General features: G+C 71.4%; 50 protein-coding genes and 1 pseudogene (1 of these 51 cut by a window edge). 28 read left to right on the top strand and 23 right to left on the bottom strand.

All coding sequences use genetic code 11. The features are described 5' to 3' along the window. On the top strand, window positions 1–854 hold the 3' portion of the coding sequence (locus ACIRVK_RS33450; RefSeq protein ID WP_404253780.1) for a hypothetical protein. It extends 235 nt beyond the left edge of the window; 854 of the gene's 1089 nt are visible here — the last part of the coding sequence; its start codon lies off the left edge, out of view; its stop codon occupies window positions 852–854. Then, entirely contained in the window at window positions 851–2173 is a 1323-nt protein-coding gene (locus ACIRVK_RS33445) for a hypothetical protein (protein ID WP_404253779.1), read from the top strand. Before ACIRVK_RS33450 ends, ACIRVK_RS33445 begins: the two co-directional genes overlap by 4 nt. 54 nt (window positions 2174–2227) lie before the next feature. On the opposite strand, the gene ACIRVK_RS33440 is transcribed toward ACIRVK_RS33445, so the two are convergent. Then, complete coding sequence (locus tag ACIRVK_RS33440) at window positions 2228–3724, bottom strand: oligopeptide:H+ symporter (protein WP_404253778.1); 1497 nt, start codon at window positions 3722–3724, stop codon at window positions 2228–2230. A gap of 293 nt (window positions 3725–4017) precedes the next feature. On the opposite strand from ACIRVK_RS33440, the gene ACIRVK_RS33435 reads away from it, so the two are divergent. Both ACIRVK_RS33435 and ACIRVK_RS33430 read left to right on the top strand, forming a co-directional pair. Then, window positions 4018–4695 carry a response regulator transcription factor gene (locus ACIRVK_RS33435; RefSeq protein WP_404253777.1) on the top strand — a complete coding sequence of 226 codons (678 nt, stop codon included), beginning with the start codon at window positions 4018–4020 and terminating at the stop codon, window positions 4693–4695. A 64-nt stretch (window positions 4696–4759) separates the two neighbouring features. Continuing rightward, a complete protein-coding gene (locus tag ACIRVK_RS33430; RefSeq protein ID WP_404253776.1) occupies window positions 4760–6034 on the top strand; it encodes an ATP-binding protein in 1275 nt (424 codons plus the stop codon). Between the two features lie 44 nt (window positions 6035–6078). On the opposite strand, the gene ACIRVK_RS33425 is transcribed toward ACIRVK_RS33430, so the two are convergent. After that, window positions 6079–6588: a GtrA family protein gene (locus tag ACIRVK_RS33425; protein WP_404253823.1), complete on the bottom strand. Its 510-nt coding sequence runs from the start codon at window positions 6586–6588 to the stop codon at window positions 6079–6081. A gap of 217 nt (window positions 6589–6805) precedes the next feature. Between ACIRVK_RS33425 and ACIRVK_RS33420 the strand changes: the two genes are divergently transcribed. Genes ACIRVK_RS33420 through ACIRVK_RS33410 form a run of 3 tightly spaced genes read left to right on the top strand, consistent with a single transcriptional unit; the run spans window position 6806 to window position 9650 of the window. Then, window positions 6806–7945, top strand: a complete 1140-nt coding sequence (locus ACIRVK_RS33420) for a 5-(carboxyamino)imidazole ribonucleotide synthase (protein WP_404253774.1) — start codon at window positions 6806–6808, stop codon at window positions 7943–7945. Next, window positions 7942–8466 (top strand): 5-(carboxyamino)imidazole ribonucleotide mutase, encoded by a 525-nt coding sequence (gene purE, locus ACIRVK_RS33415; RefSeq protein ID WP_404253772.1) that lies wholly within the window; start codon window positions 7942–7944, stop codon window positions 8464–8466. The genes ACIRVK_RS33420 and purE overlap by 4 nt, the downstream gene beginning before the upstream one ends. 5 nt (window positions 8467–8471) lie before the next feature. Further along, the gene (locus ACIRVK_RS33410) at window positions 8472–9650 is read left to right on the top strand and encodes a dipeptidase (protein WP_404253770.1); all 1179 of its coding nucleotides are present in this window, start codon (window positions 8472–8474) and stop codon (window positions 9648–9650) included. A gap of 54 nt (window positions 9651–9704) precedes the next feature. Here ACIRVK_RS33410 and ACIRVK_RS33405 read toward each other — a convergent pair. Next, window positions 9705–9926, bottom strand: a pseudogene (locus ACIRVK_RS33405) (type II toxin-antitoxin system Phd/YefM family antitoxin); the annotation flags it as partial. A gap of 95 nt (window positions 9927–10021) precedes the next feature. Here ACIRVK_RS33405 and ACIRVK_RS33400 point away from each other — a divergent pair. Further along, a complete protein-coding gene (locus tag ACIRVK_RS33400) occupies window positions 10022–11137 on the top strand; it encodes a dipeptidase (RefSeq protein ID WP_404253768.1) in 1116 nt (371 codons plus the stop codon). Between the two features lie 6 nt (window positions 11138–11143). Here the strand turns inward: ACIRVK_RS33400 and ACIRVK_RS33395 are convergent, their stop codons facing one another. Together ACIRVK_RS33395 and ACIRVK_RS33390 are read right to left on the bottom strand one after the other, a co-directional pair. After that, entirely contained in the window at window positions 11144–11533 is a 390-nt protein-coding gene (locus ACIRVK_RS33395) for a VOC family protein (protein WP_404253766.1), read from the bottom strand. A 16-nt stretch (window positions 11534–11549) separates the two neighbouring features. After that, window positions 11550–11909, bottom strand: coding sequence for a VOC family protein (locus tag ACIRVK_RS33390; RefSeq protein WP_404253764.1), 360 nt, complete (start codon window positions 11907–11909; stop codon window positions 11550–11552). Window positions 11910–11998: 89 nt separating this feature from the next. Here ACIRVK_RS33390 and ACIRVK_RS33385 point away from each other — a divergent pair, with 89 nt between their 5' ends. Continuing rightward, a complete protein-coding gene (locus tag ACIRVK_RS33385) occupies window positions 11999–12499 on the top strand; it encodes a CGNR zinc finger domain-containing protein (RefSeq protein ID WP_404253762.1) in 501 nt (166 codons plus the stop codon). 113 nt (window positions 12500–12612) lie between these two features. Here the strand turns inward: ACIRVK_RS33385 and ACIRVK_RS33380 are convergent, their stop codons facing one another. Further along, on the bottom strand, window positions 12613–13956 hold the full coding sequence (locus ACIRVK_RS33380) for a UDP-glucose dehydrogenase family protein (protein ID WP_404253760.1): 1344 nt from the start codon (window positions 13954–13956) through the stop codon (window positions 12613–12615). A gap of 191 nt (window positions 13957–14147) precedes the next feature. Here ACIRVK_RS33380 and ACIRVK_RS33375 point away from each other — a divergent pair, with 191 nt between their 5' ends. Next, window positions 14148–15305, top strand: a complete 1158-nt coding sequence (locus tag ACIRVK_RS33375; protein ID WP_404253758.1) for an acyl-CoA dehydrogenase — start codon at window positions 14148–14150, stop codon at window positions 15303–15305. Window positions 15306–15391: 86 nt separating this feature from the next. Here ACIRVK_RS33375 and ACIRVK_RS33370 read toward each other — a convergent pair whose 3' ends face one another. The 3 genes from ACIRVK_RS33370 to ACIRVK_RS33360 are packed head-to-tail and all read right to left on the bottom strand — an operon-like array spanning window position 15392 to window position 17817. Beyond that, window positions 15392–16168, bottom strand: a complete 777-nt coding sequence (locus ACIRVK_RS33370; RefSeq protein ID WP_404253756.1) for an ABC transporter permease — start codon at window positions 16166–16168, stop codon at window positions 15392–15394. Continuing rightward, window positions 16165–17121: an ATP-binding cassette domain-containing protein gene (locus tag ACIRVK_RS33365; RefSeq protein ID WP_404253754.1), complete on the bottom strand. Its 957-nt coding sequence runs from the start codon at window positions 17119–17121 to the stop codon at window positions 16165–16167. The genes ACIRVK_RS33370 and ACIRVK_RS33365 overlap by 4 nt, the downstream gene beginning before the upstream one ends. 30 nt (window positions 17122–17151) lie before the next feature. Next, window positions 17152–17817, bottom strand: a complete 666-nt coding sequence (locus tag ACIRVK_RS33360) for a DUF4097 family beta strand repeat-containing protein (RefSeq protein WP_404253752.1) — start codon at window positions 17815–17817, stop codon at window positions 17152–17154. A gap of 237 nt (window positions 17818–18054) precedes the next feature. Between ACIRVK_RS33360 and ACIRVK_RS33355 the strand changes: the two genes are divergently transcribed. From ACIRVK_RS33355 to ACIRVK_RS33345, 3 genes are all read left to right on the top strand, one after another. After that, window positions 18055–18777 carry a helix-turn-helix domain-containing protein gene (locus ACIRVK_RS33355; RefSeq protein ID WP_404253750.1) on the top strand — a complete coding sequence of 241 codons (723 nt, stop codon included), beginning with the start codon at window positions 18055–18057 and terminating at the stop codon, window positions 18775–18777. Window positions 18778–18957: 180 nt separating this feature from the next. Further along, window positions 18958–19320, top strand: coding sequence for a four-helix bundle copper-binding protein (locus ACIRVK_RS33350; RefSeq protein WP_404253748.1), 363 nt, complete (start codon window positions 18958–18960; stop codon window positions 19318–19320). Between the two features lie 89 nt (window positions 19321–19409). Further along, window positions 19410–20216, top strand: coding sequence for a class I SAM-dependent methyltransferase (locus ACIRVK_RS33345; protein ID WP_404253821.1), 807 nt, complete (start codon window positions 19410–19412; stop codon window positions 20214–20216). A 111-nt stretch (window positions 20217–20327) separates the two neighbouring features. On the opposite strand, the gene ACIRVK_RS33340 is transcribed toward ACIRVK_RS33345, so the two are convergent. Both ACIRVK_RS33340 and ACIRVK_RS33335 read right to left on the bottom strand, forming a co-directional pair. Further along, on the bottom strand, window positions 20328–20960 hold the full coding sequence (locus ACIRVK_RS33340; protein WP_404253746.1) for an HAD-IA family hydrolase: 633 nt from the start codon (window positions 20958–20960) through the stop codon (window positions 20328–20330). Continuing rightward, on the bottom strand, window positions 20953–22257 hold the full coding sequence (locus ACIRVK_RS33335) for an LCP family protein (RefSeq protein WP_404253744.1): 1305 nt from the start codon (window positions 22255–22257) through the stop codon (window positions 20953–20955). Before ACIRVK_RS33335 ends, ACIRVK_RS33340 begins: the two co-directional genes overlap by 8 nt. 119 nt (window positions 22258–22376) lie before the next feature. Here ACIRVK_RS33335 and ACIRVK_RS33330 point away from each other — a divergent pair, with 119 nt between their 5' ends. Further along, complete coding sequence (locus ACIRVK_RS33330) at window positions 22377–22934, top strand: acyl-CoA thioesterase (protein ID WP_404253742.1); 558 nt, start codon at window positions 22377–22379, stop codon at window positions 22932–22934. A 17-nt stretch (window positions 22935–22951) separates the two neighbouring features. Here ACIRVK_RS33330 and ACIRVK_RS33325 read toward each other — a convergent pair whose 3' ends face one another. Continuing rightward, window positions 22952–24304 carry an LCP family protein gene (locus tag ACIRVK_RS33325; RefSeq protein WP_404253819.1) on the bottom strand — a complete coding sequence of 451 codons (1353 nt, stop codon included), beginning with the start codon at window positions 24302–24304 and terminating at the stop codon, window positions 22952–22954. 253 nt (window positions 24305–24557) lie between these two features. Here ACIRVK_RS33325 and ACIRVK_RS33320 point away from each other — a divergent pair, with 253 nt between their 5' ends. Then, on the top strand, window positions 24558–25586 hold the full coding sequence (locus tag ACIRVK_RS33320; protein WP_404253740.1) for a glycosyltransferase family 2 protein: 1029 nt from the start codon (window positions 24558–24560) through the stop codon (window positions 25584–25586). A 27-nt stretch (window positions 25587–25613) separates the two neighbouring features. Here ACIRVK_RS33320 and ACIRVK_RS33315 read toward each other — a convergent pair whose 3' ends face one another. The 4 genes from ACIRVK_RS33315 to ACIRVK_RS33300 form a co-directional block, all read right to left on the bottom strand. After that, window positions 25614–27257 carry an LCP family protein gene (locus ACIRVK_RS33315; RefSeq protein WP_404253738.1) on the bottom strand — a complete coding sequence of 548 codons (1644 nt, stop codon included), beginning with the start codon at window positions 27255–27257 and terminating at the stop codon, window positions 25614–25616. 130 nt (window positions 27258–27387) lie between these two features. Continuing rightward, entirely contained in the window at window positions 27388–29112 is a 1725-nt protein-coding gene (locus tag ACIRVK_RS33310; RefSeq protein WP_404253736.1) for an LCP family protein, read from the bottom strand. Between the two features lie 226 nt (window positions 29113–29338). Further along, window positions 29339–30601 carry an LCP family protein gene (locus tag ACIRVK_RS33305; RefSeq protein ID WP_404253734.1) on the bottom strand — a complete coding sequence of 421 codons (1263 nt, stop codon included), beginning with the start codon at window positions 30599–30601 and terminating at the stop codon, window positions 29339–29341. 112 nt (window positions 30602–30713) lie between these two features. After that, complete coding sequence (locus ACIRVK_RS33300; RefSeq protein WP_404253732.1) at window positions 30714–31469, bottom strand: TIGR03089 family protein; 756 nt, start codon at window positions 31467–31469, stop codon at window positions 30714–30716. Between the two features lie 170 nt (window positions 31470–31639). Here ACIRVK_RS33300 and ACIRVK_RS33295 point away from each other — a divergent pair, with 170 nt between their 5' ends. Next, entirely contained in the window at window positions 31640–32722 is a 1083-nt protein-coding gene (locus tag ACIRVK_RS33295) for a sugar phosphate nucleotidyltransferase (protein WP_404253730.1), read from the top strand. Window positions 32723–32940: 218 nt separating this feature from the next. Here the strand turns inward: ACIRVK_RS33295 and ACIRVK_RS33290 are convergent, their stop codons facing one another. From ACIRVK_RS33290 to ACIRVK_RS33275, 4 genes are all read right to left on the bottom strand, one after another. Next, entirely contained in the window at window positions 32941–33951 is a 1011-nt protein-coding gene (locus tag ACIRVK_RS33290) for a DNA-3-methyladenine glycosylase family protein (RefSeq protein ID WP_404253728.1), read from the bottom strand. A 67-nt stretch (window positions 33952–34018) separates the two neighbouring features. Then, complete coding sequence (locus ACIRVK_RS33285; protein ID WP_404253726.1) at window positions 34019–35341, bottom strand: coenzyme F420-0:L-glutamate ligase; 1323 nt, start codon at window positions 35339–35341, stop codon at window positions 34019–34021. Continuing rightward, a complete protein-coding gene (cofD, locus tag ACIRVK_RS33280; protein WP_404253724.1) occupies window positions 35338–36297 on the bottom strand; it encodes a 2-phospho-L-lactate transferase in 960 nt (319 codons plus the stop codon). Before cofD ends, ACIRVK_RS33285 begins: the two co-directional genes overlap by 4 nt. Window positions 36298–36330: 33 nt before the next feature. Next, window positions 36331–36831, bottom strand: coding sequence for a cysteine dioxygenase (locus ACIRVK_RS33275; RefSeq protein WP_404253722.1), 501 nt, complete (start codon window positions 36829–36831; stop codon window positions 36331–36333). 702 nt (window positions 36832–37533) lie between these two features. Between ACIRVK_RS33275 and ACIRVK_RS33270 the strand changes: the two genes are divergently transcribed. From ACIRVK_RS33270 to ACIRVK_RS33260, 3 genes are all read left to right on the top strand, one after another. Next, on the top strand, window positions 37534–37797 hold the full coding sequence (locus tag ACIRVK_RS33270) for a WhiB family transcriptional regulator (protein WP_003975777.1): 264 nt from the start codon (window positions 37534–37536) through the stop codon (window positions 37795–37797). Between the two features lie 173 nt (window positions 37798–37970). After that, a complete protein-coding gene (locus ACIRVK_RS33265; protein ID WP_404253720.1) occupies window positions 37971–41618 on the top strand; it encodes a glycosyltransferase in 3648 nt (1215 codons plus the stop codon). Beyond that, window positions 41615–43156 (top strand): DUF5719 family protein, encoded by a 1542-nt coding sequence (locus ACIRVK_RS33260; RefSeq protein ID WP_404253718.1) that lies wholly within the window; start codon window positions 41615–41617, stop codon window positions 43154–43156. The genes ACIRVK_RS33265 and ACIRVK_RS33260 overlap by 4 nt, the downstream gene beginning before the upstream one ends. Before the next feature lie 18 nt (window positions 43157–43174). Here the strand turns inward: ACIRVK_RS33260 and ACIRVK_RS33255 are convergent, their stop codons facing one another. After that, on the bottom strand, window positions 43175–43624 hold the full coding sequence (locus ACIRVK_RS33255; protein ID WP_404253817.1) for a metallopeptidase family protein: 450 nt from the start codon (window positions 43622–43624) through the stop codon (window positions 43175–43177). A gap of 342 nt (window positions 43625–43966) precedes the next feature. On the opposite strand from ACIRVK_RS33255, the gene ACIRVK_RS33250 reads away from it, so the two are divergent. From ACIRVK_RS33250 to ACIRVK_RS33225, 6 genes are all read left to right on the top strand, one after another. After that, the gene (locus ACIRVK_RS33250) at window positions 43967–44341 is read left to right on the top strand and encodes a DUF3499 domain-containing protein (RefSeq protein WP_212672821.1); all 375 of its coding nucleotides are present in this window, start codon (window positions 43967–43969) and stop codon (window positions 44339–44341) included. A 165-nt stretch (window positions 44342–44506) separates the two neighbouring features. Further along, complete coding sequence (locus ACIRVK_RS33245) at window positions 44507–45871, top strand: phosphomannomutase/phosphoglucomutase (protein ID WP_404253716.1); 1365 nt, start codon at window positions 44507–44509, stop codon at window positions 45869–45871. Between the two features lie 322 nt (window positions 45872–46193). Further along, entirely contained in the window at window positions 46194–46364 is a 171-nt protein-coding gene (locus tag ACIRVK_RS33240) for a Trm112 family protein (protein ID WP_007382472.1), read from the top strand. A 93-nt stretch (window positions 46365–46457) separates the two neighbouring features. Continuing rightward, window positions 46458–47588, top strand: coding sequence for an SIS domain-containing protein (locus ACIRVK_RS33235; protein ID WP_404253714.1), 1131 nt, complete (start codon window positions 46458–46460; stop codon window positions 47586–47588). An 82-nt stretch (window positions 47589–47670) separates the two neighbouring features. Further along, window positions 47671–48822 (top strand): mannose-6-phosphate isomerase, class I, encoded by a 1152-nt coding sequence (manA, locus tag ACIRVK_RS33230; RefSeq protein WP_404253712.1) that lies wholly within the window; start codon window positions 47671–47673, stop codon window positions 48820–48822. 121 nt (window positions 48823–48943) lie between these two features. Next, on the top strand, window positions 48944–49924 hold the full coding sequence (locus tag ACIRVK_RS33225) for a cation diffusion facilitator family transporter (RefSeq protein WP_404253710.1): 981 nt from the start codon (window positions 48944–48946) through the stop codon (window positions 49922–49924). Between the two features lie 63 nt (window positions 49925–49987). Here ACIRVK_RS33225 and ACIRVK_RS33220 read toward each other — a convergent pair whose 3' ends face one another. Beyond that, window positions 49988–52042: a fructose-specific PTS transporter subunit EIIC gene (locus ACIRVK_RS33220; RefSeq protein ID WP_404253708.1), complete on the bottom strand. Its 2055-nt coding sequence runs from the start codon at window positions 52040–52042 to the stop codon at window positions 49988–49990. A 470-nt stretch (window positions 52043–52512) separates the two neighbouring features. On the opposite strand from ACIRVK_RS33220, the gene ahcY reads away from it, so the two are divergent. Together ahcY and ACIRVK_RS33210 are read left to right on the top strand one after the other, a co-directional pair. After that, the gene (ahcY, locus tag ACIRVK_RS33215) at window positions 52513–53970 is read left to right on the top strand and encodes an adenosylhomocysteinase (RefSeq protein WP_404253706.1); all 1458 of its coding nucleotides are present in this window, start codon (window positions 52513–52515) and stop codon (window positions 53968–53970) included. 145 nt (window positions 53971–54115) lie between these two features. Continuing rightward, a complete protein-coding gene (locus ACIRVK_RS33210; RefSeq protein WP_404253704.1) occupies window positions 54116–54730 on the top strand; it encodes a hypothetical protein in 615 nt (204 codons plus the stop codon). A gap of 44 nt (window positions 54731–54774) precedes the next feature. Here the strand turns inward: ACIRVK_RS33210 and ACIRVK_RS33205 are convergent, their stop codons facing one another. Then, window positions 54775–55692 (bottom strand): RDD family protein, encoded by a 918-nt coding sequence (locus ACIRVK_RS33205; RefSeq protein WP_404253702.1) that lies wholly within the window; start codon window positions 55690–55692, stop codon window positions 54775–54777. Between the two features lie 138 nt (window positions 55693–55830). On the opposite strand from ACIRVK_RS33205, the gene ACIRVK_RS33200 reads away from it, so the two are divergent. Then, window positions 55831–56835, top strand: a complete 1005-nt coding sequence (locus ACIRVK_RS33200) for a stage II sporulation protein M (protein ID WP_404253700.1) — start codon at window positions 55831–55833, stop codon at window positions 56833–56835. The last annotated feature ends 307 nt before the right edge of the window (window positions 56836–57142 follow it).

The raw sequence follows: 57142 nt of genomic DNA, 5'->3' as shown, positions 1-57142 counted from the left end.
CCTGCGCCAACGCGGACGGACGGGCCGTCACCACCGACACCCGGGGCGGCTTCAGCAAGAAGATGCCGGTGTCCGAGCCGCCGGTGCCGTGCCCGTGCGTGGTCCACGTGGCGACCGTGGAGGGCGCCAAGGCGCAGGCCGACGCGGTCCTGACGGTGGCCGGGCACGCCGTCGAGCCGCTGCCCGCCGAGCAGACGGGCGGCCGGCTCTCGATCCTCACGGACACCCGGCTGGACGGCTCCAGCGGTCTGCTCACCTGGTTCGGCGCACCGGCCTCCCGCACCCTGGACTTCGTCGTCGGCAACGTCGGCACGTCCCCCGTCAAGGACCCCGTCTTCCAGGTCGGCACCTCGCACGGCGTGTTCGCCCCCCAGTGGGACGACCAGCAGTGGCGCGGCACCATCGCCTCCGGCGGGAAGGCCCGGATCAAGCTGCCCGTGGAGCTCACGGCGGGCGCGCACGGCGACTACACCGTCTCGCTGAAGTACGGCGGGAAGGTCCTCGCCGAGCAGCCCTGGGGCGTGGAGCGGCCCTGGGGCGTGACCCTGTTCTGGATCCTGGTCCTCCTGGTCGTGCCGGCCGCGCTGTTCCGCGCCGGGATGGCCGTCGTGAACCGGGTACGGCCGCGCCGGGCCGGCGGCATCCGGCATCGCGGGCTGCGGCTGCCCGAACTGACCCTGCGCCTGCCGAAGTTCACCGTCGACCGGACCGCACGGCCGCAGCCCGCCACGACCTCGACCCTGCCGTGGTTCACCCCGGACTCCGATCCGGGCTCGGCGGCCGGTCGGCTCTCCGCACCGCACGACGACAGCCCGACGAGTCCTACGACTCCCACCAGGAAGGGACCCCCGTGAGAAAGCGCAGGAGAGTCACACCGGTCGGCCGGCTCAGAGCGGGAGCGGCGGGTGCCGCGCTCGTGCTCGGCGGCGCGGGCGGCCTGCTGGGACTGGCCGCCGGAACCGCGCAGGCGGCCCAGGTGTCGTACGCGACGCACTGCGTGCCGCCGGCCGGGATCACCCCCGTCGACGGCACCTCGAAGGTCGAGATCACCGCGCCGGCCACGGCGAAGGTCGGCGACACCGTGAACGTCGTGTGGAAGTTCGTCCAGGCCGCGTCGAAGAACCCGGACTACGTCGACCTGGGCGCGGACACCGTCAAGCCGACCGGGGTCCTCAAGGCGGCCGGCGCGCAGACCGCCGACATCGCGATGGACGGACCGCGCAAGAACCCGGCGATCCCCAAGGGCGGCGCCATGGTGCTGTCCGACATGACGGGCACGCTGAAGCTGACGACGGCGGGAGAGGTGACGCTCACGCCGGACGCGTACACGGTCAACGCGCTGTCGACGGACACCAAGTGCTCGCCGACGCAGACCGTGCAGAAGGCGGCGACGATCCAGGTGGCGCCGGGTGGCGGCGGAACGCCCGGCACGACACCGCCCCCGACGGGCTCGCCCTCACAGTCCTCGTCCCCGTCGGCGTCGACCTCCCCCTCCGACACGACGAGCCCCTCGACCTCCGCGTCCCCCAGCGACGGCACCGGCAGCGGCCAGACCGACTTCACGGGCAAGCAGGTCGACATCCCCTACACCTGCCAGTCGCCCCTCGGTGAGAAGAAGGCGACCTCGCCGATCCAGATCAACGCCACGAAGAACGGCGGCAGTTACGACCTCACCGTGCAGTTCAAGAAGTCGGTGATGGACAGCCCGGCCCCCATCCCCAAGGGCTCGGTCAAGCCGTCGATGGAGGTAGTCCTGGGCGGCGCGGACAAGGGCACGGTGCATGTGGAGGGGCCGACCAACGCCTCGGACATCAAGACCGGCGACCCGATCACGATCCCGGACCTGACCGGCACCTACAAGCCGGGGGCGAGCGGTTCGTCCACCCTCTCGCCGGGCGTCCTGACCATCAGCGCCCTGGGCACGCAGACCGTCTGCAAGCCGGACACGACGGCGGTCTCCCTGACCCTGACCACCACCAAACAGGCGGGCGGCGCCTCGGGCGGCACGTCGACGTCCGGAGGCACGACGTCCGGCACCTCGTCGACCGGCGGCCTGGCAGCGACGGGTTCCGACAACCACGGCGCGGTCATGGCGTTGGCCCTGGTGGCAGGCACGGCGGTCCTGCTGGGAGCAGGAGTGTTCACCTTCATGCCGGGACGGCGAACGAGGTGACGGCGAAGGGCCACCGCACCCACGAAGGTGCGGTGGCCCTCTGTCAGAAGACGATCAGTGAACGTCCCCCATGAGCTCCCGCACCTTCCTCCGGTACATCCACACCGCGCCCCCGGCGATGACGGCGAGAACCGCCTCCAGTGCGACGATCCCCGTCTTGTTGAGGTCGACCCCGGCGATGGACAGCAACCCCGTCGTCGCGTCACCCGCGGTGACCGCGAGGAACCACACGCCCATCATCTGCGAGGCATACTTCGCGGGCGCCATCTTCGTCGTGACCGACAGGCCCACCGGAGACAGTGTCAGCTCACCGACGGTCTGCACGAAGTAGATGCCGACCAGCCACAGCGCCGCCGCCTTGTGCCCGCCGTCGGCGATCGCCAGCGGCGCGAGGAACAGGAAGAACGAGGCGCCGATCAGCACCAGGCCCGTCGCGAACTTCACCGCGGTGCTCGGCTCCTTGCCGCGCCGGGCCAGCGCCAGCCACGCCCAGGCGAAGACCGGCGCGAGCGCCATGATCATGACCGGGTTGACGGACTGGTACCAGGAGACCGGGAACTGCCAGCCGAGGACGGTGTTCTTGGCGGACGCCTCGGCGAACAGGGAGACCGTGGAGCCACCCTGGTCGTAGATCATCCAGAACACGGCGGCGGCGACGAAGAACCAGATGTAGGCGGTCATCTTGGACTGCTCGGACCGCTCCAGCTCCTTGTCCCGCTTGATGCGGGCGATGACCATCACCGGGATGACCAGGCCGGCCAGCGTGATCGGGACCAGCAGCCAGTTCAGTGTGTAGTGGCCGGAGAAGCCGACGATCGCGTAGAAGACGACGGCCACGGCCGCCCACAGCGCGGACTTGCGCAGCGTGGACGCCTTCTCCGCCGCGGACATCGGCGTGGGCACGACGTTCGAGCGGGCGTCCAGGTGCCGGCTGCCCAGCAGGAACTGGGCCAGGCCCAGCGCCATGCCGAGCGCGGCCAGCGCGAAGCCCAGGTGCCAGTCGACGTTCTCGCCGACCGTGCCGATGACCAGCGGCGCGGCGAAGGCGCCCAGGTTGATGCCGATGTAGAACACCGTGAAGCCACCGTCACGGCGCGGGTCGTCCGGGCCGTCGTAGAGGTGGCCGACCATCGTGGAGATGTTGGCCTTCAGCAGGCCGGAGCCGATCGCGACCAGGCCGAGACCGGCGTAGAAGGTGCCGGCGTTCGGCAGGGCCAGGGTGAGGTGGCCGAGCATGATGACCGCGCCCGCCACGGCGACCGTCTTACGGGGACCCAGGACCCGGTCCGCGAACCAGCCGCCCGGCAGGGCGAGCAGGTACACGAGCGACAGGTACACCGAGTAGATCGCGGTCGCGGTGGCCGCGCTCAGGTGCAGGCCGCCCGGCGCGACCAGGTACAGCGGGAGCAGGGCCTTCATGCCGTAGTAGGAGAATCGCTCCCACATCTCCGTCATGAAGAGGGTGGCCAGGCCGCGGGGGTGGCCGAAGAAGGTCTTCCCGGAGCCGGGGGTGCCCGGGCGGACCGAGTCCTTCGTCAGGCTGGACGCCATGGTTGATCCTTGCTGGTGGGGGTTTACCGCACACAAAAGAGACCTTCGGCGTCAAGTGCGCCAAAGGTCCCCGCAGTGCTACAAGCGTACATTCACCATACGGCAGGACACTGCCGGAAATGGAAGGACTTGAGACTCGTATCACAGGCGATCGTGGAACCCTACACGCCCTTTCCAAGGTCCCCCCGGCCTTCTGCCGCCAAGACCCAGGTTCGTGATGATGCGGTGCAAGGTAAGAAGCGCACGTGCCGATCACACCGCAGCACATGTCGGGAGCGGACTACCATCACCTCATGACCCGTGTACTGCTCGCCGAGGACGACGCGTCCATCTCGGAGCCGCTGGCCCGCGCCCTGCGCCGGGAAGGTTACGAGGTCGAGGTGCGCGAGGACGGCCCCACCGCGCTGGACGCCGGCATGCAGGGCGGCTGCGACCTGGTGGTCCTGGACCTCGGCCTGCCCGGCATGGACGGCCTCGAGGTGGCCCGCCGACTGCGCGCCGACGGCCACACCGTGCCGATCCTCATCCTGACCGCGCGTGCCGACGAGGTGGACACCGTCGTCGGTCTCGACGCCGGCGCCGACGACTACGTCACCAAGCCGTTCCGCCTCGCCGAACTGCTCGCCCGGGTGCGGGCCCTGCTGCGGCGCGGCGCGGCCGAGCCGGCGCAGCCGCCCGCCACGCACGGGGTGCGGATCGACGTCGAGTCGCACCGCGCCTGGATGGGCGAAGAGGAACTCCAGCTCACCGCCAAGGAGTTCGACCTGCTGCGGGTCCTGGTGCGGGACGCGGGCCGGGTGGTGACCCGGGACCAGCTGATGCGCGAGGTGTGGGACACCACGTGGTGGTCGTCGACCAAGACGCTCGACATGCACATCTCCTGGCTGCGCAAGAAGCTCGGCGACGACGCGGCGAACCCCCGCTACATCGCCACGGTGCGAGGTGTCGGCTTCCGCTTCGAGAAGAGCTGACTACGCGCGTCACAGTCGTCCCAAGGCACACTGGTCGTCGTAGAACCGTTGCCCGGAGGGCTCTGTGCGTCGTCGTCTGATTCAGTCCACCCTCGCCGTCGTGCTGGTGGTCATCGCTGTCTTCGGGGTCTCCCTGGTGATCGTCGAGACGCGGACCATCAGCAACAGCGCCCAGGAGAGGGTGAGTTCCGAGGCGCAGCGGCTGGCGAGCATCGTGGACAGCCGGCTGATCGGCGCCGGGACCGTCTCGCCGGACGTGCTCAGGAGCCAGGTCACCGGCGAGCGGTACGCGATCATCCACCTCCCGGGGCAGCCCGCCTTCTCGGTGGGCAAGAAGCCCGGCGGCGAGGTCATCCGCGGGCACGCCGAAGGCGAGGAGGGCGAGAGCGTCGTCGTCGAGGAGCCCCGCTCGACCGTCAGCCGTGAGGTCGGGCGGACGCTGCTGATCATCGCGCTCGTCGCGCTGCTCGCGGTCGTCGCCGCCGTCCTGCTGGCCATCCGGCAGGCCAACCGGCTCGCCTCCCCGCTCACCGACCTCGCCGAGACCGCCGAGCGGCTCGGCTCCGGCGACCCCCGCCCGCGGCACAAGCGCTACGGCGTCCCCGAGCTGGACCGGGTCGCCGACGTGCTGGACTCCTCCGCCGAGCGCATCGCCCGGATGCTCACCGCCGAGCGGCGGCTGGCCGCCGACGCCTCCCACCAGCTGCGTACGCCGCTGACCGCCCTGTCGATGCGGCTCGAGGAAATCACCCTCACGGATGACCCGGACACCGTGAAGGAGGAGGCGAACGTCGCGCTCACCCAGGTCGAGCGGCTGACGGACGTGGTGGAACGGCTCCTCACCAACTCCCGGGACCCCCGGGCCGGCAACGCCGTCTCCTTCGACCTCGACGAGGTCATCCAGCAGCAGCTCGCCGAGTGGCGGCCCGCCTACCGCAGCGCCGGGCGGGCCATCGTCAGCTCCGGCAAGCGGCATCTGCAGGCCGTGGGCACCCCGGGCGCCGTGGCACAGGTGCTGGCGGCGCTGATCGAGAACTCCCTGATGCACGGCGGCGGCACGGTCGCGCTGCGCACCCGCGTCACCGGCAACCAGGCCGTCGTCGAGGTCACCGACGAGGGGTCGGGCGTGCCGGCCGACCTCGGGGCGCGGATCTTCGAGCGGACCATCAGCGGCCGCAACTCGACGGGCATCGGTCTTGCCGTGGCCCGGGACCTGGCGGAGGCGGACGGCGGGCGCCTGGAGATGCTCCAGACGAAGCCGCCGGTCTTCGGCCTGTTCCTGTCCCGCACGCCGCCGCTGAAGCGGCCGCGGCAGGACGAGGAGCCCACGGTCAGGTGAGCAGGCGGCTCACCTGACCGTGCTGCTTCAGCTGACGTGCTGCTTCAGCTGACGTGCTGCTTCGCCTTGGCCTGCGCTTCCGCCGAGCGCTTCATCGCCTCGGCCTCCAGCAGCGCCTCCGCGTCCGCGACGGGCAGGGCCTTGAAGACCCAGGTGCGGTAGGACCAGAAGCGGAACAGCGTGCCGAGGCCGATGCCGACGACCTTGAAGATGTTGCGCTGCAGCGAGCTGTCCCAGCCGAAGCCGTAGATCGCGGCGTACAGGACGCCGTTCTCGATCACCAGGCCGACCAGGCTGAAGGCGAGGAACAGGGCGAGTTCCCTGGTCCGGGCGCCCTTCTCGCGGTCGCGGTAGGTGAAGTAACGGAAGCCGAGGTAGTTGACCGCGATCGCGACGATGGTGGCGATGACGTTCGCGCGCACCGCCTGCAGGCTGGTCAGATGCCACAGCAGATTGGAGACACCGAAGTTCACGACGGTGCCGAGGGCACCGACCGCACCGAACTTGGCGATCTCGTGGGCGAGCCTTCGCAGCCCTGAGGAACCCTGTTCCATGGTCCTGAAGGCCCCCATCCGATCGGGTTCATCGACGTTTTCCACAACCACGCCATGCTAACCATCCAAGTTACCAATCTCCTGTGGACCACCTCACGGGACGGAAACAGCTTGGGAAGAGGGCGGGAAGAGGGTGAAAGGTGCGGGAAGAGGCGGGTAAGAGGCCGGGGACCCGGCCGGAAACCGACGGCCGTCGCCCGGCCGATACCCTAGGGGCGTGACGTTCCCGGTAGTCGGCATGGTCGGCGGGGGCCAGCTCGCTCGTATGACACACGAGGCAGGCATCCCGCTCGGCATCAGGTTCAAGCTCCTCAGTGACACCCCGCAGGATTCCGCGGCGCAGGTCGTCGGCGATGTCGTCGTGGGCGACTATCGCGACCTCGACACGCTCCGGACCTTCGCGCAGGGCTGCGACGTGATCACCTTCGATCACGAACACGTGCCCACCGAGCACCTCCGGGCCCTGGAGGCGGACGGCATCCCCGTGCGCCCCGGCCCGGACGCGCTGGTGCACGCCCAGGACAAGGGCGTGATGCGCGCCCGGCTCGACGCGCTCGGCATCCCGTGCCCGCGCCACCGCATCGTCGCCGACCCGGCGGACGTCGCCGCCTTCGCGGCCGAGGGCGACGGCTTCCCGGTCGTCCTCAAGACCGTCCGCGGCGGCTACGACGGCAAGGGCGTCTGGGTCGTCGACAGCGCAGCGGAAGCCGAGGACCCCTTCCGCGCGGGCGTCCCGGTCCTCGCCGAGGAGAAGGTCGACTACGTCCGTGAGCTGGCCGCCAACGTCGTCCGCTCCCCGCACGGCCAGGCCGTCGCCTACCCGGTGGTCGAGTCCCAGCAGGTCAACGGCGTCTGCGACACGGTCATCGCCCCCGCGCCCGACCTGGACGAGTCCCTCGCCCTGAAGGCCGAGGAGATGGCCCTGACCATCGCCAAGGAGCTGGACGTCGTCGGCCACCTCGCCGTCGAGCTGTTCCAGACCCGCGACGGCCGCATCCTCGTCAACGAGCTGGCCATGCGCCCGCACAACTCCGGCCACTGGTCCCAGGACGGCGCGATCACCTCGCAGTTCGCCAACCACGTCCGCGCCGTCCTCGACCTCCCGCTCGGCGACCCGCGCCCGCGCGCGAAGTGGACGGTCATGGTCAACGTCCTCGGCGGCGACTACCCGGACATGTACTCCGCGTACCTGCACTGCATGGCCCGCGACCCCCAGCTGAAGATCCACATGTACGGCAAGGACGTGAAACCCGGCCGCAAGGTGGGCCACGTCAACACCTACGGCGAGGACCTGGACGACGTCCTCGAGCGCGCCCGTCACGCAGCCGGTTACCTGAGAGGCACGATCACCGAATGAGCCCCGTTGTAGGCATCGTCATGGGGTCGGACTCCGACTGGCCCGTCATGGAGGCCGCCGCCAAGGCCCTCGACGAGTTCGAGATCGCGTACGAGGTCGACGTCGTCTCCGCGCACCGGATGCCGCGCGAGATGGTGACCTACGGCGAGCAGGCGGCCGAGCGCGGGCTGAAGGTGATCATCGCCGGCGCGGGCGGTGCCGCCCACCTGCCCGGCATGCTCGCCTCCGTCACCCCGCTCCCGGTGATCGGCGTCCCCGTCCCGCTGAAGTACCTGGACGGCATGGACTCCCTGCTCTCCATCGTGCAGATGCCGGCCGGCGTGCCGGTCGCCACGGTCTCCGTCGCCGGGGCCCGCAACGCCGGTCTGCTCGCGGCGCGGATCCTCGCCGCGCACGACGAGGACCTGCTGCAGAAGATGCGCGACTTCCAGCAGGACCTCAACGACCAGGCCACCGAGAAGGGCAAGCGCCTGCGCTCCAAGGTCGAGGGCAACGGCGGCGGATTCGGCTTCGGGAAGTGACCCCGGTGAGCTCGCTGGACGCGGCCCGGGACCTCCTGCGCGAGTTCCCGGTCGTCGACGGCCACAACGACCTCCCCTGGGCGCTGCGCGAGCAGGTCCGCTACGACCTCGGCGCCCGCGACATCGCGGTCCACCAGAACGCGCACCTGCACACCGACATCCCGCGCCTGCGTGAGGGCGGCGTCGGCGCGCAGTACTGGTCGGTGTACGTCCGCTCCGACCTGCCGGACGCGGTGCCCGCGACGCTGGAGCAGATCGACTGCGTGCGGCAGCTGCTGGCCCGCCACCCGGCGGACCTCGCGCCCGCGCACACGGCCGCCGACATGGAGGCGGCGCGGGCGGAGGGCCGTGTCGCCTCCCTCATGGGCGCGGAGGGTGGGCACTCCATCGCCAACTCGCTCGGCACGCTGCGCGGGCTGTACGCGCTCGGCGTGCGCTACATGACGCTCACCCACAACGACAACGTGGACTGGGCGGACTCCGCGACCGACGAGCCCAAGGCGGGCGGCCTGACCGCCTTCGGCCGTGAGGTGGTGCGGGAGATGAACCGGCTCGGCATGCTGGTGGACCTCTCGCACGTGGCCCCGACGACCATGCGGGACGCGCTGGACGTCACGAGCGCGCCGGTGATCTTCTCCCACTCCTCCTCCCGGGCCGTGTGCGACCACCCCCGCAACATCCCGGACGACGTCCTCGAACGCCTCCCCGGCAACGGCGGCGTCGCGATGGTGACCTTCGTACCGAAGTTCGTGCTGCAGGCCGCCGTGGACTGGACGGCCGCCGCCGACGAGAACCTGCGCTCCCACGGCTTCCACCACCTGGACACCGGCGAGGAGGCGATGAAGCTCCACCGCGCCTTCGAGGAGCGCCACCCGCGCCCCGTCGCCACCGTCTCGACGGTCGCCGACCACCTCGACCACATGCGCGAGGTCGCCGGCGTCGACCACCTCGGCATCGGCGGCGACTACGACGGCACGGCCTTCACCCCCGACGGCCTGAACGACGTCTCCGGCTACCCCAACCTCATCGCCGAACTGCTCGACCGAGGCTGGTCCTCCTCGGACCTCGCCAAGCTGACCTGGCAGAACGCGGTACGGGTCCTCGGCGAGGCGGAGGACGTGGCCCGCGGCCTGCAGACGACACGGGGCCCGTCGAACGCGACGATCGAGGAACTGGACGGCTGAGACGGTGATCGCCAAGGCCTCGGCGATGGAGGCCGCGTCCGTCTTGTCGCGGGCGACGGCTTCCCTGAGGCGTCGAGCGTTCGCGGGCGACCACAGGAGGTATTTCGTCTCCTGCCAGGACCCGTAGTCGTCGGCCGACATCAGGACGGCGTCGCCGCCCTTCGAGCTGATGCGCATGGGGACGTGATCGTCGTTGACACGTTTGATCAAGAGGAACAGGTCCCGACGTGCCTCGCCGGAGCTGATCGGGGGGCGGGCTGCCCGACCGCTCGGCATACCCCGAACGCCCTGCTCACCAGGAATGCCCTGGGCGGCCGTGCGACGGTGGCCGTACTGCTGACACGCCGCCGATCATGACGTACGGAGCCCCCATGGCAGACCTCCAGGACGAACTGCACCCCACCGCCGAGGTCGGCACGCTCGACGGGCTGACCGATCCCTTCGCGGCGGAGCCCTACACACCCGTCTCGGACCCTGACGACGCCCCGCTGGAACGCGCCCACGCCATCCTCGCCGTCCACCCCGTCGCCGACGGGTACAGCGGGCTGCCCTGGGCGCTGCGGCACCTGCCGTGGTTCGACCTGGAACTCGGCGAGAGCGCCGTGGACACGGACGTGCCCCGGATGCGGGAGGGGCACGTCGGCGCCCTGTTCTGGTCGCTGCACCTGCCGGAGGGCCTCGCCGGGGACCGGGCCGTGGGGGCGACCCTGGAGCAGATGGATCTGGTGAAGACCGTCGTGCACGCCCACCCCGAGGGACTGCGCCTCGCGCACGCCGCCGGGCAGGTCACCGACGCCCGCAACTGCGGCCGCGTCGCCGTCCTGCTCGGCCCCGCTGGCGCCGCCGCCCTCGGCGACTCCCTCGGCATCCTGCGCGCCCTGCACGCCCTCGGCCTGCGCGCGCTCACTCTGTCCGGCGCGTCCTGGGCGAGCGAGGTGGGGCTGACCCGCTTCGGCGGGGAGGTCGTGCGGGAGATGAACCGGCTGGGCGTGCTCGCCGACCTCTCCGGCGCCTCCGCCGACACCATCCGCCGCGCCCTCGCGGTCTCCAAGGCGCCGGTGCTGTTCACCCGCTCCGCCGCCCGCGCCCTGCGCCCCCACCCCGCCAACCTCCCAGACGACCTGCTCGCGGAGCTCGGCGCGGCGGGCGGACTGTGCATGGTGCCGCTGACGGCCGAGCAGACCGGCCCGTTCGTCCGCGACGTCGCCGACCATCTCGACCACGTGCGCGAGGTCGCGGGACCGGAGTGCGTCGCCCTGTCGGGCACGTACGACGCCGGTACCGCGCACCCGCAGGATCTCGGCGACGCCTCCTGCTACCCGCACCTCATCGCCGAGCTCCTGCACCGCGGCTGGTCCGAGCCCGACGTCGCCCTCCTGACCTGGGGCAACGTCCAGCGCGTCCTGCGCACCGCCGACTTCACCGCCCGCGCCGCCCAGCAGCGCCGCGAACCGTCGACGGCGAAGATCGCCGACCTGGACGGGTAGCAGCGATCACGGGTGCTCGATCCGGCAGAGACAGAACGGATGCCCCGCCGGGTCGGCGTACACCTGGAAGTCCTTCTTCTCCCGGTCCTCCAGGTCCAGCGGCCGCGCCCCGAGCGCCAGCACCTTCTCGTGCGCCACGTCGATCTCCTCCCACGTCGACCCGGCGTCGAAGTCGAGGTGGAACTGCTGTGAGTCCTGGTCCGCGCGCGGCCACTGGGGCGGGGTGAACCCCTCCGCCCGCTGGAAGGAGAGCCGCGGCCCGTCCGGGACCTGGAGGACGACCCAGTCGTCGTCCTCGGCCTGCGGGCTGCCGCCCGCGACCTGGGCGTAGAAGTCGGCGAGCGCGCGCGGGTCGGGACAGTCGAGCACGACGGAACGCAAGCGGGCCACGGGCATGGGAAGTCCTTCCGGTTCAGCAGGCACAGAGGCAGAACGGGTGCCCCGCCGGGTCCGCGTACACACGGAAGGTGCGTGAGCGGTCGTCCGTGTCCAGCGGCTTCGCGCCCAGCGCCAGCACGGCCGCCTCCGCCGCGTCCAGGTCCTCCACGGTCAGGTCCAGGTGGAACTGCTGCGACTGGTCGGCCGCGGGCCACTTCGGGGCGACGTGACCGGGGGCGGCCTGAAAGGCCAGGGCCCGGCCGTCGGCGGTCGTGAGATCCACCCAGTCGCCGTCCGCCTCGACCGTGCCGCCCAGCACTTCGGCGTAGAAACCGGCGAGCGCGCGCGGGTCGGGACAGTCCAGGACGACGGCACCCAGTTTGGCGAGAGCCATGACTACCTCCTGCTTCTCCTGTTACCTACATATGGGTCCAACCGGTAACGGTTACTGCATGCTCCCGCATTGGCGGTAACGTCGCAAGGGTGAGTGACAGATCGGCCGCGCCGGGGAGCCTGGTCCTGGTCGAAACCCTGGTGAACACGCTGGACATCGAGTCGGGGGCGGACGCGCTCGACTCGGCGGACGGCCGCGCGCCCTTCGGCCTCACCCCGGACGAGGTCCCCGCGGCCCGCGAACTGCGCGAGTCGCTGCGCGCGGCGCTGCTCGCCCACGCGGGCCACCCGCCGCACGCCCCCGTCACGCCCCTCGACGACCTGCTGGCGTCCGCGCCCCTGCGCGTGCGGGTCGACCCGGCGGACGGCTCGGCCGCCCTCGCCCCCACCGACGACGGCCCCCTGCTCTCCCGCGTCGCCGCCGCCGTCGCCCAGTCCCTCGTCGACGGCACCTGGGCCCGCCTCAAGGCCTGCGAGAGCGTGACCTGCCACTGGGCGTACTACGACCGCAGCCCGGCCGGACGCGGCCGCTGGTGCTCGATGCAGGTGTGCGGGGCGCGGGCCAAGATGCGGCGCTACCGGTCCAAGTAGTGCCGGGCCCATTCCCCGGCCGCCGCACCGGCAGGTAGTGCAGAATGCAACAAGACGCCGGTTCGGCCGACTGAGCCTCGGCCGAACCGGCGTCGTACGCCTGCGTGCTGCCGCTACGCCTGTGGCCGGCCCATCGCCCGGTACGTCCACCCTGCCTTCCGCCACAGTGCCGGGTCCAGGGCGTTGCGTCCGTCCAGGATCACTCGCGCCGCCACGGCCTCGCCGAGCGCCGCCGGGTCCAGCTCGCGGAACTCCCGCCACTCCGTCAGATGCAGGACGACGTCGGCGCCGCGCACGGCGTCCAGGGCCGTGTCGGCGTAGCCGAGGGTCGGGAAGACGCGGCGGGCGTTGTCCATGCCCTTCGGGTCGTACACCGTGACCTGGCCGCCCTGCAGATGGATCTGCCCGGCGACGTTCAGCGCGGGGGAGTCCCGCACGTCGTCCGAGTCGGGCTTGAAGGTCGCGCCGAGCACCGCGACCCGCTTGCCGAGGAACGGGCCGCCGCCCAGCACCTGCCGCGCCAGCTCCACCATCTGACCGCGCTGGCGCATGTTGATCGAGTCGATCTCGCGCAGGAAGGTCAGCGCCTGGTCGGCGCCCAGCTCACCCGCCCGCGCCATGAACGCCCGGATGTCCTTGGGCAGACAGCCGCCGCCGAAGCCGATGCCGGCCCGCAGGAACTTCCGGCCGATCCGGTCGTCGTACCCGATCGCCTCGGCGAGCTTGGCGACGTCGCCGCCGGAGGCCTCGCACATCTCCGCCATCGCGTTGATGAAGGAGATCTTGGTGGCGAGGAAGGAGTTCGCGGACGTCTTCACCAGCTCGGCCGTCGGGAAGTCCGTCACCACGAACGGCGTGCCCTCGGCGATCGGCGTCGCGTACACCTCGCGCAGCAGCTTCTCCGCCCGCTCACTGCGTACGCCCACCACGATCCGGTCGGGGTGCAGGGTGTCCTGCACGGCGAAGCCCTCGCGCAGGAACTCCGGGTTCCAGGCCAGCTCGGCGTCCTCGCCGGCCGGGGAGTGCTCCGCGAGGAAACGGGCGAGCCGTTCGGCGGACCCGACGGGCACGGTCGACTTGCCGACGACCAGGACAGGCCCGGTCAGATGCGGGGCGAGGGAGGCGAACGCGGACTCGACGTACGACATGTCCGCCGCGTACTCCCCGTGCCGCTGCGGGGTGTTGATGCACAGGAAGTGGACGTCGCCGAAGGCCCCCACCTCGGCCCAGTCCATGGTGAAGCGCAGCCGGCCCGTGGACCCCTCGATCCCGGCGACGTGCTTGCGCAGCAGCTCGTCGAGGCCCGGCTCGTACATCGGGGCCTCGCCGCGCTCCAGCTTCTCGATCTTCTCCGGTACGACGTCCAGCCCCAGCACCTCGAATCCCAGCTCGGCCATGGCCGCGGCGTGGGTGGCGCCGAGGTAGCCGGTGCCGATCACGGTGATCTTGAGGCTCATGCGGGGGCTCCAGTGGGGAGGGCGTGCGCTGCGGTGCCCGAGCATATCGGGGGCATGCCACGGGCCTTCAGCGGGCAACTTTCCCGCTGTCGCCAAGCTCACGTATCACTCCCGTGGGCCGCCCCCTAAAATTTGAGTTACTTAACGGTAATTAGCGTCGGCAAGCGCAGTTCTTTGGAGCGTGAGACACCTTGGCCGGATCGGCTGACTTCGACCTGTACCGCCCGTCCGAGGAGCACGACATGCTCCGTGACGCCATCCGCTCGCTGGCCGAGGCGAAGATCGCGCCGTACGCCGCCGCGGTGGACGAGGAGGCCCGCTTCCCGCGCGAGGCCCTCGAGGCCCTGGTCGCGAACGACCTGCACGCCGTGCACGTACCCGAGGAGTACGGCGGCGCGGGCGCGGACGCGCTGGCCACGGTCATCGTGATCGAGGAGGTGGCCCGCGTCTGCGCCTCGTCCTCCCTGATCCCGGCCGTGAACAAGCTGGGCTCCCTGCCTGTCATCCTCTCCGGCTCCGAGGAGCTGAAGAAGAAGTACATGACCCCGCTCGCCAAGGGCGACGGCATGTTCTCGTACTGCCTCTCCGAGCCGGACGCAGGCTCCGACGCGGCCGGCATGAAGACCAAAGCCGTCCGCGACGGCGACTTCTACGTCCTCAACGGCGTGAAGCGCTGGATCACCAACGCCGGCGAGTCCGAGTACTACACGGTCATGGCGGTGACGGACCCGACCAAGCGCTCCAAGGGCATCTCGGCCTTCGTCGTCGAGAAGTCCGACGAGGGCGTCTCCTTCGGCGCCCCCGAGAAGAAGCTCGGCATCAAGGGCTCGCCGACCCGCGAGGTCTACCTCGACAACGTCCGCATCCCGGCGGACCGCATGATCGGCGAGGAGGGCACCGGCTTCGCCACGGCGATGAAGACCCTCGACCACACCCGCATCACCATCGCCGCCCAGGCCCTCGGCATCGCCCAGGGCGCCCTCGACTACGCCAAGGGCTACGTCCAGGAGCGCAAGCAGTTCGGCAAGCCGATCGCCGACTTCCAGGGCATCCAGTTCATGCTCGCCGACATGGCCATGAAGATCTCGGCCGCCCGCGCCCTCACCTACCAGGCCGCGGCGGCCTCCCAGCGCGTCGACCGCGACCTGACCTTCCAGGGCGCCGCGGCCAAGTGCTTCGCCTCGGACGTCGCGATGGAGGTCACCACGGACGCCGTCCAGCTCCTCGGCGGCTACGGCTACACGCGCGACTACCCGGTGGAGCGCATGATGCGCGACGCGAAGATCACGCAGATATACGAGGGCACGAACCAGGTCCAGCGGATCGTGATGGCGAGGAACCTCCCCTAGCGGACGTCCCGTCCACCAGCACAGCCCCCGGCGCCATCGCCGGGGGCTGTGCTTTGTCGTGCATCAGGTGGCCTCCGCCAGGATGGTCACCCCGGGTCCTTGTCGAACTTCGCCGTCGACCAGAAGTAGCCGAGCACCGCGAGACCGACGCACCAGGCGACAGCGAGCCATCCGTTGCTGCCGACGGGGGTGCCGAGGAGCAGGCCGCGCAGGGTCTCGATGGCGGGGGTGAAGGGCTGGTACCGGGCGATGGGCTGGAACCAGCCCGGCATCGAGTGCAGCGGGACGAAGGCGCTGGACAGCAGCGGCAGCAGGATCAGCGGCATCGCGTTGTTGCTGGCCGCCTCGGCGTTGGGACTGACCAGGCCCATGCCGACCGCGATCCAGGTGAGCGCCAGGGCGAACAGGACGACCAGCCCGAACGCCGCCAGCCATGCCAGGACGCCGGCCCCGCTGGAGCGGAAGCCGATGGCCACGCCGACGGCGCCGACGAGGACCACGCTCATGACCGACTGCAGGACGCTGCCGACTACGTGCCCGACGAGGATGGAGCCGCGGTGGATGGCCATGGTGCGGAAGCGGGCGATGATGCCCTCGCTCATGTCGGTGGAGACGGACACCGCGGTGCCGATCACGGTCGAGCCGATGGTCATCAGCAGGATGCCGGGCAGGAGGTAGGCGAGGTAGGCCGAGCGGCCCGCCCCGCCGCTCATCGCGTTGCCGAAGACGTAGACGAACAGCAACAGCAGCATCACCGGTGTGAGCAGCAGGTTCAGCGTCAGGGACGGGTAGCGGCGCGCGTGCAGCAGGTTGCGCCGCAGCATGGTGGACGAGTCGCGGACGGCCAGGGCGAGGGTGCTCATCGCAGGGTCTCCTTGGGCTGGGCGGGCACGGTGCCGCTGTCGGTCAGGGCGAAGAACACGTCGTCGAGGTCGGGGGTGTGCACGGTCAGCTCGTCCGCCTCGACGCCGGCCGCGTCCAGCCAGTCCAGCAGGGAGCGCAGCTCGCGCTGGGTGCCGCCGGAGGGGATCTGCAGGGTGAGCGCGTCGTCGTCGCGGGCCGTCTCGCGCAGGGCGGAGGCGGCGTCGCGGTAGGCGGCCGGGTCGGTGAAGCGGAGTCGTACGTGTCCGCCCGGGACCAGCCGCTTGAGTTCCTCGGCGGTTCCTTCGGCGGCGATCGTCCCGTTGTGCAGGACGGCGATGCGGTCGGCGAGTTCGTCGGCCTCCTCCAGGTACTGGGTGGTGAGGAAGACGGTGACGCCGTCCGTGACCAGTTCCCGGATGATCTGCCACATGGTGTGCCGGGAGCGGGGGTCGAGACCGGTGGTCGGCTCGTCGAGGAAGATGATCCGCGGGCTGCCGACCAGGGTCATGGCGATGTCGAGGCGGCGCTTCATGCCGCCGGAGTAGGTGGAGGCGGGTTTCCCCGCGGCCTCGACCAGGTCGAAGCGCTCGAGAAGTTCGGCGGCCGTCCGCCGCCCCTCCGACCTGGGCAGGTGGTGCAGGTCCGCCATGAGGAGCATGTTCTCCTCGCCGGTGATCAGGTTGTCGACGGCGGAGAACTGCCCGGTGACACCGATCACGGCCCGCGCGGCCTGCGCGTCGGTGGCGAGGTCGTGGCCCCCCACCCGCAGGGTGCCCGCGTCGGCGCCGACGAGCGTGGACAGGATCTTGACGGCGGTGGTCTTGCCGGCGCCGTTCGGGCCCAGCAGGGAGAAGATCGTTCCCTGCGGTACGGCCAGGTCGATGCCGTCGAGGACGGTCTTGTCGCCGTAGGACTTGCGCAGTCCGTGCGCCGCGATGGCCAGGTCGGTCATGAGAGGTTCCCCCTAGGAAGGACTGCGGATCTACAGGCTGCGGGCGGTGATGTCGCCGCGGGAGGTGGTGGCGCGGATGTCGAGCTCGGTGGTGCCGTCGTTCTTGAGGGCGTTGCTGACCCGCCCGTAGGAGGTGCCGGCGTCCAGGGCGGCCGAGACCCCGGCGGCGGCGACGACCGAGATGTCCCCGGAGTCGGTGCGCAGGACGACGGTGCCGCGCCCGGCCTCGTCGATGCGGATGTCGCCCCGCGCGGTGCTGATCTCCGCCGAGCCGCCCAGCCGGCCGACCTCGACGTCGCCGTCGACCGCGGTGAGGCGGAGGCTCGCGACCTCGTCGATCTTGATCTGCCGGTACGCGCCGTCGAAGGCGAGGTCGCCGAGGCGGCCGACGACCCGGAGTTCCGCGCTGCCCGCCTTCGCCTCGACGCGGGAGCCGGCGGGCAGCTGCACGGTCACCTCGACGGAGCCGGAGGGGCCGAAGAGCTGGTTCTTCCCTGCCGGTGCCGCGATCCGCAGCACGCCGTCGGCGTAGCGGACCTCGATCTGCTCGGCCGCCTTCACGTCCCGGCTGCGGGAGGCGTCCGAGGGAAGGACCTCGACGGTGGTGTCGGCCCGGTCGGCGGCGATGAGCTGGACGCGCCCCGCGGGGATGTCGAGGACGGCGGAGACGGCGGCGGGGGTGTCGAACTTCTGCATGGTGTTCTCCTGTGTTTCGCTTCGGTCGCTTCGTTCTTTCTGACATTGGAAACGCTACGTTGCATTCGCGAGTTAGGCAACAAGCTTGTTGCGTTGGATAGCCATAACACCAGCTCAATGCCAGAATATTGTTGCAATGGTTCTGCCATCTAATGCAACAACCCCTCGTGTTGTGTTGCAATGGAATGGAGGTGAACGCTATGCTGGGCGCCTCACGCACCACGAAGGAGGGCTCCGATGCCGGGCGGCAGACTCACCCAGCAGGAACGCCGGCAGATCGCGCAGGGACTGGCCGACGGGCTCGCCTACGCGGAGATCGCCAGAGGCCTCGACCGTCCGACCTCCACCGTCACTCGCGAGGTCCTGCGCAACGGCGGCCCCACCGCCTACCGCGCCGACATGGCGCACCGCGCCACCGAACGCCGCGCCCACCGCCGCGTGCGGACCGCGCCCCGCGGGGCGGAGGTGCAGCCGCAGGCCTACGGGCGTGATCCGGAGGCCGTGCGGGCGTACGAGGAGACGCTCACCACCGTCTACATGCAGTCGGGCACGCCCCAGATGATGGCGCGGGTGTTGGCCTGCCTCACCGTCAGCGACACGGGCAGCCTGACCGCGGCCGAACTCGTCCAGCGCCTCCAGGTCAGCCCGGCGTCCGTCTCCAAGGCCGTCGCGTATCTCGAGGGCCAGGACCTGGTCCGCCGGGAACGCGACGAGGGTCGTCGCGAGCGCTACGCGATGGACGACGAGGTCATGTACCAGGCGATGATGTCCAGCGTCCGGTCCACCGCCCAGGTCGCCGAGGCGCATCGGCAGGGCGTCGGCGTCCTCGGTCCCGGCACCCCGGCCGGCGCCCGCCTGGAGAACACCGCCCGCTTCCTCGACTACGTCTCCGAGAGCCTCGCCCGCGCGGCCGACCAGGCCCGCGAGATCCTCCACTCGAAACCCGGACCGGCCTCCTAGCCGATCGGCCTAGCGGCACCCCGCCCCCGGGAGGGATTCCGGGGGCTTTTGTCGCTTTGGTGGGGGCGGGTTCGTGGCGGATTGTTCGCCTCCGCCCGATGGCGGCCCGGCCCCGGTAGGCGTAGGACGGGAGGCACACGGAGGCCCGCCCCGGGCCCCTCTCCCTCCCCAGGAGGAGCCATGACCCAGACCGGACCCATGACGGCCATGAGCAAGGAGATGCAGGACTGCGTCGAGGCCTGCATGTCCTGTCACACCCTGTGCGAGGAGACCATGAGCTCCTGCCTGCAGATGGGCGGCCAGGCCCAGATGCAGATCATGCGAGCGCTCATGGACTGCTCCGAAATGACCCGCATGTGCGCGGACATGATGATGCGCCGCTCGCCGATGTCGGCCGAGATGTGCGCGCTGTGCGCCAAGGCCTGCGACATGTGCGCCGAGGCGTGTATGGCGATGCCGGACGACCCACAGATGATGCGATGTGCCGAGGCGTGTCGCCGTTGCGCGCAGATGTGCCGCACGATGGCGGGCGCCACGATGTGACCAACGCTCAGGCGTGAACGAGGGGCCGAGGGCACCCACCCCATGGGTGCCCTCGGTGCGTCATGGGGCAGGCTGCTCCCGTGGCGGACATGACGGAGGCCTTCGACGCGGCCGAGCGGGAGATGTGGGACGGGCAGGCGCAGACGTACGCCGAGGGCTTCGCGCGGCTGTGCGCGCACCCGGTCGAGGCGCTGCTGGACGCGGCGGGGGTCGCCGCGGGAACCCGGGTGCTCGACGTGGGAACCGGCCCCGGCACGGCGGCCCTTGCGGCCGGGGAACGCGGGGCGCGCGTGGTCGCGGTGGACGCCGATGCCGGGATGGTGGCGGTGGCCCGGGCGCGCGGAGTGGCCGCACAAGTCGGCCTGCTGCCCCAACTGCCCTTCCTCAGCGCCGAGTTCGACGCGGTGGTCGCCAACTTCGTGCTCAACCACGTCGGCCGGCCCCGTGCCGCCCTCGCCGAACTGCGCCGGCTGCTGAGGCCGGGAGGGCGGCTGGCGGTGACCGTGTGGGGCGGCGGGCGCAACGCCGGGATGGAACTGCTCGGACGGGCCTGCGAGGCCGCCGGGGCCGTCGCACCGGCGTATCTGCCGCGGCTCGATCCCGGCGAGGACTTCGAGCGGACGGCCGACGGGCTCGCGGGCCTGCTCGACGGCGCCGGGTTCGCGGACGTGCGGTGCGTCGAGGTGGGCTGGGAGCACCGCGCCGGTCTCGACGAGTGGTGGCGCGGAGCCGCCGAGGGGATCGGCAGGACCGGTCGCCTCATCGCGGCACAGGACCCGCCGACCGTCGTACGGATCCGGCGGGAGTACGAGCGGCTCGGCGCCGAACTCCTGGACGGTGAGGGGCGTTTGGTGCTCCCCTGCGCCGCGCTGCTCGCCTCCGGCGCCGTCAGCTGAACAGCGGCTCCACGGGCTCGCTCATGCCCGGGCGGGGCCTCCGCCTCGAACTCCTCGGCGGGGAGGGGCGTTTGGTGCTGCCGCGCGTCGCGCTGCTCGCCTCCGGCGCCGTCAGCTGAACAGCGGCTCCAGGGCCTGCTCCAGGTCGGCGGCCTCCCGGAAGCGCACCGCGTGCATCCCCAGGGCGGCCGCCGCGGCCACGTTCTCCTCGCTGTCGTCGACGAACAGGCAGCGGTCGGGACGCGTGCCGGCCAGGTCGGCGGCCAGCCGGTAGATGCGCGGGTCCGGCTTGGCGAGGCCGACGCGGGCGCTGTTGACGACGTGGTCGGCGAGATCGCCCAGGCCGAGCGAGTCGAGGTCGGACTCCAGTTCCAGGGCCGCGTTGGAGACCAGGACCAGCGGGATGCGGACGCGGGCGCGCCGCAGCAGGGCCACGACCTCGTCGTCCGCGTGGAACGGCGACTCCAGCAGCGCCAGGGCCAGCTCGTACGCGGTCTGCGGCTCGTCCACCAGCCCGGCGAGGCCCTGCGCGATCGCCTCGGCCCACTCCTGCGAGGTGATCTCGCCCAGCACCAGCGGCCCGGCCGCCCCCGCGGCGAACGCCACCTTCTTGGTGGTCCCCTCGGCGATCCCGGCGGCGCGCTCCAGCGCCTCCAGACGCGTGGAGTCGAAGGACCGGATCACATTGTCGACGTCACACAGAACCGCCCCGAAGGGCGGTCTGCCGTTGCTCTGCTCAGCCACCCGAGACCGTGACCTTCTGGTCGTTGTTCAACTCGGTCACCAGCGTCTTCACCTTCGCCTTGTCCCAGACGAGGTTGCCGCCGACGGAGCCCGAGATCGGCATGTTCATCGAGGTGCCGCTGCCGCCGCTGACGCCCTTCATGGCCCAGAACATGGACGCCAGGTCCCACAGGCTCATGCCCTTGTCGACGGTCAGCGAGTCCAGGCCCGCACCCATCGTCGGGTACAGCTTGAAGGGGTTCATCACCGTCGAGGGAGTGGCGACCTCGTGGGCGAGGGCCGACAGGAACTTCTGCTGGTTCTTCGTGCGCTGCAGGTCGGAGGCGGCGAAGGCGTGCCGGGTACGGACGAAGGCCAGCGCCTGCGGGCCGTTCAGCGTCTGCGTGCCGGCCTTGAAGTCGGCGCCCGAGTACTTGTCCTTGAAGCCCTTGTCGATGGTGAGGGTCACACCGCCGACCGCGTCCACGATGTTCGCGAAGCCGGCGAAACCGATCTCCACGTAGTGGTCGATGTGCAGGCCCATGTTGGCCTCGATCGTGCGGACCAGCAGCGTCGGCCCGTCCTCCGCGTAGGCCGCGTTGAGCTTCGTCTGCCGGCCCCTGGCGGGGTAGGTCTTGCCGGAGGTCGAGCCCACGTACGAGGGGATCGTCACGTTCGAGTCGCGGGGCAGCGAGATCAGCGTGTCGCCGTTGCCGCCGACGTGCAGGATCATCATCGAGTCGGTCCGCTTGCCCTCGGCGGAGCCGGTGTGCAGCTGCTGCTTCTGCGCGTCGGACAGCCCGGCCCGGCTGTCCGAGCCGACGATCAGGTAGTTCGTGCCCGAGCCGGACGCCGGCCGGTCGATGACCTTGGACAGGTCGACGTCCCGGTGCAGCTTGGAGTCGGCCCAGAAGTACGTGGCCACGGACGTCACGACCAGCACGGTCACCAGCGTGATCGCCGTCCACTTGATACGGCGCCGCCAGTTCGGCCGCGGCTTGACCGCGCCCGGCCCGCCGGGACCGCCGCCGCCCGGCGTCCCGTAGACGTGGCCGGTGTTGTAGCTGCTGTCGTAGCCGTCACCGCCGGGGGCGTCGCCGTAGCCGTCGCCGTACCCCTGGCCGTCGACGTACGTCGGCTGGTGCGGCACGCCCTGGCCGTACGGCGGCGCGGACGGGCCGGGGCCCCCGTAGCCGCCCGGGGCGGGCCTGCGGACCTGCCGCATCACGCGGGCAGGGTCGGGCTGTGCGCTCGCGCTGCCGCGTCCGTACCCGCCGCCACGGTTGTCGTCGGACCATCCCTCGGGCCAATCGTTCATGGGCCCCAGTGTGCCGGGAGCGACGGTGTCCTTTACAAGGGTCGTAGGAAAATCAGGGCACGGCTGTTGCGAACCCAACACAAAGTCCGCAGATGTCGCCTCGGCATAAGGTGGGGGCCATGACAGACCAGGCCACCGCCGTGGAACCGGACAGCGCGGAGATTCCCGGCAAGCCCACCTCGGCGTCGCGGACCACGCTCAGCCACATCATGACCCACAACGACACCAACCTGCTGGGCACGGTGCACGGCGGTGTGATCATGAAGCTGGTGGACGACGCGGCGGGCGCCGTCGCCGGCCGGCACAGCGGCGGTCCGGCCGTCACCGCGTCCATGGACGAGATGGCGTTCCTGGAGCCGGTCCGCGTCGGCGACCTGGTCCATGTCAAGGCGCAGGTCAACTGGACCGGCCGCACCTCCATGGAGGTCGGCGTCCGGGTGCTCGCCGAGCGGTGGAACGAGTCCGCGCCGGCGACCCAGGTCGGCTCCGCCTACCTCGTCTTCGCCGCCGTCGACGCCGACGGCCGGCCCCGCCGGGTACCGCCGGTCCTCCCCGAGACGGAGAAGGACCGGCGCCGCTACCAGGAGGCCCAGATCCGCCGCACCCACCGCCTGGCCCGCCGCCGCGAGATCAGGGAACTGCGCGAGAAGCGGTCGGCGGAGGGCCTCGACGACTAGAAGCTCGACGGGAAGCCCTACGTGCACACCACCTGGTCGCCGGTCACCGCCTCGAACCGTCCCTGCGTCGCGTCCTGCGAGCGCACCTTGCGCACCGCCCCGTAGTCCGCGCCCGCGATCACCTTCAGCGTCGGCCCGAGCCCCTTCACCTCCCGCAGCTCGCTGCCCGGCAGCGCGGCCGACAGCGACCGGGCCGAGCGGTCCCAGTGGGGGTCGTACTCGATCACCGTCCGCTTCACCGTGCGGTCGGCCGCGGCCACGGGCGCGCGGGTCGTGTCGAAGCCGGCGGCCGCCAGCGCGTCGTCCACGCGCTTGCCGAGGCCGGCCGTCGGGGTGCCGTTCTGCACCTGGACCCGGATCTGCTGGGGCGCCACCGCCACCTCGACCGTCCTGGCGGGCGCCGCACGCTGGGCGCGGACGGTGAGGGGCTTGTCGTCGCGGAGGTTCGTGAACAGGGCGCCGGCCTTGGCGGTGTCCCACTTCAGGGTCGAGCCGATGCCCTTGACGACGTAGTCGGTCTGCCCGACGGGGACCGTCGCGAACTCCGAGGACGACGGCGAGAAGGAGCGCATCGCCCGGCCCAGGTCGAGGAGTTCGTCGGTGCCGAAGCCCTTGTCGGCGCGGACCGAGCCCAGGACGGCGTGCGTCACGTCCCGGAACTTCATCGGGTTCAGCAGGATCCCGGAGGACGTGGCCCGCTCGATGAGCGAGGCCAGGAAGCGCTGCTGCCGCTTCATGCGGCCGAGGTCGGAGGCGCCGTCGACATGGCGGGCGCGGACGTACTCGAGGGCCTGACCACCCATCAGGGTGTGGGTGCCGGCCGGGAGGTCGAGGCCGGAGTAGGCGTCCTTGAGCGGCTCGGTGGTGCAGATCCTGACCCCGCCGAGCACGTCGACCGTCTTCATGAAGCTGACGAAGTCGACCTCCAGGTAGTGGTCGATCTTCACGTGGGTCATGTTCTCGACGGTCCGCACGGTGAGGTTGGGGCCCCCCTCGGCGTATGCCGCGTTGAGCTTGATCGGGTGCGTGCCCCTGCCGTCGGCGTTCGGCGCCTCGGCGTAGGAGTCGCGCGGCAGGCTCACCACGGTGGCCCGCTGCCGGTCCTCCGAGATGTGCACGATCATGATCGTGTCGGTGCAGTGGCAGGGCGCCCCACCCAGGTGGAACTGGCTCCGCTCCTGCTCGGTGATCCGGTCCCGGCCGTCCGTGCCGACCAGCAGGACGTTCATGCCGTGGCCCCCGATCGGACGGTTCTTCATGTCCTTGAAGGGGTCGATCCGGGCGATGTCCGCGTCGAGGCCGGCGAGCACAGCGTGCCCGATCCCGGCGGAGGCGAGGACCACGACGGACAGGGTCGTCACCGCGCGCATGGCCCAGCGCGGCTTCCTGCGGCGCACGGGGGGCCGGGGGCCGCGGCCGCGCTGGTGCGGGGTGCGGGGCGGCTGGGTGCGGCGCTGCGGGCGGGCGGGGGCGGCGGACCGGGGCTGCGTGGGCAAGGGGGACACCTCCGGGCGACGGCCGTACGTGGGATCGTGAGCACCGTAGGTCGATACGATCTGTGGCCCGGTCAGCCGCCCCGGTAGGGCGCGGAGCTGTCCCCCGTTCGCGGTAACGTGAGCATCGATGAACGCCAATTCCGACGTGCGGCTCCCCGCCGTTTCTGTGATCATGCCCGTCCTGAACGAGGAGCGGCATCTGCGCGGGGCCGTCCAAGCGATCCTCGCGCAGGAGTACGCCGGCGAGATGGAGGTCGTGATCGCCCTCGGTCCGTCCACGGACCGCACGGACGAGATCGCGGCCGAACTCGTCCGCGAGGACCCGCGCGTGCACACCGTCCCGAACCCCACCGGCCGCACGCCGGCCGCCCTCAATGCCGCGATCAAGGCCTCCCGGCACCCGGTCGTGGTCCGCGTCGACGGCCACGGCATGCTCTCCCCGAACTACATCGCGACCGCCGTACGGCTCCTGGAGGAGACCGGCGCGCAGAACGTCGGCGGCATCATGCACGCCGAGGGGGAGAACGACTGGGAGCACGCCGTCGCCGCCGCGATGACCTCGAAGATCGGCGTCGGCAACGCCGTCTTCCACACCGGTGGCGCGGCGGGCGAGGCCGAGACGGTGTACCTCGGGGTGTTCCGGCGGGAGGCGCTGGAGCGCCAGGGCGGGTACAACGAGGAGTTCATCCGGGCCCAGGACTGGGAGCTGAACTTCCGCATCCGGGAGGCCGGCGGGCTGATCTGGTTCTCGCCGGAACTGCGGGTGTCGTACCGCCCGCGACCCTCCGTGCGGGCCCTGGCCAAGCAGTACAAGGACTACGGCCGCTGGCGGCACGTCGTGGCCCGCTACCACGAGGGCTCGATCAACCTGCGCTACCTCGCCCCGCCCACGGCGCTGCTGGCGATCGTGGCCGGTCTCGTGGTCGGCGTGGTGGTCACGCCCTGGGGCTTCGTGATACCCGGCGGCTACCTGGCGGCGATCGTCCTCGGCTCGGTCCCGGCCGGCAAGGGTCTCCCGCTCAAGGCCCGCCTGCAGATCCCCGTCGCCCTGGCCACCATGCACATGACCTGGGGCTGGGGCTTCCTGACCAGCCCGAAGTCGCTGGCCAGGAAGGTCATCGCGTCGCGGCGGCCGGCGGTCCTGACCTCCTCCTGAGACCGGGACCGACGGCCGACACCGGGTCTACCAGCGGTAGGGGGCGTAGACGTCCATGCACTGACCCTTGTCCGAGCCGTTGATGGCGTCCGAGTTGCCGGGCACGTCGCCCGCCTTGGGGGCCGACTGCTTCGGGTAGGTCGTGCCCTCGCGCCAGTCCGCGCCCACGACCACCGTGACACCCGAGACGTCGGTGGACTGCTTCACCGAACTCAGCGGAACGCCCAGCGACTCGGCCACGCGCTGGGCGTCGCCCTCCAGTTCGGCGCTCGGGTAGCGCACGAGGGTCCGCTCCGCGGTGAGGCCGCCCGTCGCGTCCTTGGCCGCCCTGGCGAAGCCTTTCTGCACCAGCGCCCCGGCGATCGTGCCGGCGCGTCCCGGCACCGGGCCCAGCGTGCTGCTCCCGGTGGCGTTCTGGACGGTGACGCCGATCTGGGCGTCCGGCGCCGAGGGGGTCTTGGTGGCCGCGGCCACCGTCTTCTTCTTCTTCGTGTCCGACGCCTTGCCGTTCTTGTCGAAGGGCACGTCGTCGCGGAGCATCTGCCACAGCTTGTCGGCGTTCGCGCCGTCGGGAACGAGGTGGTCCCTGTTCTGCGGGTCCTGCAGGTTCGGCATCGTCAGGCTGGTGATGCGGTCCGTCGGCACCGACTTGAGCTGCATGCCCAGGTCGTAGAGCTTCGTGACGGAGCCGATCTCCTCGGAGACGGTCAGCGACTTGGTGGCCGCGTCGGCGAGGTTCATCAGCCTGCCGGTGTCGGTGAAGACGTTCTCACCCTTCAGGGTGCGGATCATCGAGTTCAGGTACAGGTGCTGGGCCTTGGCGCGCAGCGGGTCGCTGCCCCAGGCGTGCCGGGTGCGCAGCCACTGCAGGGCCTGCTCGCCCTTCACCTTGTGCGTGCCGGCCGTCAGCTTCAGCCCGGAGCCGCCGGACACCGCCGCCGTCGGGCGGTCCCACACGTTCTGCCGTACGCACACGTCGACCCCGCCGATGGCGTCCGCCATCTTCACCACGCCCGCGAAGTCGATCGTCATCCAGTGGTCGATGTAGACCCCGGTGAGGTTCTCCCAGGTGGCCAGCGTGCAGCCGGCGCCGCCGCGGGCCAGCGACTCGTTGATGATGGTGTTGGTCGCCGGGTAGACCTTGCCGGTCTTCGGGTCGGTGCACTTGGGGATGTCGACCCGGGTGTCGCGCGGGATGCTCACCATCGCGGCGCTCTTGCGGTCCGCGGACAGGTGGATCAGCATCTGCACGTCGGCGAGTGGCGGGCTGCCGCGGTCGTACTTCGCGCCGCCGAGGCGCACGTTCTCGTCGGAGTTACGGCTGTCCGATCCGATCAGCAGGATGTTCATCGGCGTCTGACCGGCCGCGTTGGCCCTGGTCTTCTGCGCCTTGGCGTCGCCGCTGCTGCGCTCGCCCCTGTGGATGTTGCCGTTGAGGTGCTGGTAGTACAGGTATCCGGCGCCGGCCGTGCCGAGTATCAGCACCGCGAGCGTGGTCGCCGACCATCTCAGCATCCGGCGCCCGCGCGGCCGGGGCCCCTGCCGCCGCCGACCCGAACCGTCTGTGCCCCCCGATCTGCCGGAGCCGTCCTCCTGCGCGGCCGCGTGGCCGTCCGAAGCGCGCCGGACGTCCCCTCGCGTCCCCTCCGCGCGCACACTGCTCTGCGTCATTCCCCGTCCTCCCCACCCTTGCACCGTGAAACGGGCCTGTCGTGCGCCTGGTGCCGCGGCAGGCGACGTTCGCCCCGTCGCGAACGTCGCCTGCACCGGCACTAGTTAGACGCACAACAGGCCCGTCAGGTCACTTGGCGCACTCGACCTTGTCGGCCGTGGTCTTGTCAACGTTCGGCGCCTTCGCCGACGCGGAGTACGACGTGCCCGCGCCGGGGAAGTCCTTGCCCAGCGTCAGCGTCATCGTGGGCAGGCCCTGGTCGTTGGTCACGCTCTTTCCGGGCTTCAGTTGCGCGCCGGACAGCCCGAGGATGGCCGCCAGCCGGCGGGCCTGGTCGGCCTGGGCGGGGGCGTACTCGAGGGTGGTCGTGGCCTGCGGGGTGCCCGCGTTGCCCGCGTTCTCGGACTTCAGCACGCCCGCGTCGTTCTGCAGGTAGTTCAGCTCCGCCTGCGCGCTGCCGGGGTTCGCGCCGCCGTTGAGGATCCGCACCCGCACCGCGGAGGCGGCCGACTTGCTGCCCTTGAGGCGGTCGGCGACGGCGGCGGCCTCCTTCTTCTTCTCTGCCTTGACCGCGGTGAAGGAGACGTCGTTCCTGATCGCGGCGAAGACCTGCGGTGCGGCCGACGGCTTGAGGACGACGGTCGCCTTCACCTTCTCGGCCGGGTTGTCGACGACCGGGACGGTGGTGAACGTCAGGTTCTTCAGGTTGAGCTTGCCCAGCTCCAGACCGAGGTCCTTCAGCTTGCCGATGCTCTTGAGGTTGGAGTCGACGGTCAGCGCCTGGGTGCCCGCCTCCGCGATCTTGATCATCTTCGTCGGGTCGGTGAGCGTGTCGTTCGACTTCAGCTTGCGCATCAGCGCGCTGAGGAACTGCTGCTGGAGCGTGATACGGCTCAGGTCGCCGCCGAAGCCGACCGCGTGCCGGGTGCGCACGAACGCGAGGGCGTTCTCACCCTCGATGTGCCGCATGCCCTTCTTCAGGTTCAGGTGCGACTTGGGGTCGTTGATGTCCTTGCCGAGACACACGTCGACGCCACCGACCGCCGTGGTCAGCGTCTTGACCGCGTTGAAGTCGGCCACCATGAAGTTGTCGGGCTTGATGCCGGTCAGCCCCGTGACCGTGCGCGCGACACAGCTGGGCGTGCGGTCGTCCTGGCCGAGGCTGGTGTTGAAACGGACGTTGCTGGTGCCCGCGATGACGCGCTCGCTGCCGTCGGCCTGCTTGGTCGGGCAGTCCGGCACGTCGACGATCAGGTCGCGCGGGATGCTCAGCGCCGTCGCGTTCGACCGGTCCTTGGAGACGTGCAGCAGGATCGTCGTGTCCGCGTGGCCGACGCTGCCCGCGTCGCCGTACTTGGTGTTGCCCTTGCCGGTGCGCTTGTCGGTGCCGATCAGCAGGATGTTGATCGCCTTGCCCTTGCTGAAGCCACCGGTGCTCGCGCCGTCGTCGGAGACGGACGCGATGTTGTTGTTGAGGTGCTCGATGTAGAGGTAGGCGGCGCCGGCCGTGCCGACCAGCACGAAGGCCATCGTCCCGCCGGTCCACAGCAGGATCTTCTTGGCCTTGCCCTTCTTCTTCACCGGTCGGCGTCCGCGCCGCCCGGGCGGCGGCTCCTCGGGCGCGCCACGGCGCCGGCGCGGAGGCGGTACCCGGTCGGGCAGGCGGTCGGGTGCGACCGTGGGGCTGCTCAGGGTGGCGCCCGCGTCGCGCGGGGCGGATCTGCGGGGACCCGGGACCGGTGACTGCGGTGCGGAAGGGCTCAGTCGCAGTTCGTATTCACCGGTGTTCGGATTGAGCACCCACTGGTCTGCGGGATCGATGTCGTCCGCCCGCCCTCGGCCTGTCGCGTCCACGGTTGTCCGATTCCTCCGTCGGGGCGCGGCGCCTTTCCCCCACAAGGCGCTCGGGTCTCGGTCTCACAGTGCTCGACGCCAGGACGGACCTCGCACCGGATGCACCGGACCGCTCACACTAACCGCCCTGTTCGGCACCCCATGACGATGGCCGGAATTTCCACGCCCCGACGGGGGTCAATTCGTCCTTTTTCTCGGACATGGGTGTGGCGATTTGGTAATCCCTTTACTTACAGGTGTCTTCTGCCGCCGTGTTCCCCCGGAACGTGGGCGCGGGCGAAACCCCGTTCGACGGCTCAACGACCCCCTTACCTCCGGCCTTTCCGTCGCGGAATCCGTACGGCCCGTAGTCGCTTGAGGCCGCGTACGGTTCCACTGATCCCGAATTGACGCTGTTTGCACCGGAATTGCCGGTGACTCCTTTGGTCACTGTCACCGGCGTGTCGGTCCGCAGATGTTGGAACAGCTTCTGCGCCGCGGGCTCCACGAGTTGGTCCCGGTTGGCGTCGTACACGTACGACTCCCGCGGAACCGTGAGGAACTGCACCCGTTCGGTGGGGATGTCCCGCAGACCGCGCACAAGGTCGTAGAGCCCGCGCAGACTCGCCAGATCCGGGTCGGTGGTGAGCGAGGAGGTGGCGGCGTCCAGGACGGGGTACAGCTTCACCGGGTTCAGCAGGACGTCGTTGCTCTGCACCTTGTCGACGAGCGCGCCGAGGAACCGCTGCTGACGGTCCATCCGCTCGGTGTCGCTCCCGTCGCCCAGCGACTTGCGCGCCCGCACGTACCCGAGGGCCTGCTCCCCGTCGAGCGTGACCCGCCCCGCGGGCAGCTTCAACCTGGCCGCCTTGTCGTCGATGGGCTCCTTCAGGCAGACCCGCACGCCGTCGACGGCGTCGACCATCTCCTTGAACCCGTGGAAGTCCACGACGACGTGATGGTCGACCCGCACGTCCGTCAGCCGCTCCACCGTCCGGATGGTGCAGGCCGAACCCCCCGTCTCGAAGGCCGAGTTGAACATCCCGAAGACCGGCTCGGAGCGCGTCCCGTCGGGTCGCAGACAGGCGGGGATGTCCACCATCAGGTCCCGTGGCAGCGACACTGCGGTCACCGACCGCCGCCCCGCCGCCAGGTGCAACAGGATCGTCGTGTCGGACCGCTCGGTCCCCGAGTCCCGCCCGTACTGCGCGTTCCCGTCCCCGGCCCGCGAGTCCGACCCGATCAGCAGAATGTTCTGCGCGTCCTTGACGAGCGCCGTCGGCCGCTCCTTCTCGAACCGGGCGAGCTCGCGGGCCGCCGCGTCGTCGGCCCTGATGTTCCCGTCCAGCTTCATGTAGAGGGCCCACCCGGCCCCGCCGGCGGCCAGGACCACCAGCGCGACGGCGAGCCCGCCGCCCCTGACCCACCGGCGCCGACGCCGCCGGGCGAGCCCCCTGCCGCTGGCGGACGACCCGGCCCCGGGACCGAGGCTCCTCTCGGTGTCGTTCACGCGCGGGCCCACCCCTCATGGCGTACGAACCTGTGGCTCCTACGACCATGACCCGGAAGGGGTGACGAGGGCGGCCGTTACTGACCCGTTCGGGTGACCGTGCGGCCCCGCCTCAGCGGCGCACCACGCTCACCCGCTCGCTCTCGATCCGCTGGGCGAGCCGTTCCTCCCCCAGCTCCGCCAGATGCCGGCACAGCACCACCGACCCCCCGACGGCCAGCGGCCCGTACAACCCGGCGTGCAGCCCTTCCCAGGTGTCGTACGGCAGCCCCGACAGGATGCGCGCCCCGGGCCCGGTGAGCCCCAGCGCCGTCGCCTCCTCCCGCGCCCGCTCCACGACCTCCGCGCCGCTGAACTCCCGCCCGGCCACGATCAGCGCGGGCTCCGCGGGATCCACCGGTGCGAACGCCACGAACCGGTCACCCTGGCTCGGCACTTCCACGGCGTAGTCCATGAACCCGTCCGGGACCTGTGGAAAACGTCCGCCCAGCGGCCGCAGCGCGAGGGCGACCCGCTCCCCGCGGCAGGCCCGCGCCGCCTGAAGCGCGTCCGGCCCGCTCACCACCACGTCGGCCGCCGCCGCGTTCCCGTCCACGTCCGCGACGACCCCGACCGACGCGCACGCCAGCAGCCACACGGCCGTCTGCCAGTGCGACGGCAGCAACAGGGCCACCCGGTCCCCGGGCGCGGCACCCAGGTCGCCCTGAAGGAGGTTCGCGGTCTTGGCCACCCAATTGGCGAAGGTGGCGACGGACAGTTCGACCCGCTCGCCGGTGGCGTCGTCGTAGAACGTCACCAGGGGACGTCCGGGATCCGCGGCGAGCGCGGAAGACAGCAGGTCGGCGGGGGCGCGATCACTGGCATTCACCCGCGCAAGCGTACTGGCGCCGGCTCCACTGCGAGACCGGCACGATCGGCTCGAGCGCGGCCCGCCACCAGGGGCGGCAGGGGGTTGGGAAACCCGGCACGACGTTCTGCGTACACTGGCCGGCCGACGCAGACATTTCGGCCGGTCCCGGCAGGAAGCAGAGACGACAGGTGACAGAAGCGATCCTCCTGGTCGGCGGCAAGGGCACACGCCTGCGGCCCCTCACGGTGCATACGCCGAAGCCCATGGTCCGGGCGGCCGGGGTCCCCTTCCTCACACACCAGCTGGCGCGCGCGAGAGCGGCGGGCGTCGAACACATCGTGCTGGCCACGTCCTATCTGGCCGAGGTGTTCGAACCGTACTTCGGCGACGGCTCGTCGCTCGGCCTGCACCTCGAGTACGTGACGGAGGACGAGCCGCTCGGCACCGGCGGAGCCATCCGCAACGTGGCCGCGCGCCTCCACTCGGGCCCCGACGACCCGGTCCTGGTCTTCAACGGCGACATCCTGACGGGCCTGGACATCAGGGCCCTGGTGGACACCCACGAGACGACCGGCGCCGACGTCACGCTCCACCTCACCAAGGTGACCGACCCCCGCGCCTACGGCCTGGTCCCCACGGACGAGACGGGCAGGGTACTGGCGTTCCTGGAGAAGCCTCAGACCCCCGAGGAGATCGTCACCGACCAGATCAACGCCGGGGCGTACGTCTTCCGCCGCTCGGTCATCGACACGATCCCGCAGGGCCGCCCGGTCTCGGTGGAACGGGAGACGTTCCCCGACCTGCTCTCGGCCGGCGCCCACCTCCAGGGGCTGGTCGACTCCACGTACTGGCTGGACCTCGGAACGCCGGCCGCCTTCGTCCGCGGCTCGGCGGACCTGGTCCTGGGCCGGGCTCCGTCACCGGCGGTCCCGGGCCGCTGCGGCGACCGTCTGGTCCTGCCCACGGCCAGGGTCGCCCCGGACGCGAAGCTGACCGGCGGCACCGTGGTGGGCGAGGGCGCCCTCGTCGCGGAGGGCGCCCGGGTCTTCGGCTCGACCATCCTCCCCGGCGCCGTCATCGAACCCGGCGCCGTCATCACCGACTCCCTCATCGGCACCCGCGCCCGCGTCGGCGAACGCTCGATCCTCACCGGCACGGTCATCGGCGACCGCGCGGTGATCGGCCCCGACAACGAACTGCGCGACGGCATCCGCGTGTGGTGCGACGCCCGAATCCCAGCGGGCGCGGTGCGCTTCTCGTCGGACCAGTAGAGGGTGAAACGCCGGGTCGGGCAATCCAGCCCGTCCGGCACATCTGGACGCCGGTCCGTATATCCAGCCCGTCTGGGGGTCCCCCTCTGGGGGAGTTTGAGGACGAGGCCCTTTCGGGGCCGATCGGGGGTCCAGGGGGCGGGGCCCTCTGGGCGGGGCCGAAGGGGCGGCAGCCCCCGGGGACGGGACGGGTAGGGGCGGCGGGGGCGAGACCCCGCTCACAGCCCCCCGATGTCCCCGCGAGGCATCCGTGGAGCCCGCCGCCCCGGCGACCTCCCACTCAGCAGAATCAACCGAGCCGCCCGATGCCGCTGCCCGGCATACGGCTCCAGCAACGACAGCATCACGGAGTCATCCGCGTCCCGGTCCCCCGCGAGCGCCCACCCCACGATCCCCGGCAGATGCAGATCCCCCACGGTCACCGCATCCGCTGCCCCATGACTGCGCTGCACGACCTCCGCCGACGTCCACGGCCCGATCCCCGGCACCACCTCCAGCCGCGCCTGGGCCTTCTCCGGCGACATCCCCACGGCCTCCTCCAGCCGCCCCGCCACCCGGACAGCGCGCAGGATCGTCGACGCCCGCTTGTTGTCGACCCCGGCCCGGTGCCACTCCCACGAGGGAATCAGCGCCCACGTCCGAGGCCCCGGCATCACCCACAACCTCCCGCCGGCCGCGGGACCGGGCGCCGGCTCCCCGAACTTCCGCACCAGCGACCGCCAGGCCCGGTACGCCTCATCGGTGGTGACCTTCTGCTCCAGCACGGACGGAATCAGCGACTCCAGCACCAGCTTGGTCCGCGTCAACCGCAACCCCGGCCGCCGATGCCACGCCGTCGCCACCACCCGGTGCCGCGGCACGAACGCCTCCGGTTCGTCCGCGCCCCCCAACAGTTCCGGCAACTGCTCCAGCAGCCACTCGGCCCCCGGTCCCCAGGCCTCTCCCCGCACCGCGCCCGCGCCGGCGCTCACGGAGACCCGCAGGGTGCCGGGCCCGGTCGGCGTCAGGCTCGCCCGCCACACCGACCCGTCTGGCATCGCACGGAAGGTGGGGTCCGCGGGCCCACGGCGCAACACGCCCAGCACCAGCCCGAGTTCCAACGGCCCGGCGGGCACGACGGTCCGCACCCGCGCGGGCGCGGACGCCTGCCGGGGTATCCCCGCGGACGCCCCGACCTGCCCACCCCGCACCGTCGTACGAGTGGGCCGGGGAGCGAATCGTCCTGCCACGGCTGAGTTCCTGGATCTCGGTGATGAGCCCGTATGTCCTAAGAGACTAGGGCGTAGGGCCGCGACCTCACCGCACCTCCACGAAGGTCTGCACGTCCCGCTCCCCGCGAGCCCGCGGCTCCTGAGCCGGATGCCCCACGGCCACCGCCCCCATCGGATCCCAGTCCTGCGGCAACCCCAGCACCTCCCGCACCACGTCCCGGCAGAACATCGTCGACGACACCCAGGCCGACCCCAGCCGCTCCCCGGCCAGCCCGACCAGGAAGTTCTGCACCCCGGCTCCCGCGGCGACCACGAACATCTCCCGCTCGGCCCCGTCCCGCCGCGCGTCCCCGTAGGTGTGCGACCCGTCCATCACCAGGCACGGCACCACCAGGTACGGCGCGCCCCGCAGCACGTCCCCGCGGCGCACCCGCTTGGCGATCGACTCCTCGCTCTTGCCGTCCCGCCGCAGGTCCGCGATCCACGCCTCCCGCATGGCGTCCAGCAGCCGGACCCTCGACTCCTCGGACTCCAGCAGCACGAACCGCCACGGCGTCGTGTGATGCGGCGCCGGCGCGGTGACCGCCAGCGCCACCGCCCGGCGCACCGCCGCGGGGTCGACGGGCTCGTCCGTGAACGCACGTACGGTACGGCGCTGGGCCACCGCCTCCCGTACCGCCTCGGAGGTCCCCAGCCGGAACATGTCGTCGCGCGCCCCGCGCACCATGGCCCGGGCGCCCTCCCCGTGCTCGTCGGCCACCACGTGCGCGAGGCCGCGCAGCACGGCGACGGGCCGTCCGGCGGCCTTGCCCTTGACCAGGTCACCGGCGGCGGCGAGCTCGTCCGCTGTCGCCACGACGGTCGCGGAGAGCGGATTGCCGTGCGTGTCCGTGCCCCCGCGCAGATCGTCCAGGACGCGCACCCCGGCGGCACCGATCGCGACGTCCGTGAGCCCCGAGCGCCAGGGCCGCCCGAACGTGTCGGTCACCACGACACCCACATCGACGCCGAGGGCGTCGCGCAGCCCCTCCCGGATCGCGCGGGCCGAGGCGTCCGGGTCCTCGGGCAGCAACAGCACGGTCCCGGCGGGGGTGTTGGAGGCGTCGACACCGGCCGCCGCCATGACGAGCCCCTGCCGGTTCTCCACGATCCGCAGCGGCCCGCGCCGGGCCACGACCCGCACGGTCTCCGCGTCGATCGCTGCCTCCCGGTCGAGGGCCGCGACGATCCGCCCCTCCGCCTTGGACACGATCTTCGAGGTGACCAGCAGGACGTCCCCGTCCCGCAGCCCGGGCTCGGCGGCGGCGATCACCTTGGCGACGTCGTCGCCGGGCTGCACCTCCGGCAACCCGGGGACGGCCCAGACCCGGTACCCGTCGGCGTACCCGCCGGCAGTCGTGTCGCTCACGCCCCCCGCACCTCCTCGGCCAGCGCCAGCGCCTCCCGCGCCATCCGCGCGGTCGCCTCGAGGTCGGACATCATCAGCGGTACGGCCCGGCACCGGATCCCGGCGGCCTCGACGCGCTCCACGACGCCCGCGTCCACGGTGTCGACGAGCCAGCCGTCCAGCAGCCCCGGCCCGTAGTGTTCGGCGACCGCCGCGGCCGTGGACTCCACGCCCACCGCCGCCAGCACCTTGTCGGCCATGCCCCGCACGGGCGCGTCCCCGACGATGGGGGACAGTCCCACCACCGGCACCCCGGCCTCCGCGATCGCCTCGCGGATGCCCGGAACCGCGAGGATCGTGCCGATGGACACCACCGGGTTCGACGGCGGGAACAGGACGACGTCCGCCTCGGCGATCGCCTCCAGGACGCCGGGCGCCGGCTTCGCCTGCTCCGCGCCCACGGGCACCACCGCCTCGGCCGGCACCGAGGCCCGCAGCCGTACCCAGTACTCCTGGAAGTGCACCGCCTTGCGCTCGCCGTCGACGTCGACCGCCACATGCGTCTCGACCCGGTCGTCGGTCATGGGGATCAGCCGTACGCCCGGCTTCCACCGGTCGCACAGGGCCTCCGTCACCGCGCTGAGCGGATATCCGGCGCCGATCATCTGCGTCCGCACGATGTGCGTGGCGAAGTCCCGGTCGCCGAGCCCGAACCACTCCGGCCCGACACCGTACGCCGCGAGTTCCTCCTTGAGGTGGAAGGTCTCGTCGGCCCGCCCCCAGCCCTGCTCCTCGTTGATGCCGCCGCCGAGCGTGTACATCACCGTGTCGAGGTCCGGGCAGACCTTCAGACCGAAGAGGTGGATGTCGTCGCCGGTGTTGCCGATGACGGTGACGTCCGCGTCCGGCACGGCCCGCTTCAGACCGCGCAGGAACCGGGCACCACCGATGCCGCCTGCCAGAACCACAATGCGCATGGGGCAAGTCTGGCAGGCGGGTACGACAACGCGTCAGGCAGTCACCGGACGCGCCGCGCAGGCCACGCTGCCGTTGTCGTGCATCGGCATCTCGGTCAGGCCCGGGAAGTAGACGTGCAGGCTGACCGCCGGCTCCAGGGCGTCGTTGGCGACCTCGTGCACGTACCCCGGCGCGAACACCCGCTGCGTCCCGGCGGCCAACGCGCGCGTGCCCCGTTCGGTCCGCTCGGTCAGCGTGCCCTCCAGGACGGTCAGCACCCCGCTGGAGCGGCCGTGGTCGTGCAGCCCGCTGCCCTGGCCCGGCACCCAGGACAGCAGCCACACCTCGTAGCCGGGCCCGGTGCGCAGCCGGTGGTACCAGCGCGTCGTCGCGTCGTACTGGACGAGGTGCTGCCACTGGGAGCGGTCCGCGGCGATGGAACGGGCCAGGCCCACGAACTCGGCCACGGTCACGGGGTGCTCGCGCGGCGGCTGCAGCAGGTGCTGCACCTCGAGGATGTCGCCGGCGATCTGGAGGTCGTTGTCGCTGTTCATAGGGGTGCGGTGGTTCCTCAGTGAAAGAAGGTCAGAGGGAACGGGGTGACGCGGTGTCGCGGTGACTCGGGGAACGAGAAACACGGAAGCCGAGTCGCGCGGACTCGGCTACGGCTGGAGCAGTGTGGAGCGCAGTGCAGCTCAACAGCCGGAACAGCAACAACAGCTACAGCGAGCGTGGGCAGCACCGTGGGACGCGGCGGAGCCGGTCGAGGTGAGTGCCAAGTGCGCGAGCATGCCCACAAGGACATCGGTTCACACCTCCACTGTCAACTCGACGCCCGGGATGTGGGACAGGTTTCACCTCATCCGGTCGATGTCCGAGGCGAAAGGTTTGTCCCGGCGTCGGCCGGGACACATGGCGCCTACCGGGCGCACAAGCCTCGTTGTGATCCCGTGATCCGACTGTGATCCGGCTTGCTTCGGGATGCGCGTGGAACGAGATCGAACAACCGGGCGTCCTTCCCCGTACAAGGCTCTGCACGGGCTGGAGGCCCTCGTGGGCCTCGCCTGCGTGTCAAGGTTTATGCCGATTTGAACACTTTCTGCATGGCCTTGGTTCCGCAGAGTGAATAAGGGGCCCAATAGCAGATCTCGGCTTGACTCGCCCGGAGCAGCACACTTGTAATTTCACTCGTGTCGTTCAGCCGACATCGGTAACGGCTACATCACGGGGACGCGAAAGACAGACGAGGGGCGCACATGACCGAGCTGGTGCAGCAACTGCTGGTCGACGACGCGGACGAGGAACTCGGCTGGCAGGAGCGCGCGCTGTGCGCCCAGACCGACCCCGAGTCCTTCTTCCCCGAGAAGGGCGGCTCCACCCGGGAGGCCAAGAAGGTCTGCCTCGCCTGCGAGGTCCGCTCCGAGTGCCTCGAGTACGCCCTCGCCAACGACGAGCGCTTCGGCATCTGGGGCGGCCTGTCGGAACGTGAGCGACGACGCCTGAAGAAGGCGGCGGTCTGAACCGGCGGCCCGCGCCTTCACACGACGAAACGGCCCGTCGCAGGTGGGTTATCCACAGGCGGCGGGCCGTCGACATGCCCAGCCGATAGTGTGGTCGCTCGTCCGAGACGCCTCACCGCCCCCACGGGGCGCAGACGTCCACCGCAGTCCATCGAACCGGGGCCCGTACCTCGATGTCCGTGCACAGCCACACGGCAGCCCACCACGACGCTGCCGCCCCAGAGTTTCCGCGTCACGTGGTGACGGCGGTGGTCGTCTCCCACGACGGCGCCCGCTGGCTGCCCGACGCGCTCGCCGGGCTGCTCGGCCAAGAGCGCCCCGTCCAGTACGCGGTGGCCGCCGACACCGGCAGCGCCGACGACTCCGCCCAGCTGGTCACCGACGCACTCGGCCCCGACCGCGTGCTGCACCTCGCCCGGCGCACCGGTTTCGGCCAGGCGGTCGAGGAGGCGGCCCGGACCGCCCCCGTGCTGACCCCGGAGGAGCTGCCGTACCTCAAGCGCCCCAGCGGCTGGGACCCCGTCACCCGCACCTGGCGCGACGAGGCCTACGACATGCCGGAACTCCCGCACGGGGAACCGGTCCAGTGGCTGTGGCTGCTGCACGACGACTGCGCCCCCGACCCCGACGCCCTGTCCCAGCTGCTGCGGGTCGTGGAGAACGAACTGGAGCTCGGCCGCGACGACGTCGCCGTCGTCGGTCCCAAGCTGCGCGGCTGGTACGACAAGCGCCAGCTCCTCGAGGTCGGCGTCACCATCGCCAACTCCGGCCGCCGCTGGACCGGCCTGGACCGCCGCGAACAGGACCAGGGCCAGCACGACCACGTGCGGTCCGTGCTGTCCGTCTCGACCGCCGGCATGCTGATCCGCCGCGACGTCTTCGAACAGCTCGACGGCTTCGACAAGCGGCTGCCGCTCATGCGCGACGACGTCGACCTGTGCTGGCGCGCCACCGCGGCTGGCCACCGCGTCCTCGTCGCCCCCGAGGCGGTCGTACGGCACGCCGAGGCGGCCTCGCGCGAGCGCCGCACCGTCGACTGCGTGGGCCGCAGCGCCGCCTCCCCGCACATGGTCGACAAGGCGGGCGCCGCCTACACCCTCCTCGTCAACGCACGGACGGCCGTGCTGCCCTGGGTGCTGCTGCGCCTGGTGCTCGGCACGCTCGTGCGGACCGTCGCCTACCTGGTCGGCAAGGTCCCCGGACAGGCCCTGGACGAGATCCGCGGCCTGCTGGGCACCCTGCTGCGGCCCGAGCGGATCGTCGCCGGCCGGCGCAGGCGCGGGGCGGCGCAGATCGACAAGGGTGAACTGCGCGCGCTGTTCCCGCCGCCGGGCGCGACCGTGCGGGCCACCGTGGAGCAGGCCGCGGGCAGCTTCTTCAGCAGCTCCGACCCGGAGGTGACCTCCGGCGCCGGACGGCACGGCGGCGCGGTCGAGTCCGGGCCCGGCGGCGAGGACGCCGACTTCCTGGAGATCGAGCAGTTCGCCCGCCTCAAGCGCATCGCCCGCGCCCCAGGGCCGATGCTCTTCCTGGTGCTGCTGTTCGTCTCCCTGGTCGCCTGCCGCGCCCTGCTCGGCGGCGGCGCGCTCTCGGGCGGCGCCCTGCTGCCCGCCCCGGGCTCCTCCGCCGAGCTGTGGTCGCGCTACGCCGAGTCCTGGCACCCGGTCGGCGCCGGCGGTACCCCGTCCGCGCCGCCCTACCTCGCGATCGTGGCGACGCTCGCCTCCGTGCTGTTCGGCTCGGCCGGCCTCGCGGTCACGGTCCTGCTGGTCGGCTCGGTGCCGCTGGCGGGCTTCACCGCCTACTTCGCCTCCCGCCCGCTGGTCGAGTCACGCCTCCTGCGCGCCTGGTCGGCCGTCGTCTACGCCTTCCTGCCCGCGGCCACCGGCGCCCTCGCCGGCGGCCGCATCGGCACCGCCGTCCTGGCCGTCCTGCTGCCGCTGATCGCCCGCGCGGGCATCGCCGCCGGCGGCCTGACGAAACCCTCCGGTGCACGCGGCAGCTGGCGCGCCACCTGGGCCTACGCGCTGCTGCTGACGATCACCACGGCGTTCACACCGATCGTGTGGCCGATCGCGCTGATCCTCGGCCTCGCTGTGCTGGCCGTCCGCCGCACCGACATCACCGCCTACGGCCTGCGCTTCCTGGCCCAGCTCGGCACACCCCTGCTGGTCCTCGCCCCCTGGTCGCTGACCCTGCTCCCGTTCGGCTTCTTCAAGGAGGCCGGCCTGGACTACGGCCCCTCGGCCGCCTCCGCGCTCGACCTGCTGGGCGCGAGCCCGGGCGGCCCGGGCACGGTCAGCGGGCTGATGCTGATCGGCGTCGTACTGGCCGCGCTCGCCGCCCTGCTGCGCTCCGAGCGGCAGTCGGGAATCCGGACCGCCTGGGCGGTCGCCCTCGTGGGCCTCGTCTTCGCCGTCCTGTCCAACGACTCGACCTGGGCGGGGCCGGCGACCCTCGTCTACGGCATCGCCCTGCTGGGCGCGGCCACCATCGGCGCCGACGGCGCCCGCGCGCGGGTGGCCGAGCAGAGCTTCGGCTGGCGCCAGCCGGTGGCCGCGCTGATCGCCTTCGCCTCCCTCGCGGGCCCGCTGCTGATCGCCGGCGGCTGGATGATCCGCGGCGCCGACGGCCCGGTGGAGCGGCGCGACCCCACGCAGGTGCCCGCGTTCGTCGCCGAGGAGAGCGGCACCCGCGACCAGGCCCGCACTCTGGTCCTCGACAGCAACTCGACCGCGCGCGTGGGCTACACCCTGGTCCGCGGCTCCGGCGCCCGCATGGGCGACGGCGAGGTCGCCGCGGCCGACGGCGAGAACGCCCAGTTGGACAAGGTCGTCGCCAACCTGGTCGCCGGGTCCGGCGCCGACCAGGCCGACCAGCTCGGCAAGTTCGCCGTGCGCTACGTCCTCGTCCACAAGGGCGCCCCCCGAGAGATCACCCGCGTCCTGGACGCCACGCCCGGCCTGTCCCGGCTGAGCCAGCAGGGCGGCAGCGCGCTGTGGCGGGTCGACCAGGAGGTCGCGCGCGCCACCATCACGGCCGCCTCCGGCGCCCCGCAGCCCGTGGCCGCCGGGCCCGTCGAGATCCACACCACGGTGCCGTCCGGCCCCGACGGCCGGACCCTGCGCCTCGCCGACACCGCCGACGCGGGCTGGACGGCCACCCTGGACGGCAAGCCGCTCACCCGCACCACCGTCGACGGCTGGGCGCAGGGCTTCCAACTGCCCTCCACCGGCGGACGGCTGGACGTCACCTACGACGACCCGATCACCCACACCGCCTGGCTATGGGCCCAGGGCGCCCTCGCCGTCGTCCTCGTCGTCCTGGCCCTGCCCGGGCGGCGCCGCGACGTGGACGACGACCTCCCCGAGGAGCCGTCCGTGCCCGCGCAGGCCGTCGCCGGCGAGGGCCGCCGCGCCCGCCGCCTGCGCGCCCAGGGCGAGACCGAGGAGGCGGACGGGAACGAGGAGTTCCCGCCCCCTCCCGCGGCGGACACCCCCCTCGCCATCCCGCAGCAGCAGGCGTACGACGAGTGGAACCCGGACCCGGCGACCTACGCGCCGGCCCAGTACGGCGACTACGGCGAGCAGCAGCAGTACCAGGGCGCCGAGCAGTACCCGGCGGGCACCTACGACCAGACCTACCAGGCGGACCCGTACCAGAACGGCCAGTACGACCCGTACGGCTACGGCGGCCAGACCCAGGGGACGTACGACGAGACCGCGTACGACCCGTCGTACCAGCAGGGTTACGACCCCGCCTACGACCCGGCGCGCCAGCACCCGCACGCCCCTGAGCGCCCCGACGGGAGTCAGCAGTGAACCGCACCACCCTCTCCCTGATCGCCGGCACCGCCGCGCTCGCGGCCATCACGGGCTTCGCGTCGCTGTCCGCGCCGGGCGCCTCAGGCGCGCACACCGCCAGGGCGGCGGCCGAACTGCCCGTGGAGCGCACCTCGCTGCTGTGCCCGGCCCCGAGCACCTCCGACCTCGCCGAGACGTCGTACACGTCCTTCACCCCCGTCACGAAGGGCACTGGGGCCGACGGCCAGGCCGCACTCCAGGCCGCCACCGTGCAGGCGGCGGCCGGCGGGACGGCGGGCAACGGCAAGACGGGCGGCAAGGCGGGCGGCAAGAAGACCGGAAAGAAGGCCGCCGGCACGACCGGTGCGCCCGCCGTCACCCCCAAGGAGCCGGGCACCCCCGTCACCGGCGACGCCTCCGGGGCCGACACTCCGGCGCTCGTCGGCACCGCCCAGGGGAAGCTCGCGCCCGGCTGGACGGTCCAGGAGACCACCGTGGTCGCCGCCGGCACCGGGCGTGGCCTGCAGGGCGTCAACTGCACCGCACCGGACACCGAGTTCTGGTTCCCGGGCGCCAGCACGTCCGCCGACCGCACCGACTACGTGCACCTGACCAACCCGGACGACTCGGCCGCCGTCGTCGACATCGCGCTGTACGGCAAGGACGGCGCCGTCAAGTCCCCGGTGGGAGAGGGCATCTCGGTCCCGGCGCACTCCAGCCAGCCGATCCTGCTGTCCACGTTGACCGACCAGAAGGAGAGCGACCTGACCGTCCATGTGAACGTGCGCAGCGGGCGCGTGGGCGCCGCCGTGCAGGCGCTGGACGACAAGGCCGGCGGCGACTGGCTCGCCGCCTCGACGGACCCTGCGGGCAGCCTCGTCCTGCCCGGCATCCCCAAGGACGCCACGGACGTGCGCCTGGTCGCCTTCACGCCCGGCGACGCCGACGCCGACCTGAAGGTGCGCCTGGCCACCCCCTCCGGTTCGATCACGCCGGCCGGGAACGAGACACTGCACGTCAAGGCGGGCATGACCACCGCCGTCGACCTCGGCGAGGTCACCCGCGGCGAGGCGGGCTCCCTGCTCCTGACGCCGACCGGCCAGTCCGTGCCGGTCGTCGCAGCGCTCAAGGTCGTGCGCGGCAAAGGCACCAAGCAGGAGACGGCGTTCATCCCGGCCACCGCCCCGGTCGGCACGCGCGCCACGTCCGCCGACAACAGCGGCAAGGGCTCCACCCTGGCGATCACCGCGCCGACCGGCACCGCCCAGGTGAAGGTCACCGCGTCGGCGGGCAGCGACGGCGGTACGGCCGCCTCCCGGACGTACACGATCAAGGCCGGTACCACGCAGAACGTCGACGCCCCGGTCCCGGCCGGACTGAAGGGCACGTACGCGCTGACGGTGGAACCCCTGTCCGGCGGCCCGGTCTACGCGGCCCGGACCCTGGCGGCGACGGAGGGGGGCGTCCCGGGCTTCACGGTGCAGACCCTGCCGGACGACCGGGGGACGGTGGCCGTACCGCGGGCGGACCAGGATCTGTCGGTGCTGCAGAAGTAGCCGCGGGTGCGGCGGGGCTCAGTCCTCGCCGTACCGCGGATCCACCGTCTCCGGGGTCAGCCCCAGCAACTCGGCGACCTGCTCTACCACGACCTCGTGCACCAGCGCCGCCCGCTCGTCGCGCCCCTTCGTACGGATCTCCACCGGCCGCCGGTAGACCACCACCCGCGCCGGTCGTCCCTCCCGGGAGGGAATCGTGCCGCCCAGAGGGACCGCCTCGTCGTTCCAGCTCTGCCCGGGGCCGTCCAGGCGCGGGACCTCGAGGACGAGGAAATCGATGTCGGCGAGCTGCGGCCAGCGCCGTTCCAGACGCTCCACGGAGTCCTGCACCAGGTCCGCGAACGCGTCGGCACGGCTCGCGGCGAGCGGTACCTGGGGCGGTGCGATCGGCCCGCGCATGCCACGGCCGTGGCGGTCACGACGTCGGGGCCCGTGGCCGGCGGCACGGGGCGGTACGGGGTTGTCCATCACTGGTGAAGCGTAGTCCCCGCGCGGACCGGCCGCCCGGTCCCACACGGCGCGCCGGACGGTGTCCGGCGCCCGGAACGCCATGTCACAGGATGACCATTCCAGCCAAGCTTGGGCTCGATTCCGTATCTCTCCGAGAGCATCGATGTCGAGGCAAATGACGCTGTTTGTACCGAGTGTTGGTCGAAACCAGGACCGCACCACACCCCCTCACCGGACGTCCGGGCAGGTCAGTGGCGTGTGCCGGAGGGGGTGTGTGGGCCGTTTCACAGCACGACACGGTGGGGTGACCTGGGGCAGAGTCGTCGCGGCCCGCTCAAGAGTGCGGTACCGTCCAACGTCGTGAGCCCTGTACGTCGCTGTTCGCGCACCGCTTGCGGCCGTCCCGCCGTCGCGACACTGACGTACGTCTACGCCGACTCGACCGCGGTCCTCGGCCCGCTCGCCACCTACGCCGAACCCCACTGCTACGACCTGTGCGCCGAGCACTCCGAGCGCCTCACCGCCCCGCGCGGCTGGGAGGTCGTCCGGCTCCTCGACGGCTCCGCCCCGGCCCGCCCCAGCGGCGACGACCTGGAAGCGCTTGCCAACGCGGTGCGCGAGGCGGCCCGTCCGCAGGAGCGGGCGGCCGAGGCGGGCGGCGGGGCACGCAGGGCGGACCCGATGGAAGTGGCGCGCCGCGGCCACCTACGGGTACTGCGCTCCCCGGACAACTGACCGGACCGTCCACCGCCGTGCCCCCCGAACGGATGTTTTCACGGCACCTTCTCACCTGGCTCTGACCTCAGGTTACGGCTGCGGGTCCACTGGGGATGCGGGCAACGCACGGCCACCCCGTGCGGGTAGTTTGGGGCGACCGATAGGACTTCAGGAGGGTTGGCCGTGGCTGCTGATCTGTCGCAGATCGTCAAGGCGTACGACGTACGCGGAGTGGTCCCGGACCAGTGGGACGAGCCGCTGGCCGAGCTCTTCGGGGCGGCCTTCGTCCGCGTCACCGGAGCGGACGCGATCGTGACCGGTCACGACATGCGCCCGTCCTCGCCGGGCCTGTCACGCGCCTTCGCGCGCGGGGCGGCCGCGCAGGGCGCCGACGTCACCGAGATCGGGCTGTGCTCGACGGACCAGCTGTACTACGCCTCCGGCGCTCTGGGGCTGCCCGGCGCGATGTTCACTGCCTCGCACAACCCGGCGCAGTACAACGGCATCAAGCTGTGCCGGGCGGGCGCGGCACCGGTGGGCCAGGACACGGGCCTGGCCGAGATCCGCGAACTGGCCGAGGAATGGACCGACTCGGGCGCTCCCGCCCCGGCCTCCACCACGGGAACCATCACCCACCGCGACACGTTGACCGACTACGCGGCCCACCTCCGCTCCCTCGTGGACCTGACCTCCATCCGCCCCCTGAAGGTCGTGGTCGACGCGGGCAACGGCATGGGCGGACACACCGTCCCCACGGTGTTCGCGGGCCTGCCCCTGACCCTCGTCCCGATGTACTTCGAACTCGACGGCACCTTCCCCAACCACGAGGCGAACCCTCTGGACCCCGCCAACCTCGTGGACCTGCAGCACCGTGTCCGCGAGGAGTCCGCCGACCTCGGCATCGCCTTCGACGGCGACGCCGACCGCTGCTTCGTCGTCGACGAGCACGGCGACCCGGTGTCCCCCTCCGCGATCACGGCGCTGGTGGCCGCGCGCGAACTGGCCCGCAATGGCGGCAAGGGCGTCGTCATCCACAACCTGATCACGTCCTGGTCGGTCCCCGAGGTGGTGAGGGAGCACGGCGGCACCCCGGTCCGCACCCGGGTCGGCCACTCCTTCATCAAGGCCGAGATGGCCTCCTCCGGCGCGATCTTCGGCGGCGAACACTCGGCGCACTACTACTTCAAGGACTTCTGGAACGCCGACACGGGCATGCTGGCCGCCCTGCATGTCCTGGCGGCCCTGGGCGGCCAGGACGGCTCCCTGTCCGCCCTCGTCGCCGAGTACGACCGCTACGTCGGCTCCGGCGAGATCAACTCCACGGTGGCCGACCAGAAGTCCCGCCTGGCCGCGATCCGCTCGACCTACGGCCCCCGCGAGGACGTCACCCTCGACGACCTCGACGGCCTCACCGTCACCTCCACCGACTGGTGGTTCAACGTCCGCCCCTCCAACACCGAACCCCTCCTGCGCCTGAACGCGGAGGCGAGGGACGAGGCGACGATGACCAAGATCCGGGACGAGGTACTGGCGATCATCAGGGCCTGAAGGATCCTGCCCGGACGCCGGTCGGGACTATCAGCCCGTCCGGCGTTCGAGGACGAGGGGTGCGATATTCCAGCCCGTCCGGCGTTTGAGGACGAGGCCCGAAGGGCCGACCGGGGTCCGGGGCGGAGGCCCGGCGGGGGACCAGGGGGCGGAGCCCCCGGGGCGGGGTCGAAGGGGCGGCAGCCCCTGGGGACGGGACGGGAAGGGGCGGCGGGGGCGAGCAACCCCCGCGCACACCCCCACCGGCGGTACCCTGACCAGGCACATCCGCACAAGCACCCGTACAAGCAAGCGCACGCGAAAACGCCCGAAGGGACACCCCATGCCGCTCGAAGCCGGCCTCCTGGAGATCCTCGCCTGCCCGGCCTGCCACGCCCCCCTCAAGGAGCAGGACACCGAGCTGATCTGCACCGGCCAGGACTGCGGCCTCGCCTACCCCGTCCGCGACGGCATCCCCGTCCTCCTCGTGGACGAGGCCCGCCGCCCCGCCTAACGCCGGACGAGCCCGACCGCCCGCGACGCGCACGCATCACCCGCCAACCCCGCCACCCCCCCGAGGGCCCCGGCGATCGGAGGCTGCCGCCCCATGCTCGACGAATCGCTACTCGACACCCCCGACGCCCTCGCGGAGGCAGACCGCCGCGGCCTGCTGCGCGGCGCCGCCGAGGCGGGCGCCCGCGTCCGCACCGCCGCCCGGCACGCCGCCGAGGCCGGCGTCCACGACCTCAAGCCGGACGGCCGCCCGCGCGCGGTCCTCATCGCCGGCCCCGGCGCCGCCGCCACCTGCGCCGCCGACCTCCTCGGCACGCTCGCGGGCCCCGGCAGCCCCGTCATCCGCCTCGCCCCCACCGGCGTCGCCCCGGCGGCAGGCGCCCTGCGCTGGGAACTCCCCGGGTGGGCCGGCTCGGTGGACCTGCTCCTGATCGCCACCCCGGACGGCACCGAACCGGGCCTGTCCCTCCTCGCCGACGCGGCCTACCGGCGCGGCTGCACGGTCGTCGCCGTCGCCCCGGCCGGGACGCCCCTCAGCGACGCGGTGGACGGCGCCCACGGTTTCTTCGTCCCGATGGCGACCGCCCCGTACGAGCAGGACGAACCACCCCTCGCCGCCTCCGCCCCCGGTGTCCTGTGGGCGCTGTTGACGCCTCTGCTCGCGCTCCTGGACCGCACCGGCCTGCTCGCCGCGTCGCCGGACGCACTGGAGAAGGTCGCCGACCGCCTGGACCACGTCGCCGAACGCTGCGGGCCCGCCATCGCGACCTACAGCAACCCGGCCAAGACGCTCGCGGCCGAACTCGCCGACGCGCTGCCGGTCGTGTGGACCGAGGGCACCTCGGCGGGCCCCGCCGGCCGCCGCTTCGCCGCCGCGCTCGCCGAACTCTCCGGCCGTCCGGCCCTCGTCGCCGAACTCCCCGAGGCCCTCGCCGCGCACAGCGCCCTGCTGGCGGGCCCGCTCGCCGCCAGCGCAGACCCGGACGACTTCTTCCGCGACCGCGTCGAGGAGCCCCCCGCGCTGCACGCGCGCGTGGTGCTGCTGCGCGACCGGCCGATCGGCGGACTCTCCGCCGCCCCGGCCGCCCGTGACCTGGCGCTCGGCCACGACACGCCGATCAGCGAGCTGGAGCCGGAGGAGGGCGACGAACTGGAGACCCTCGCCGAACTGATCGCCATCACGGATTTCGCCGCCGTTTACCTGGCGCTCGCCGCCGGAGCCTGATCCTGACGGCCGTGACAAACACGCGACCTGAACAACAGTGCCGCGCACGCGCGCGTACCGATCGACCGGCAGAGAGATGCGCATGGACCGCCTCGACAACACCATCCGCCCCTACGCCTGGGGTTCCACCACCGCCATCCCCACCCTCCTCGGCGTCGAACCGAGCGGCGAACCGCAGGCCGAGATGTGGATGGGCGCTCACCCCGGCGCGCCCTCGCGCACCGCACGCGGCGCCCTCGTGGACGTGATCGACGCGGCCCCGGAGAAGGAACTGGGCCCTGAAACCGTCGCCAGGTTCGGTCCGCGTCTGCCCTTCCTGCTCAAGATCCTCGCGGCCGGCGCCCCCCTCTCCCTCCAGGTGCACCCCGACCTCGCACAGGCCAAGGAGGGCTACGAGGACGAGGAACGCCGCGGCATCCCGGTCGACGCCCCGCACCGCAACTACAAGGACGCCAACCACAAGCCCGAACTCATCTGCGCGCTCACCGAGTTCGACGGCCTCTGCGGCTTCCGTGACCCGCTGCGGGCCGCCGACCTGCTGGACGGCCTCGGCGTCGACTCCCTGAAGCCCTACGTCGACCTGCTGCACGCCCGTCCCGAGGACGCCGCCCTGCGCGAAGTGCTCACGGCGATTCTCACCGCCGACCCCGAGGAGATGCGCCACACGGTCACCGAGGCCGCGGCCGCCTGCGCCCGCGTGGGCGGCGAGTACGCCCCGTACGCCGACATCGCCCACCACTACCCGGGCGACCCGGGCGTCATCGCCGCGATGCTCCTCAACCACGTCCGCCTGCAGCCCGGCGAGGCCCTGTTCCTCGGCGCCGGCATCCCGCACGCCTACCTCAGCGGCCTCGGCGTCGAGATCATGGCCAACTCCGACAACGTCCTGCGCTGCGGGCTGACCCCCAAACACGTCGACGTCCCCGAACTTCTGCGCGTCGTCCGCTTCGAGGCGAGCGACCCGGGCGTGCTGCGCCCCGAGGCGGCCCCGGACGGCGAGGAGGTCTACGACACCCCCATCGACGAGTTCCGCCTGTCCCGGTACGTCCTCCCCGCGGGCGGCACCACCCACGACCTCACCCGCGAGACACCGCAGATCCTGCTCTGCACGGCCGGTTCGGTACGGGCGGGGGAGTACGAACTGGCCCCCGGGCAGTCCGTGTTCGTCCCGGCGGGCGAGCGGGCAGAGGTGTCGGGTGCCGGCACCGTCTTCCGTGCCACTGTGATCGTATGACCGGGGGTGTGGGTACCTGACGCGGCGTCGGCTGGTGGGACTGCAAGAATGACCCACCGGCAAAGGACGGGCAAAGGCCCGCACGGGCCGACGGACGAAGGCGAAGGGACAACGCGGACACATGAGCGCGTCAGGCGGCACCAGGGCGATCGTGGCGGCACTCGGCGCCAACCTCGCGATCGCGGCATCGAAGTTCGTGGCGTTCGCCTTCAGCGGCTCCTCCTCGATGCTCGCCGAGGGCGTCCACTCGCTCGCTGACTCCGGCAACCAGTTCCTGCTGCTGATCGGCGGCAAGAAGGCCCAGCGCGAGGCCACCCCGCAGCACCCCTTCGGCTACGGCCGCGAACGGTACATCTACGCCTTCCTGGTCTCGATCGTGCTCTTCTCCGTCGGCGGCATGTTCGCCGTCTACGAGGGCTACGAGAAGATCCGCCACCCGCACGCGGTGGAGCACTGGTACTGGCCGGTGGGAGTCCTCGTCTTCGCGATCCTCGCCGAGGGCTTCTCCTTCAAGACGGCGATCAAGGAGTCCAACGACCTGCGGGGCACCCTGTCCTGGTCGCAGTTCATCCGCCGCGCCAAGGCCCCCGAACTGCCTGTCGTCCTCCTGGAGGACTTCGGCGCGCTGATCGGCCTGGTGCTCGCGCTCGGCGGCGTGGGCCTGGCGCTTCTCACCGGCGACGGCGTCTGGGACGGCATCGGCACGGTCTGCATCGGCGTCCTGCTCGTCTCCATCGCGCTCGTCCTCGCCGCCGAGACGAAGTCCCTCCTGCTCGGTGAGGCAGCGGGTCTGGAGGAGGTCAAGAAGATCGAGGCGGCCGTCGTCGACGGCGACACGGTCACCGGCGTCATCCACATGCGCACCCTCCACCTCGGCCCCGAGGAACTCCTGGTCGCCGCCAAGATCGCCGTCCAGCACGACGACACCGCCGCGGAGGTCGCCTCCGCCATCAACGCCGCCGAGGCCCGCATCCGCGTCGCGGTCCCCATCGCCCGGGTGATCTACCTCGAACCCGACATCTACAGCGAGGCGGAGGCCGCCAAGGGCCCGGACAAGGAGGCGACCCCGGGAGGCCCGGCACCGCACCCCGCCGGGCACTGACACCGCACACCGTGTGCGGACCCCGGCGAACGCTCCCCGAGGGCCCGCACCCGGGCCTTCACCTCACTCGATCTCCCCGAGCACGTCGAGCACGGCCCGCTCGTCCCCGGCCGTCAGCAGCCGCTCCCGGAACCCGGTGTCCATCAGCCGGCGCGACAGCAGCGCCAGGATCCGCAGATGCTCGTCGCCCGCGGCCGCCTCCGGTACGGCGATCATGAACACCAGCCGCGCCCGCGTACCGTCCAGCGAGCCCCACTCGACCCCCTCGTCCGACCGAGCGAACCCGACGACCGGCGCGGTGACCGCGTCCGTCTTCGCATGCGGGACCGCGATCTCCTCGCCGAGCCCGGTCGTCCCCTGCTCCTCACGCCGCAACGCCGTCCGCACCAGCTCGTCGACGTCGGCGACCCTGCCGCTGCGTGCGAGCAACCCGGTCAGCTCCCGAATCGCGGCCTCCTTGTCCCGCGCCTCGAGCCGCACCGAGACGGTCTCCTCGGTCAGGTACCCGGAGAGCACCTGGGCCCCACCACCGGCTCCCGGAGCTCCACCCGGGATCCGGGCCGCTACGACGGCACGCGCGCCCGTGCCCGACGGAGCACCGACACCCGCTGCGACCAGGGCGGGCTCGGCCGCCGCCACACCCTCGGTCACCACGGGCGCGCCGCCCCGCCTCCGTCGGCCGATGTCGATCAGCGTCACGGTCGTCGCGGCCGTGACCACCGTGCCGATCACCACCGCCACGAAGAACATCGGCACCCCGCTGACCGCACCCAGCACCGCCACGATCGGCCCGCCGTGCGGCACCGCGTCCTTGACGCCCGCGAGCCCCGCGACCGCACCGGCGACCGCTCCGCCGAGCATGTTGGCCGGAATGACCTCTGCGGGTCGTGCCGCCGCGAACGGAATCGCCCCCTCGGAGATCCCGAAGCAGCCCATGAACAGGGCCGCGAGCCCCGTCTCCCGCTCCTGGTCGGTGTACAGCCGCTTCCGCAGCAGCGTGGCGAGCCCCTGGCCGAGCGGCATCACCGGGATCGCCGCAGCACACATGCCCATGACCGTCTGGTTGCCACTCGCGATGAGCCCGGCGCCGAACAGGAACGCCGTCTTGTTGACCGGACCGCCCATGTCGAAGGCGATCATGAGCCCGAGAATCGCGCCGAGCAGGACCGCGCTGGTGCCGGTCATACCGCTCAACCAGCTGGTCAGGTGCTCGAAGACCCAGGCGATCGGCTTGCCGATGACGTAGATGAAGAACAGCCCGAGCGCCGTGGTCGCCACGATCGGGATGACGATGATCGGCATGATCGGCTGCATGAACTTCGGGACACCGAGCTTCTTGATCCACAGCACCAGGTACCCGGCGAGGAATCCGGTCACGATCGCCCCGATGAAGCCGGCGCCCGCCTTCGAGCCGTAGAGCGCCCCGGTGTTGGCGATCCAGCCACCGATCATGCCCGGCACGAGGGCCGGCCGGTCACCGATGGCGTAGGCGATGTATCCGGACAGAATCGGCACCATCAGCGTGAAGCCGATGACGCCGATGTTGTTCACGTCCATCCAGAAGGAGTCCTTCGGGATGACGAGGCCGCCGGACGGGTCCGTGTGTCCGCCCAGCGAGAGCGAGATCGCGATCAGCAACCCGCCGACCACCACGAACGGGATCATGTAACTGACCCCGTTCATCAGCGCCTTGTACCCGATGCTCCGTTCCCTGCCACCGCCGGCCGGTGCGGTCGAGGCCGTGCCACCGGGCTCGTGCACCGGAGCCGACCGCACCTGCTCGATCAGCCGCTCAGGGTGGTGGATGCCTTCGGCAACCCCGACCTTGAGCACCCGCTTGCCCGCGAAACGGCTCAGGTCCACATCCTTGTCCGCCGCGACGATGACACCGTCCGCGGTGCTGACATCGTTGTCATCGAGGATGTTCTCTGCTCCGATGGAGCCTTGCGTCTCCACCTTCATCTCGATGCCACGGCTCTCGGCGGCCTGCGCGAGCTTCTCCGCGGCCATGTACGTGTGTGCGATGCCGGTGGGGCAAGCGGTCACCGCGAGCAGCTTCAGCCGCTTCGCCTCGGTGCCGCCGTCGCCCGTGGGGGGAGGGCCGGCCGGACTGGTCACGTCGATCTCCTAACACCTTCGTCACGCGAACGCCGTCTGGGGACGCCCGCAAGACCGATCGGGGCTTCCGATACCCAGGCATCCTGCCAACACCCGACGCCCGGCTCAAAGATGCGAAAGTCCCTGTTCATCCGGGTCTGTAGCCTCCTGTTCTCCCGTTCGTGGCGTCCTGTCGTCGTTGCTTCCCGCCCCGCCCGATCCCACCCGTCCCGCCACACGATCGGCGCGATGTGTTCGAAGGTGGACTGGGGACCGCCGGGGCGACCGGTGTAGCTTGGAACCGAGCCAGACGTCGCTGCTGATGGCGGTCGGGCGGTCCCACCGCGGACCGACCGAGGGAGAGAGGGCCTCCGACGGACTGCGCTGCGCGTACGCGGGCATCCCTGTGTCCTCTTTCGGGCACTCCTGTGTCCGCCGCCGCGCAGACCAGCCGTACCCGACCTCGACCCAACCCCGAGGAGCAGCTCGCAATGACGACTGTCGAAAACCGACAGGACTTCAAGGTCGCCGACCTCTCCCTGGCCGCGTTCGGCCGCAAGGAGATCACCCTCGCCGAGCACGAGATGCCCGGCCTGATGTCCATCCGCAAGGAATACGCCGACGCGCAGCCCCTGGCCGGCGCCCGCATCACCGGTTCCCTGCACATGACGGTGCAGACGGCCGTCCTCATCGAGACCCTGGCCGCCCTCGGCGCGCAGGTCCGCTGGGCCTCCTGCAACATCTTCTCCACCCAGGACCACGCGGCCGCCGCCATCGCCGTCGGCCCGAACGGCACGCCCGACAACCCCCAGGGCATCCCGGTCTTCGCCTGGAAGGGCGAGACCCTGGAGGAGTACTGGTGGTGCACCGAGCAGGCCCTGACCTGGCCGGACAGCCCCACCGGCGGCCCGAACATGATCCTCGACGACGGCGGTGACGCCACCCTCCTCGTCCACAAGGGCGTCGAGTACGAGAAGGACGGCAAGGTCCCCTCCGTGGACACCGCCGAGTCCGACGAGCACCGCGTCATCCTGGAACTCCTGCACCGCACCATCACCGACGGCTCGCAGAAGTGGACCCAGCTCGCCTCCGAGATCCGCGGCGTGACCGAGGAGACCACGACCGGCGTCCACCGCCTGTACGAGATGCAGCGCGACGGCGTCCTCCTGTTCCCGGCGATCAACGTCAACGACGCCGTCACCAAGTCGAAGTTCGACAACAAGTACGGCTGCCGCCACTCCCTGATCGACGGCATCAACCGCGCCACCGACGTCCTCATCGGCGGCAAGACCGCGGTCGTGTGCGGCTACGGCGACGTGGGCAAGGGCTGCGCGGAGTCCCTGCGCGGTCAGGGCGCCCGCGTCATCGTCACCGAGATCGACCCGATCTGCGCGCTGCAGGCGGCGATGGACGGCTACCAGGTCACGACCCTGGACGAGGTCATCGACAAGGCCGACATCTTCGTCACCACGACCGGCAACAAGGACATCATCATGGCCTCGGACATGGCCAAGATGAAGCACCAGGCGATCGTCGGCAACATCGGCCACTTCGACAACGAGATCGACATGGCCGGCCTGGCCAAGATCCCGGGCATCGTCAAGGACGAGGTCAAGCCGCAGGTCCACACCTGGACCTTCCCGGACGGCAAGGTGATCATCGTGCTGTCCGAGGGCCGTCTGCTGAACCTGGGCAACGCCACCGGTCACCCGTCGTTCGTGATGTCCAACTCCTTCGCGGACCAGACCCTGGCCCAGATCGAGCTGTTCACCAAGCCCGACGAGTACCCGACCGGCGTGTACACGCTGCCCAAGCACCTGGACGAGAAGGTCGCCCGGCTGCACCTGGACGCGCTCGGCGTGAAGCTCACCACCCTTCGCCCCGAGCAGGCCGCGTACATCGGCGTCAATGTCGAGGGCCCGTACAAGTCGGACCACTACCGCTACTGAGCAGCGCGGCGCAGTGCCGGTGAGCGCGTCGGTGCGCTGACGCCCTCACCAGCAGCCGCTACCTCCGAGGCAGGCCCCCGCACCCCCGTGTCGGGGGCCTGCCCCTTTGGCCGCTGCGGCCGGAACGACCCGTCAAAGGACCCCCATGCCCCGCGGCCGTTATTCGCTCCACGATCCGCACGATCGCACCCCCCTCGCAGAAGAACACTTCCACTGCGCCCCCGGCCCTTCCGGCTGGCGCTACGTCTCCCGGGTGACCACTCCGTCGGGCGACCACCAGGGCTCCGTCGACCTCGCCCTCGACGAACTCGGCCGCCCCATCCGCCTCGAGCTCCACGCCGCGGACTGGCAGGTACGCGGCGCCGCTCTCGACGGCATCACCTGGGTCCGTACGGACCCCACCGGGACACAGGCCACCGAAGGCAATGCGCGCGCCCACGCCTTCACCGGCAGATCCCCGGCCTTCCTCATCGCCACCACCCGTCTCCTGCGCCTCACCCCTTCCGCCACGGCGACCCGCGTACGCCTCGTCGCCCTCACCGAACCCGTCCTCGCCCCGCGCACCGTGGACCAGTCCTGGACCTTGGTGAACAGGGAAGCACACCCCACTGACAACGGCCCTCTGACCGTGGACGAATACCAGGTCACCGCCCTGGACACGGGCGAGCAGCACGCCGTGCACATCGCCGGCGACGTCGTGCTCGCGGCACCCGGAATCGAGCTGGAGGACCTCGAGTCGCCGCCGTCCACGTTCGACTGAGCGCGGACAGCGAGGGAGGGGGGAGGAGGCCGAGGCGGTCGGGGTCAGGCGGGCGGTACGAACCCGGTCTTCCCGGCAGCCGGGCGCTCCGCGGGGGGTGCGGACCGCGGAGGGGCGGCCGGCTCGGGCCTGGCGGGATCGGCAGTCGGCCGAGCCGGGGCCGAGGACGACGCGGTGGGCGGGGCATAGGTATTCGGCCCACCCTTGGGTGTCCGTTCCCCGAAGGCCCTCCGAGCTTCCCTGGCCTGCCGCTCCTGGGTCACCGCGGCCAGATACGCCGCCGGCGGAACGCCGTCAGGAATCGGCGTTCCCGTACGAGCCGACAGATCCGACGCGAGCCGCTCCGCCATGGCCCAGCCGACCCCCGGGTCCAGCTGCGGCATGCGGGCCAGATACTGACGGACCGCAAGCCACAACCCGTCGGGAACCGCCGACAGATCGAGTTCCGAGAACCGCCCGGCCAGCCAGGGCGGCGGCGGAGGCAGAAAGCCGGTCTGAGAAACGGGCACTCGCTCCCGTACGACGAGAGTCCCGGCGAAGACGTCCCCGAGCCGTCGTCCTCGCGCCGACACGAGCGAGGCGATGCAGGCGACGACGCCGAACGTCATCAGGATCTCGACCACGCCGATCCCACCCCTGACCAGCGCATGCCGGAACCGGATCGGACCGCCGTCGTCCCGCACCACCCGCAGCCCACACGCCAGCTTGCCCAGGGACCGTCCACGGCTCAGTGTCTCCACCGCGATCGGCGCACCGACCAGCAGCAACACGAACATGGCGATCGACACAGCGATCTGCGCCGCGTCGTCCAACGAAGACGTGGCCGCGATCAGCGCTATGGACAGGGCGACGTAGACCGCAAAGGCCACGATCAGGTCGAGCAACACCGCCAGCGCCCTGCTGGGCAGCCTCGCGGGGCGCAACTCCAGCGCCACCGCCTCGCCCGTCACCAGCTCACTCACGCCCGTCGCCCTTCCCCTGGCCTGCCGTCACAACGGCCAGTCTGCCAAGCTGAGGGCGCATCGCGCCGCAGTACGACAAGCTGACAGCCAGGACGCGCCGCCGAACACCCGACGAACAGCCGAGGAGCAGGCAGACCGATGGACCTCGACGTCTTCGTCAGCACTCACCGGGCCGAGTGGGACCGCCTCGACGCACTGCTCGGGCGGCGTCGGCTCACCGGCGCCGAGGCCGACGAATTGGTCTCGCTCTACCAGCGCACGGCCACTCACCTCTCCTTGATCCAGTCCAGCGCTCCGGATCCGCAGCTGACCGGACGACTCAGCCAACTCGTGGCACGCGCGCGTAGTGCGGTCACCGGCACCCGACGCGCTTCGTGGAGAGATGTCACGCGCTTCCTTGCGCACGGTTTCCCGGCAGCCGTATACCGATCGCGACGCTGGTGGGTGCCCACGGCCCTGCTGTCCATCGTCGTCGGCATCATCCTGGGCTGGTGGATAGGCACCCACCCGGAGGTGCAGGCCTCCATAGCGGCTCCCAGCCAACTGCGCGAACTCACCCGCCCAGGGGGCGAGTACGAGACGTACTACTCCAGCCACCCCGCGGCCTCCTTCGCCGCCCAGGTATGGACGAACAACGCCTGGGCGGCCGCGCAGTGCCTCATCCTCGGTGTCTTCCTCGGCCTGCCCGTCCTCTGGATCCTCTTCCAGAACATGCTCAACCTCGGGGTCGGCCTGGGCCTCATGTCCTCGGCCGGACGCCTCGACACCTTCCTCGGCCTGATCCTCCCGCACGGCCTGCTCGAACTGACCGCGGTCTTCGTGGCCGCCGGCACGGGACTGCGTCTCGGCTGGACCGTCATCGACCCCGGGCCACGCTCCCGGCGCACGGCCCTCGCCGAAGAAGGCCGTGCCGCCGTCGGCATGGCGATCGGCCTCGCCCTGGTCCTCTTCGTCTCCGGGGCCATCGAAGGTTTCGTCACCCCCTCGGGCCTGCCCACGTGGGCCCGCATCGGCGTCGGAATCCTCGCCGAACTCGCCTTCCTCACGTACGTCTTCGTCCTGGGCGGTCGAGCGGCACGTGCGGGTGAGACCGGCGATGTGGAGGCCGCGGAACGCAGCGCCACGGTGCCGACGGCGGCCTGATGTGCGGACACGCCCACTGAGCTGTTAGTGTCTCCTTCGCCCCGCAAGAGCCGTTGACACGGACAAGGCGGGGAGGTAGATTCGAACAGTTGCCTGGAGCCGGGTAGATCCCGGTAGGCGACGGTGAGTGTCTGTCTGCTTCACGGAACGTCGATTCCGAAGAAGCCACCTCCCGATGAATCGGAAATCAGCAGCCGGTCTGACCGGCTCGAAACTTCTGATAAAGTCGGAACCGCCGGAAAGGAAACCGCGAGAAAAAGCGGGAACCTGGAAAGCGCCGAGGAAATCGGATCGGAAAAGGATCTGA

Origin of the sequence: Streptomyces sp. NPDC101152 (assembly GCF_044768275.1) — a bacterium.
In the GTDB taxonomy this organism is placed as follows: domain Bacteria; phylum Actinomycetota; class Actinomycetes; order Streptomycetales; family Streptomycetaceae; genus Streptomyces.
This window is presented reverse-complemented; position numbering and strand designations above follow the sequence as displayed.

Bases quoted from the DNA above. Each gene is read 5' to 3' on its own strand.
- ACIRVK_RS33255 (WP_404253817.1), bottom strand. From the start codon at position 43,624: ATGGACAACCCCGTACCGCCCCGTGCCGCCGGCCACGGGCCCCGACGT.
- ACIRVK_RS33360 (WP_404253752.1), bottom strand. From the start codon at position 17,817: ATGCAGAAGTTCGACACCCCCGCCGCCGTCTCCGCCGTCCTCGACATC.
- cofD (WP_404253724.1), bottom strand. From the start codon at position 36,297: ATGCGCATTGTGGTTCTGGCAGGCGGCATCGGTGGTGCCCGGTTCCTG.
- purE (WP_404253772.1), top strand. From the start codon at position 7,942: ATGAGCCCCGTTGTAGGCATCGTCATGGGGTCGGACTCCGACTGGCCC.
- ACIRVK_RS33315 (WP_404253738.1), bottom strand. From the start codon at position 27,257: ATGACGCAGAGCAGTGTGCGCGCGGAGGGGACGCGAGGGGACGTCCGG.
- ahcY (WP_404253706.1), top strand. From the start codon at position 52,513: ATGACGACTGTCGAAAACCGACAGGACTTCAAGGTCGCCGACCTCTCC.
- ACIRVK_RS33425 (WP_404253823.1), bottom strand. From the start codon at position 6,588: ATGGAACAGGGTTCCTCAGGGCTGCGAAGGCTCGCCCACGAGATCGCC.
- ACIRVK_RS33225 (WP_404253710.1), top strand. From the start codon at position 48,944: ATGAGCGCGTCAGGCGGCACCAGGGCGATCGTGGCGGCACTCGGCGCC.
- ACIRVK_RS33325 (WP_404253819.1), bottom strand. From the start codon at position 24,304: ATGCGCGCGGTGACGACCCTGTCCGTCGTGGTCCTCGCCTCCGCCGGG.
- ACIRVK_RS33320 (WP_404253740.1), top strand. From the start codon at position 24,558: ATGAACGCCAATTCCGACGTGCGGCTCCCCGCCGTTTCTGTGATCATG.
- ACIRVK_RS33350 (WP_404253748.1), top strand. From the start codon at position 18,958: ATGACCCAGACCGGACCCATGACGGCCATGAGCAAGGAGATGCAGGAC.
- ACIRVK_RS33435 (WP_404253777.1), top strand. From the start codon at position 4,018: ATGACCCGTGTACTGCTCGCCGAGGACGACGCGTCCATCTCGGAGCCG.
- ACIRVK_RS33335 (WP_404253744.1), bottom strand. From the start codon at position 22,257: ATGAACGATTGGCCCGAGGGATGGTCCGACGACAACCGTGGCGGCGGG.
- ACIRVK_RS33200 (WP_404253700.1), top strand. From the start codon at position 55,831: ATGGACCTCGACGTCTTCGTCAGCACTCACCGGGCCGAGTGGGACCGC.
- ACIRVK_RS33370 (WP_404253756.1), bottom strand. From the start codon at position 16,168: ATGAGCACCCTCGCCCTGGCCGTCCGCGACTCGTCCACCATGCTGCGG.
- ACIRVK_RS33365 (WP_404253754.1), bottom strand. From the start codon at position 17,121: ATGACCGACCTGGCCATCGCGGCGCACGGACTGCGCAAGTCCTACGGC.
- ACIRVK_RS33270 (WP_003975777.1), top strand. From the start codon at position 37,534: ATGACCGAGCTGGTGCAGCAACTGCTGGTCGACGACGCGGACGAGGAA.
- ACIRVK_RS33240 (WP_007382472.1), top strand. From the start codon at position 46,194: ATGCCGCTCGAAGCCGGCCTCCTGGAGATCCTCGCCTGCCCGGCCTGC.
- ACIRVK_RS33390 (WP_404253764.1), bottom strand. From the start codon at position 11,909: ATGGCTCTCGCCAAACTGGGTGCCGTCGTCCTGGACTGTCCCGACCCG.
- ACIRVK_RS33400 (WP_404253768.1), top strand. From the start codon at position 10,022: ATGGCAGACCTCCAGGACGAACTGCACCCCACCGCCGAGGTCGGCACG.
- ACIRVK_RS33275 (WP_404253722.1), bottom strand. From the start codon at position 36,831: ATGAACAGCGACAACGACCTCCAGATCGCCGGCGACATCCTCGAGGTG.
- ACIRVK_RS33330 (WP_404253742.1), top strand. From the start codon at position 22,377: ATGACAGACCAGGCCACCGCCGTGGAACCGGACAGCGCGGAGATTCCC.
- ACIRVK_RS33395 (WP_404253766.1), bottom strand. From the start codon at position 11,533: ATGCCCGTGGCCCGCTTGCGTTCCGTCGTGCTCGACTGTCCCGACCCG.
- ACIRVK_RS33380 (WP_404253760.1), bottom strand. From the start codon at position 13,956: ATGAGCCTCAAGATCACCGTGATCGGCACCGGCTACCTCGGCGCCACC.
- ACIRVK_RS33265 (WP_404253720.1), top strand. From the start codon at position 37,971: ATGTCCGTGCACAGCCACACGGCAGCCCACCACGACGCTGCCGCCCCA.
- ACIRVK_RS33355 (WP_404253750.1), top strand. From the start codon at position 18,055: ATGCCGGGCGGCAGACTCACCCAGCAGGAACGCCGGCAGATCGCGCAG.
- manA (WP_404253712.1), top strand. From the start codon at position 47,671: ATGGACCGCCTCGACAACACCATCCGCCCCTACGCCTGGGGTTCCACC.
- ACIRVK_RS33210 (WP_404253704.1), top strand. From the start codon at position 54,116: ATGCCCCGCGGCCGTTATTCGCTCCACGATCCGCACGATCGCACCCCC.
- ACIRVK_RS33345 (WP_404253821.1), top strand. From the start codon at position 19,410: ATGACGGAGGCCTTCGACGCGGCCGAGCGGGAGATGTGGGACGGGCAG.
- ACIRVK_RS33440 (WP_404253778.1), bottom strand. From the start codon at position 3,724: ATGGCGTCCAGCCTGACGAAGGACTCGGTCCGCCCGGGCACCCCCGGC.
- ACIRVK_RS33235 (WP_404253714.1), top strand. From the start codon at position 46,458: ATGCTCGACGAATCGCTACTCGACACCCCCGACGCCCTCGCGGAGGCA.